This window comes from Bartonella sp. B12(2025) (assembly GCF_053795135.1).
In genome coordinates this window covers 1-57,671 of record NZ_CP200031.1, presented here as the reverse complement: position 1 = coordinate 57,671, position 57,671 = coordinate 1, and the positions used below count along the sequence as shown (strand labels likewise).

The window sequence follows — 57,671 nt, the reverse complement described above, 5'->3', positions numbered from 1 at the left end:
CAGTAAGCGCAGTTGAATTTGCACCAAATGCTGTTGAATAGTTCCCTGAGGCATAAGCCCCACAACCCGTCACAAAAGAGTAAACACCATAAGCTTCAGGCAAAATATTTCCACGACCACCAGTCGTATTTCCCATAAAACCAGTACCCGGCGCCCCACTGACAGCCGGTCTTGTCATTCCGTTACCACTCCAAACCTCTCGCGAAGTGGTCTCACTATAAGGAGAATATTTACCAAACTCTGTATATTCAAGAAATCTCTTGTATTCCTCCTCTACTCTTATCGCACCCTCCCCATTTGTAGTAAGGCCTCCACGACCAATAACTTCATCCGCACCACAGAAATCATCATCACCAGAAAAAACAACACTACCATGACTGCCCCTCGCATACGAAGTACCGGCACCGTTTGTACCCAGAAGACTACCCCCTGTTATTGCAAGATTCGCAGCTGAAACAGGTGAAACATTCGATAACATCACAACCATTTCGGTCAATAAAAAGACATTAACAAAAGAAAAACAAGAAGACTTCAAACTACTGGCTATTCGTGTGGTGTGCAATTTTTTCATAATAAACTCTCCAATAAAAAAACTTTAAAACATACCCAAAACACAAAAAGAACACATTTTAGTGCTAGCCATTCGCTCGAATGAAGTCTGGAGTGAAGATAACTATTTAGAGTGTGGGACATTTGGGGTTTTTTGTTTATGTTTTGTGTGTACCTTCTATAACGAGACCTAAATAAGAAAACCGGTAAGTATGTTAAATGAACATAAAAAGGCTGCCTTTAGGTTTCAATGGAATCAGATGTGTTGTTTTGTTGTGCAAACTTAAATAAAGAGACCTTGTGTAATTCGAATATTGAAAGCGTTTTATGTGACATAGTTTTAGTTACTTAGCGAAAAGGTTTGTTGTAAAATGTCTTTTGTTGAGGGTTGTTATTTTATTAAATGAAGCAAAAGCTACAATATTTAAGATGACTTTGAGTCTCTTAGGAATTTTACTTTTGGCTAGGCTGCGTTTTCGTTAAGTGTAGCACAATAATGTGTATGTGGTTTTATTTCATTTTTTTTGCTTTACACGCATAACTTCTCCATCTCCTAAAATCTTTTCTTTCAATCAGTTTGTTCTACCATCAATTGCATAACGGTCCGACGTATTTCACCAGGTTCTCCCTTAGGAACAGATAAGTGCGGTGGATGAACCGTATAAACACTCTTGTTCTCGTTGGCGAGGCTCTCGCCCTTTCCTAATAAGGAAAGGGCGAACAGAATATTTACTAAAACACTTCGTTTTTCATAATGATACCAGTTCTGTTCATTATCATCTCAGCCTCAGAGTAATCCCAGCACCTGTTCCCCAGTGACCTCCAGCACTCGTTATAGATAGATTAGAACGAACATTTCCATTTTCAGATGTATAACCTGCTCCTATAGCAAAGGCCGATTGACTGCGCCATACACCCGTACCAAATGAAAGACTTAAAGATCCAGGTGTATCATAGTAACGTAAATTAGATACTGCCAAACCAATAGCTGCTGCTTGTCTCGCCTCCTTCCGGACACTCTCAATGCCATAAGTTAACGCCTCAAATTTCATATCAGTATAGGCTTTAGCATCACCAAGAACACCATCCATGAGGACATTTGTTAAACGTTCATCCGTGTATTTCTTTGCATCATCAAGAATAAGATCTATCTGCTGTTTTGTACTTTCCTCGAAATCATGTAACTGACCCCCATTTACTGCTTCCTTAGACCCTTCCTCAATTTTACCATCTTTAACATTGTCTATCAAAACAGGGGCACTTTCATCTCCACCCGCTAAGGTAATACTATTCTTTTTCTTTCCATCCTCATTTCTATCATACGCAACAACAGCATCTGCTACTTCTACGATATCTTGTACTTGTTTATCAATAGTATCTACCTTGTTTTCAACCGCCGTAACCCTCTCATTCGTCTCCCAAAGCTGACCTCCATTTACAGCTTCTTTCGAATTTTGTTTTACTTCACCATCCGCTACATGCGTAACCTTGCTGTCCGCTCCCCCATGACTAACGTCATAAGCTCCCTCAGCCTCATTCCAAGTTACAACATTCGTTTCTAAAGCATGCGAGGCAACATCCTTTTCAACATCACTAATCCGGTCGTTGATACTCGATAGACTTCCACTGACAGCTTCAAAAGCACCTGAAACACTATCATAGTCTTTCATTTCAAACGCTTTACCATCAGAACCAAGCTGCACAACCTTGAAGATTGGTGCAACCCATTCTCCATTCTTATATCCAGCACCTCCACCAAAATACGATGCAAGCTGGTTACTCATAGAATAAAGCTGTGAACCATTAACAGCTTCCACTGACGATTCTGAAAGCACTCCTGCTTTTACGCCGGAAAGAGTCCGCGCCGCACCATCAATATTTGCAAAAGCAACTTCAGTACCGCTCTTATCTCCACCAATCGAGATAACACGTGTATCAGCATCTTGCTTCACAATGTTGCCATCTACTACTTTGTTAATCTCATTGGTAAGCTCTTTATTAAGATACGTGAAGGCAGCATTAACACCATCAAAAGCACTGACAAGATTCGTGTAGCTTTCCTCAGCTTCTGTGCCATCAGCATTGAAAACCTTTACCCTAAAGGTAGGAGCTTTCCAAACTCCATTCTCACCTTCTTCAACTTCACCACCCAAATACGTCGCAAGCTGCTCGTTCAGCGAATAGAGCTGACCACCCGTAATCGCATCCGTAGAGCCAGAAGCAATCTCCCCATCTAAAAGATGGGTAATCTTGCTCTTTTTCTTTGAGCTATCCTCACCATGATCGGCAACAAAGGCACTATCAGCCTTACTCCATAATAAGGTATCACCTTTAACTTCTTGAGTAACCTTCTCTACGCTCTGACTAAATTCATTGAACTTAGTTGTTAGATTCTTATTTACAGTCTCAATACTTGTATCAAGCTGACCTTTATTAACAGCTTCATCATCATTCACTGCTGCTTTCACACCGGAAAGGGTTCGTGGATTACTTTCACTGTTGGCAATATTGATTTCAGTGCCTTTTACCTCTTTACCAATATTAATGAGATTCGTTTCTTTGTCTTTCTTAACAAGACTATCACCTCTTACATTGCCAATCTCATCATTAATCTGCTCAGTAATCTCCTTGCTAAGGCTCTCCTGCATATTTGTGAAAGAACTGCCAACTCCAGTCAAAGCTGCTGCAAGATTATCATAAGTCTTATCTTCGGAGCTACCATCCTCTTTAACTGTATGAACTGTCAAACTAGGGGCTTTCCAAACTCCATTCTCACCTTCTTCAACTTCACCACCAAAATATGTCGCAAGCTGCTCGTTCAGCGAATAGAGCTGACCACCCGTAATCGCATCCGTAGAGCCAGAAGCGATCTTTCCATCTAAAAGATGGGTAATCTTGCTCTTTTTCTTTGAGCTATCCTCACCATGGTCAGCAACAAAGGCATTATCAGTCGCACTCCATAATAAGGCATCACCTTTAACTTCTTGAGTAACCTTCTCTACGCTCTGACTAAATTCATTGAACTTAGTTGTTAGATTCTTATTTACAGTCTCAATACTTGTATCAAGCTGACCTTTATTAACAGCTTCATCATCATTCACTGCTGCTTTCACACCGGAAAGGGTTCGTGGATTACTTTCACTGTTGGCAATATTGATTTCAGTGCCTTTTACCTCTTTACCAATATTAATGAGATTCGTTTCTTTGTCTTTCTTAACAAGACTATCACCTCTTACATTGCCAATCTCATCATTAATCTGCTCAGTAATCTCCTTGCTAAGGCTCTCCTGCATATTTGTGAAAGAACTGCCAACTCCAGTCAAAGCTGCTGCAAGATTATCATAAGTCTTATCTTCGGAGCTACCATCCTCTTTAACTGTATGAACTGTCAAACTAGGGGCTTTCCAAACTCCATTCTCACCTTCTTCAACTTCACCACCAAAATATGTCGCAAGCTGCTCGTTCAGCGAATAGAGCTGACCACCCGTAATCGCATCCGTAGAGCCAGAAGCAATCTCCCCATCTAAAAGATGGGTAATCTTGCTCTTTTTCTTTGAGCTATCCTCACCATGGTCAGCAACAAAGGCATTATCAGTCGCACTCCATAATAAGGCATCACCTTTAACTTCTTGAGTAACCTTCTCTACGCTCTGACTAAATTCATTGAACTTAGTTGTTAGATTCTTATTTACAGTCTCAATACTTGTATCAAGCTGACCTTTATTAACAGCTTCATCATCATTCACTGCTGCTTTCACACCGGAAAGGGTTCGTGGATTACTTTCACTGTTGGCAATATTGATTTCAGTACCTTTTACCTCTTTACCAATATTAATGAGATTCGTTTCTTTGTCTTTCTTAACAAGACTATCACCTCTTACATTGCCAATCTCATCATTAATCTTCTGTGTAATCTCATCGTTAATGCTATTCTGCATATTTGTGAAAGAACTGCCAACTCCAGTCAAAGCTGCTGCAAGATTGTCATAAGTCTTATCTTCGGAGCTACCATCCTCTTTAACTGTATGAACTGTCAAACTAGGGGCTTTCCAAACTCCATTCTCACCTTCTTCAACTTCACCACCAAAATATGTCGCAAGCTGCTCGTTCAGCGAATAGAGCTGACCACCCGTAATCGCATCCGTAGAGCCAGAAGCGATCTTTCCATCTAAAAGATGGGTAATCTTGCTCTTTTTCTTTGAGCTATCCTCACCATGGTCAGCAACAAAGGCATTATCAGTCGCACTCCATAATAAGGCATCACCTTTAACTTCTTGAGTAACCTTCTCTACGCTCTGACTAAATTCATTGAACTTAGTTGTTAGATTCTTATTTACAGTCTCAATACTTGTATCAAGCTGACCTTTATTAACAGCTTCATCATCATTCACTGCTGCTTTCACACCGGAAAGGGTTCGTGGATTACTTTCACTGTTGGCAATATTGATTTCAGTGCCTTTTACCTCTTTACCAATATTAATGAGATTCGTTTCTTTGTCTTTCTTAACAAGACTATCACCTCTTACATTGCCAATCTCATCATTAATCTGCTCAGTAATCTCCTTGCTAAGGCTCTCCTGCATATTTGTGAAAGAACTGCCAACTCCAGTCAAAGCTGCTGCAAGATTGTCATAAGTCTTATCTTCGGAGCTACCATCCTCTTTAACTGTATGAACTGTCAAACTAGGGGCTTTCCAAACTCCATTCTCACCTTCTTCAACTTCACCACCAAAATATGTCGCAAGCTGCTCGTTCAGCGAATAGAGCTGACCACCCGTAATCGCATCCGTAGAGCCAGAAGCGATCTTTCCATCTAAAAGATGGGTAATCTTGCTCTTTTTCTTTGAGCTATCCTCACCATGGTCAGCAACAAAGGCATTATCAGTCGCACTCCATAATAAGGCATCACCTTTAACTTCTTGAGTAACCTTCTCTACGCTCTGACTAAATTCATTGAACTTAGTTGTTAGATTCTTATTTACAGTCTCAATACTTGTATCAAGCTGACCTTTATTAACAGCTTCATCATCATTCACTGCTGCTTTCACACCGGAAAGGGTTCGTGGATTACTTTCACTGTTGGCAATATTGATTTCAGTGCCTTTTACCTCTTTACCAATATTAATGAGATTCGTTTCTTTGTCTTTCTTAACAAGACTATCACCTCTTACATTGCCAATCTCATCATTAATCTTCTGTGTAATCTCATCGTTAATGCTATTCTGCATATTTGTGAAAGAACTGCCAACTCCAGTCAAAGCTGCTGCAAGATTGTCATAAGTCTTATCTTCGGAGCTACCATCCTCTTTAACTGTATGAACTGTCAAACTAGGGGCTTTCCAAACTCCATTCTCACCTTCTTCAACTTCACCACCAAAATATGTCGCAAGCTGCTCGTTCAGCGAATAGAGCTGACCACCCGTAATCGCATCCGTAGAGCCAGAAGCGATCTTTCCATCTAAAAGATGGGTAATCTTGCTCTTTTTCTTTGAGCTATCCTCACCATGGTCAGCAACAAAGGCATTATCAGTCGCACTCCATAATAAGGCATCACCTTTAACTTCTTGAGTAACCTTCTCTACGCTCTGACTAAATTCATTGAACTTAGTTGTTAGATTCTTATTTACAGTCTCAATACTTGTATCAAGCTGACCTTTATTAACAGCTTCATCATCATTCACTGCTGCTTTCACACCGGAAAGGGTTCGTGGATTACTTTCACTGTTGGCAATATTGATTTCAGTGCCTTTTACCTCTTTACCAATATTAATGAGATTCGTTTCTTTGTCTTTCTTAACAAGACTATCACCTCTTACATTGCCAATCTCATCATTAATCTGCTCAGTAATCTCCTTGCTAAGGCTCTCCTGCATATTTGTGAAAGAACTGCCAACTCCAGTCAAAGCTGCTGCAAGATTATCATAAGTCTTATCTTCGGAGCTACCATCCTCTTTAACTGTATGAACTGTCAAACTAGGGGCTTTCCAAACTCCATTCTCACCTTCTTCAACTTCACCACCAAAATATGTCGCAAGCTGCTCGTTCAGCGAATAGAGCTGACCACCCGTAATCGCATCCGTAGAGCCAGAAGCAATCTCCCCATCTAAAAGATGGGTAATCTTGCTCTTTTTCTTTGAGCTATCCTCACCATGGTCAGCAACAAAGGCATTATCAGTCGCACTCCATAATAAGGCATCACCTTTAACTTCTTGAGTAACCTTCTCTACGCTCTGACTAAATTCATTGAACTTAGTTGTTAGATTCTTATTTACAGTCTCAATACTTGTATCAAGCTGACCTTTATTAACAGCTTCATCATCATTCACTGCTGCTTTCACACCGGAAAGGGTTCGTGGATTACTTTCACTGTTGGCAATATTGATTTCAGTACCTTTTACCTCTTTACCAATATTAATGAGATTCGTTTCTTTGTCTTTCTTAACAAGACTATCACCTCTTACATTGCCAATCTCATCATTAATCTGCTCAGTAATCTCCTTGCTAAGGCTCTCCTGCATATTTGTGAAAGAACTGCCAACTCCAGTCAAAGCTGCTGCAAGATTGTCATAAGTCTTATCTTCGGAGCTACCATCCTCTTTAACTGTATGAACTGTCAAACTAGGGGCTTTCCAAACTCCATTCTCACCTTCTTCAACTTCACCACCAAAATATGTCGCAAGCTGCTCGTTCAGCGAATAGAGCTGACCACCCGTAATCGCATCCGTAGAGCCAGAAGCAATCTCCCCATCTAAAAGATGGGTAATCTTGCTCTTTTTCTTTGAGCTATCCTCACCATGGTCAGCAACAAAGGCATTATCAGTCGCACTCCATAATAAGGCATCACCTTTAACTTCTTGAGTAACCTTCTCTACGCTCTGACTAAATTCATTGAACTTAGTTGTTAGATTCTTATTTACAGTCTCAATACTTGTATCAAGCTGACCTTTATTAACAGCTTCATCATCATTCACTGCTGCTTTCACACCGGAAAGGGTTCGTGGATTACTTTCACTGTTGGCAATATTGATTTCAGTGCCTTTTACCTCTTTACCAATATTAATGAGATTCGTTTCTTTGTCTTTCTTAACAAGACTATCACCTCTTACATTGCCAATCTCATCATTAATCTTCTGTGTAATCTCATCGTTAATGCTATTCTGCATATTTGTGAAAGAACTGCCAACTCCAGTCAAAGCTGCTGCAAGATTGTCATAAGTCTTATCTTCGGAGCTACCATCCTCTTTAACTGTATGAACTGTCAAACTAGGGGCTTTCCAAACTCCATTCTCACCTTCTTCAACTTCACCACCAAAATATGTCGCAAGCTGCTCGTTCAGCGAATAGAGCTGACCACCCGTAATCGCATCCGTAGAGCCAGAAGCGATCTTTCCATCTAAAAGATGGGTAATCTTGCTCTTTTTCTTTGAGCTATCCTCACCATGGTCAGCAACAAAGGCATTATCAGTCGCACTCCATAATAAGGCATCACCTTTAACTTCTTGAGTAACCTTCTCTACGCTCTGACTAAATTCATTGAACTTAGTTGTTAGATTCTTATTTACAGTCTCAATACTTGTATCAAGCTGACCTTTATTAACAGCTTCATCATCATTCACTGCTGCTTTCACACCGGAAAGGGTTCGTGGATTACTTTCACTGTTGGCAATATTGATTTCAGTGCCTTTTACCTCTTTACCAATATTAATGAGATTCGTTTCTTTGTCTTTCTTAACAAGACTATCACCTCTTACATTGCCAATCTCATCATTAATCTGCTCAGTAATCTCCTTGCTAAGGCTCTCCTGCATATTTGTGAAAGAACTGCCAACTCCAGTCAAAGCTGCTGCAAGATTATCATAAGTCTTATCTTCGGAACTGCCATCCTCTTTAACAGTTTTAAGCTTAAATGTTGGAGCAGTCCATGTGCCATCCTCATATTTAGCATCTCCTCCAAAGAATTCTGCTATACTCGTGGCTGTTGTTTGTAAATCACCAGATATAGTATTCAGCTCCTGTTTCACAGCAAAAAGCTGTGAGCCAGTTACTGCTTCACTTGAAGTTTCCGAGAGTAAACCATCCTTTATACCAGAAATAGCACGCTTCTCTTTATTCTTGTTAGAAACATCAACTGTATCACCACCTGCTTCCGCACCAATCATGAGATGCTCAGTTTCGGCATCTTGTTTAATGAAGTAAGAATCCTTTAGCTGTTGTTCCGTTTTCTTTAGCTGCGCAAAATTCACTGCATCGCTATCTTCAGTACCTGTTGCCACATTCGTAATTTTTTTCTCTCCGGCATCAATACCAACAGTCGTTATTTTAGGACCACCAGTAATTACTAAGCCTGTCTCATCTAAGGAAACATTTTCCCCTAGATTTATACGATCCAGCGTAACTTCTTTCGCTAAATCAAATGTCAATCTGTTGCTGTCTTTGCTTCCTATAATTTCTAAATCTTTACTTCCAACCGAAAAATCTATTGTACTATCTGCTTCAACGTCTATTAATTCTTCTCCATTAACAGAAACTCTCCACTTTTTTGTTGCAAATTCTCTTACAGCTTTTAACTGCGCAACATTTACTGCATCCGTATCTTGAGCACCAGCAGCCACTCCTGTAATTTGCCGTGTTGTTCCACTTTTAGAAGTACCAAAATCACCAACAGCAAAAGCTCCTGCAGAGCTTTTCCATGCCGCAGTACCATTTTCTGACGAATTATCCCCTATAGGGTCATAACCAGAAACACCAGCTTCAGCCCGAGACACAGATCCAGAACCCACAGCGACACCCCCCGTGACAAGAACTGTCGCATTTGCACCTAAAGCAACTGAAGAATCCTCTTTACTGGAAGAGTGATAACCTATAGCAATCGACTTTTCACCAGCCGCTATTACTGAAGACTCATCTTCACCACCACCTATCGCAATAGAATTAGCCCCTTGAGCTTGAGCCCGCGTGCCTATAGCAACACCATGCTCACCCTTTGCAACCGTAAGTCCACCCAAAGCAATCGCGGAATTTCCAGATGCTTCTGACCCTACACCGACAGCGGTAGCTACCCTCCCACTTGCAAGCGAAGCAACACCAAAAGCTTGAGATCCCCCAGTAAGCGCAGTTGAATTTGCACCAAATGCTGTTGAATAGTTCCCTGAGGCATAAGCCCCACAACCCGTCACAAAAGAGTAAACACCATAAGCTTCAGGCAAAATATTTCCACGACCACCAGTCGTATTTCCCATAAAACCAGTACCCGGCGCCCCACTGACAGCCGGTCTTGTCATTCCGTTACCACTCCAAACCTCTCGCGAAGTGGTCTCACTATAAGGAGAATATTTACCAAACTCTGTATATTCAAGAAATCTCTTGTATTCCTCCTCTACTCTTATCGCACCCTCCCCATTTGTAGTAAGGCCTCCACGACCAATAACTTCATCCGCACCACAGAAATCATCATCACCAGAAAAAACAACACTACCATGACTGCCCCTCGCATACGAAGTACCGGCACCGTTTGTACCCAGAAGACTACCCCCTGTTATTGCAAGATTCGCAGCTGAAACAGGTGAAACATTCGATAACATCACAACCATTTCGGTCAATAAAAAGACATTAACAAAAGAAAAACAAGAAGACTTCAAACTACTGGCTATTCGTGTGGTGTGCAATTTTTTCATAATAAACTCTCCAATAAAAAAACTTTAAAACATACCCAAAACACAAAAAGAACACATTTTAGTGCTAGCCATTCGCTCGAATGAAGTCTGGAGTGAAGATAACTATTTAGAGTGTGGGACATTTGGGGTTTTTTGTTTATGTTTTGTGTGTACCTTCTATAACGAGACCTAAATAAGAAAACCGGTAAGTATGTTAAATGAACATAAAAAGGCTGCCTTTAGGTTTCAATGGAATCAGATGTGTTGTTTTGTTGTGCAAACTTAAATAAAGAGACCTTGTGTAATTCGAATATTGAAAGCGTTTTATGTGACATAGTTTTAGTTACTTAGCGAAAAGGTTTGTTGTAAAATGTCTTTTGTTGAGGGTTGTTATTTTATTAAATGAAGCAAAAGCTACAATATTTAAGATGACTTTGAGTCTCTTAGGAATTTTACTTTTGGCTAGGCTGCGTTTTCGTTAAGTGTAGCACAATAATGTGTATGTGGTTTTATTTTGTTTTTTTGCTTCGCACACATATTCCTCCCCCTTCTAAAACCTTTACCTTTAAAACGAATTCTACTAGGATTCCTCATACTTCTATAGTTTATTAAATGAAATATCAAGAGAAAAATAATTTTTTTTAGCAAACAAAAAGAGATTATTTTTGATTTTTGTATGTTTTTTTTAACAAAATTAACTAAGGCATTTCTATAAAGCCTGAGGAGTTATAGTGTATAGTTCAAAACTATGCTTACACCTATTTAGATCTTGTTTGTATCTGTCAAAGTATTCGCACTTCCTAAAAAATAAACTATAATTTCTTATAAAAAGTTGTTTTCAGGCATTAACTCAGCTTCAATTGTAAGCACGCACCTACTCCCCAATCTCCAATGATCAAGAATGTTTTTCCATTTTCAAACGTGTAATCTACTCCCATAGCAAAGGCTAATTGACTACGCCATATCTCGCACCAAATAAAACACTTAAAAACTAGATATATTATAGTAACGTAGATTAGATACTGCCAAACTAATAACTATAGAAATGCTATTCACACCTAGCGCCTGCAACTGATAACCCAAAAAAACATAGCGTATGCCTATTCAACCCACACACAAAAACCAATAGCAATCGCTACCTTCGTTATCACTATATCAGGATTAACAGCAATCTCTTTTCTAAACTTTTATGTCAACACCAATAACAACAGAAACAATACTTTACTTGTATCGTTTCCTTAAGAGTAAACTGCCGTTCTACTCCTCATACTTTGAAGAATCTGTTCTATTAAATCAAAACTTCCCGCAAAACAGTGAAAACACTCGATTAAACTGTAACGATCGCAGTTTTCAAAGAAAGCCTTTTTAATCAAAAAAACGTCGAGAACAATGCGAGGATCCATATCATTTCCCTTTGATATGACAAATAATTTTTTCACAAAAAGCTCCACAATGAAAAAATCGAACAGATATATTTATAACATAAAAAAGACATGTTTTGATAATGGAGGTAAACAGCTTTTACTCTATAAATTTGTTTCATACTCTTCCAAGCTGCTTTTTATAAAAGAGAGAACAGGCGTATGTATGGTGATTTTATTCTGTTACAAATTATAAACAGGATAGCAAGAAAAGGACTTTCTTACGAAGCATACGTTTTATTATTTACTTACTTTATGTTGTTTTTAAATTGATCTTTTTAGTAGCTAATATATTAATTTTATTTGCTTCTTGTTGAAATAAACTTTCGCCCTTGCCTTAAATAAGACAAGAGCGAGAAGGATTTTTGCTAATGTGTTTTGTTCACTATTAATTCAGTGTCATAGAGAATCCGGCACCTACACCCCAACTACTACCAGAACTGGTGACAGATACATTGGACCGAATATTTCCACTCTCAGATGTGTAACCAGCACCAAAGGCAAATGCAGACTGGCTACGCCATAAGCCACTACCAAATGCAATGCTTAATTTTCCAGGTGTATTATCGTAGCGTAAATTAGACACTGCTAAACCAATGGCTGCTGCTCGTCTTGCTTCCTTTCGCACACTTTGAATGTCATAAGTCAAAGTCTCAAACTTCATATTGGTGTAGCTATTAGCGCGCTCAACGGCATCGTCAATCGCATCAACGACAATATTATTTACCCGTTGATCTGTGTAGTGCTTTGCGTCATCGAGAACAATTTTCATCTGTTCTTGAGTGTAATCGTGGAGCTGCCCACCATTTACAGCTTCTTTTGAACCCGTTTCAAGACGACCATCTGCAACATTATCAATTATAACAGGCTCACCAGCATCGCCGCCCTCCAAAACAACTTTATTGGTTTTTTTGCCGTCTTCATCCCTTTCATAACGAACAGCATCCTCAGAAATATTATTAACTGTATTCCTAATATCGTTAACCGTATCACCAATATCGCCAATCGTATTTGAAATATTATCAACCCTGTTTTCAATATAATTAACCTGCTGTTCAACATCCGCAACACGTTCATTGGTTTGCCAAAGTTGTCCACCATTAACCGCATCTTTCGAATCTTTGGCAATTTTACCATCAGCTACATTGATAATCTTTTTCGGCTGACCGTCGCGACTAGCATCATATGCTCCTTTTCCTTTATTCCACTTTAACGCGTCTGAATCTGCCTTTTCGATGGCGTCATTGATGGCATCATTGATGCGGTTATTAATATTTGATATCCCATCATTAATACCACCAAGCGCATCAGCAACATTATTATACTTCTTCTCAACAGTTGTGCCATCAGCATTGAATTGAGCAATCTTGAAAGTAGGATCTACCCAATTTCCATTCTCATAACTAGCACCGCCACCAAAATAAGCAGCAATCCTGCCACCCATATAATAAAGTTGTGAACCATTTATTGCTTCAGTTGAATCTTGGCTGATTTCCCCATGTGCAACACCGGCAATAATTCTCTTTCCATCACTACCTGCAACATCAATTTTCATACCGCCTTTTTCCTTACCAACAGTAATAAGATTCTGCCCCTCAACCCATTTAACAAGACTATCGCCTGCTATGTTATTAATCTGATTATAAATATCCGTGATAGAATTATTTACACCATCAAAAGCATCAAAAACATTATCATATGTATCGGTTTGAATAACATAATCTGGTCCAACATCATTATATACATCTGTATCACCACCAAAATACTGCGATATAGTATCTGCAATAGTGAAAAGCTGGGAACCATTTATTGCTTCGGTTGAGCCGTTGCTGATTTTCCCATCTGCAACACCGGTAATAATTCTCTCTCCCCAACTACCTGCAACATCAATTTTCGTGCCACCTTTTTCTCTACCAACGGTAATAAGTTTCTGCTCCTCGATCCATTTAACAAGACTATCGCCTGCCACATTATTAATCTGATTATAAATATCCGTGATAGAACTGTTGATACCACCGAAAGCATCAGCAACATTATCATAGTTCTTCTTAGAAGTCGTGCCATTAGCATTGATTTCGGAAACCGTGAAAGTAGGAGCTCTCCATCCTCCATTATTATCATATCCAGCGCCACCACCAAAATAAGAAGCAACGTCATTCATTGTATTTATCAAATTTTGATTAACATTCTTGATATTCGAATCAAGCCCTGTTAAAGCTGAGCCAACGTCATTATATTCACGCTGTGCTACTTTACCATCTACACCAACAGTAGATAAATTATATCTCGGCCCTGTAAAGACACCACCGCTAAATTCTGCATTACCACCAAAAAATTCTGCAATATTCTGAGATATTTTATTAATTTGGCCACCATTGATAGCATCAGTTGAGTTTTCCTTAATATTACCATCTTTGACATTTAAGAGAGCGACTGGTCCTTTACTCTCATCGTTACCCAAAGTGACACTGTTATAATTAACAGTGTTATCTCTGTTTTTATCATAGCGAACTGAAAAATCTTTCGCACTTTTAATACTGGCAGTAAGATCCGTAATATGGCCATCAAGCTGTGCTTTATTAACAGCGTCATTATCATTCACTGCTGCTTTTACACCAGAAATTATCCTATCTTCACCCGATTTGTTTGTAATATTAACTGTCGTACCACCCCTTTCTTTACCAACGGTGATAGGAGCATTCTCTCCATCTTGCTTAACAAGAATATTATGTTTAATACTATCAGAAGTATCTGCTATAATGCTGTCGAGTTGCTTTTTATTAACAGCCTCATTACCATTCACTGCTGCTTTCACACCCGTGATAGTCCGATCTCCCTCACTGCCTGCAATATCAATTTTTGTGCCATCTTTTTCATTACCAATGGTAATAAGCTTCCGATCCTCAACCCATTTAACAAGACCATTACCTGCTATATTATTTTGCACTTCCTTCAACTGCGCAACATTTACTGCATCGTTATCAGCGACTCCTCTTGCCACTCCTGTAATCTTTGCTTCGCCAGCATCAATACCGTCCAAAGTCATTCTTGGTCCTTGACCATCCAGAAACAGAAAACCATCATCACTCATAATGCTCCTGCCTGTAGTGATACTCGTCACTGTAATATTATCAGCTAAATCAAATGTTACAGTGTTTTGATCATCTTTGCTGATCTTGAGATTCTTTTTCTTTTCATTGCCAGCCACTTGCAAATTTACCGTAGAATCTGGATTAACAGCTGTAGCATCTTCACCGTTAACAGAAAGCTGCCAGCTCGTTCTGACCGAATCTTTTAGATCTTTCAGCTGTTTATAATTCACCGCATCATTATCTCTAGTTCCGTCTGCCACTCCTGTAATCTTTTTATTTCTAAGATCAATACCACCCATTGTTATTTTTGGCCCCCTACCCTCAGTAAACCCAAAGCCTGACTCATTCATAAGGGTATTTCCTGCAGTGACACTCTTCACTGTAATATTATCAGCCAAATCAAATGATACAGTGTTTTGATCATCTTTGCTAATCTTGAGATTCTGACTTTTTTTATTATTTTGTTGTGTTTTCTCAATGGCTACAAACTTTACTGTACTACCTGCATTAACATCCGTAGGAGCTTCATCATTAACAGCAAGTTTCCAAGTCCCTGATACCAAATCTTTCATAGCTTTCAACTGCGCCACATTCACAGCATCTGTATCTGCACTTCCCGCTGCCACTCCTGTAATTTGTCGTGTTAGCGTACCACCATTATCAACTTCACCAACACTAAAAGCCCCCGAAGTACTTTTCCATGCTATACTGCTGTTTGTTGAGCTCTCACCTGTTGCAGGATCATAACCAGGAACGTCCTTGTCAACATTAGAAACAGACCCACCACCCACAGCAACACCATCATTAACAAGTACCTGTGCATTTATACCAATAGCAACGGAGTGAAACGTCTTAGCGTAAGTATTACCACCTATAGCAATGGCACCTACATTTTTTGCTTCAGCCCGTGCACCTATAGCAACCGTGTAATCCGCACTTGCCTCTGTTTCAGAACCTAAAGCAACGCTTCTTTGACCAGAGGCAGTTGCAAGTCCACCAAAAGCAACAGCAGCTTCCCCCGACGCCTCTGATCCTACACCCATAGCAACAGTTGCCTTACCGCTTGCAAGCGCAGAAACACCAAAAGCTTGTGCTCCACCAGCCTTTGTGGTCGCCCCTGAGCCAAATGCTGTTGAATAGTTCCCTGATGCATAAGATCCACAACCCGTTGCAAACGAATAAATACCATAAGCCTCAGGTAAAAAATTTGTACCACCCTGGGTAGTAATAACTCCCATATAACCACCATTGTTGGATGTAGTTCCATCACCTGTCCAAACAGCCTGTTGAGTCATAGTACCGTAAGGAGTATAAGCGCCAAATTGCTGATTATTGATAAATCTGTTGTACTGTTCTTTTGCGGTTATTTCTGTACCTGTTTTTGATGAACCACCACGACCCGTAACATTATCCACACCACAGGCATCATCATCACCAGACAAAACAATACTACCATGACTTCCCTTCGAATATGCAACATTTACACCGTTTGTACTTAAATTCAATTGCCCTGTTATTGCCAAATTCGCAGCAAAAACAGGAGTAACACCTGATAGAAGCGTAGCCATTGCGGTTCCTAAAGAGACCGCTTTAACCAAATTTGGTGTTAAATATAATTTTTTCATAGGAACCTCCTCCAACAGAGCTCAACATTATTACAAGGCGCAAAAACCCTCAGAGCAAACCCTTGTTTGCGCACCCCAAAAAACGAATAAATAAAGATAAACCTACCCCCTCTGACACCCGTATTTATTACAGCATCTTACAAAATCCCCGCCATAACATCGAAGCTAGAAAAGTCCCCAATACTTTTAGCCAGAGGAATTCAGGCTAAAAAAAATAAAGAAAAACAAAAAAGTTTGAGAATATTACATAATCTCCATTCGAAATATCACGATCTGTTTCCTAATAAAACAGCTTCATTAAAGCGCAATTCTACTTTTCAAATAAAGCGCATAAGCAGAATGGCAAGAGTATAAAAATATTTTTTCAACAATACTTCTCAATAAGCATAAAGAGAGCTATTTTCCAATAACCGTTTTTATAAACATAAACTTATGAATTTTTTAGAATTAGAGCGCATGAGGTGAGAGATAAACATTATCATGACAACCTCATTCTTTTTTGAAGACTTTCAACCTGTATTTGCTGATACCGTACGAATGGGTGATATCAACTTTTGCAATGGAGTATTTGGAAGTGATCGTTCTCGTGAGAAAGCCGTAAGTTCAATTCTGGCTAAGGATATCAAAGCAATAATCGCACCAGAATTTGGACGGATTTTTTTCGAAACGCATGGAATCTCGGTCTGATTGTGATCGAGCTCCCAAACACATCATTTGAAGAAGAAGAGAGTGTAAGCATCAATCTTATGGAAAGAAAAATTACAGGATTTATACTTGACATACTGGAGAAACGAGAGCTTTTAAATTATGGATGCCAGCAAAGGAGGGTAACACTCTATGATACAAAGTGTTCAACCACAAAATGAAAAGTTTGACGGATTGGCTGATGATTATGATCGCTATCGCCCACGCTATCCCCTCACCTTGTTTCAAATCATGCTGCTCCCCTTAAAGAACAAAAAACACTTATCCATCGTGGATGTGGGAGCTGGGACAGGAATAGCATTAGAAGGAATTGTCAAACTTTTGGGAAACGAACATCAATACCATGCTATCGATGTATCAACAGACATGATTAAGCAAGGGCAAAAAAAGTTTCCTACTGTGCAGTGGTATCAAGGCCGTGCCGAAAGCATATTGCCCCAAATCAGCGAAATAGATCTCGTCGTGGTTGCACAAGCATTTCAGTGGATGGATCGTCCCAAATTGCTTCGCGCTGTTTCAGATCAACTCCGAACTGGTGGTGTAATGGCTGTCATCCAAAATAATCGCGATTTTAAACATAGCGAATTTTTAAGCGCTTATGAGACATTATTGGAGGAAATGAGCCCTCATTATTCTCGTTATTATCGTAATTTCGATTTTTTACAAGAAATGAGCAATGGCTTTGGAATAAGTCCAGAAAAAATTGCTCTCCATACACATAATTGGACAATGACGATCCCATCTGACGATTTTATTGGAATGAGTCGCTCTTCAACTCAAGCACAACGCGCAATTGCTAGCTATCAGCAAGAATATTTGCAGCGATTAGTTGCATTGATAAAGCAATATGAAGTGCAGGGAAATTTGGAGCTTTTGTATCGAAGTGAACTCTACATATACGCAAGATAATCTTACATCTATGGTTATTCCCTCTGCTAGTTTTCGGTGTGCTAAAACAGACGATGTACAGGAAATTTATGAATTATTGAGACGCGGATTTGAGAAACATTTGAACAGCTTTTCTCATTCGTCACAGTATGTCGTTCAAGCGTAAAGGAAAAATGGAACCGAAGCAATCTAAGACGATTTTCACGCATCAGAAGAGCTATGATGCCATTTCAATCGTCGCCATGACGTAAACTCATTGAGTTATTTTGCGGAAAAGAGTGTAAAGGCTGAATCGCAAAATTTTCTGGAGGAGATGCTTGCCATCACCAATGAACCAGTATCTTCCGTTTCCTGTATAACAAACGGGTTATATATTATATGAACGTGGCTCATCATGATCCCGGCAATATTATTGGCATCTGCAATCAGACATCAAATAATGCAATCGCCGAAAACTCATCAAATCAGAGCTGACGCTTTACCAAATTGATCATAAAAAAACTGGCTGCCAAGATTTCCGAGACTATCAGCTTTACTAACAAGCATGAGTAGAACTCAGTCGGCCTTTGGAAGTTTTGCACCTTAAACCCGCAAACTGAGCACATCTTTCTTGTCTATTGTTTCTTGAAGCAGACATCATCCTAGCTTGATAAGATCGTCAATAAATTCTGTATGGCAGAAGCACCTTATTTATTGATTGTATCCACCAGCAATCTAATCAGTAACGCCAGCTCGAATGCAAGCAACAGACATAAATCCAAACTCATTGGAATAGATGATGTCTTCACCATTGATGCAGCTGGCAAAGTATCAACCAAAGTGAATACTCAAATCATCATTGCGAACTGGCTCGAGATAGCTCTGCAGAAATTAGCAAAGCCAGGATCAGAGTATCACTTCTCAACACTAGCCAGTGCAACGTGGGAGTAGTTTGTATTTGAGTTTACTGCAACAGAAGTGCTGCTGATCAAATGCAAACTAGTTGAATAGTTGAAAGACGGATTGGAACTTGAGCATCTAAAGATGAAGAATTAGAATTCTGGCAGACATACACTCCAATGGACAATTGCTGTAACGCCTGGCCACAACAGGTTGCAAGCATCTCTTGGCACGATCCGAAAGCCACTGCCAGGATTAAAAAACAGAAACTAGCCAACAAGCTTCAATAAATATTCGGCCTCTCAAAAGACCACAATTCCAATAGAGTGAAGGTGAGAAAGCATATAAGGCTCAGTTTGTTATAAAAGCCGCTGATAATATGCTGCGTCAAAGCACTTGATTAGCAATGGTATGCACAGACTATTGCAAACCGATAAATTGCTAAGTCATTGATTTAACATGACTAAAAGCTCCGTATTTCGCTTTTCCAAGTACAGTGTTTTTCAGAAAAGGGGTTAGAAGAGAAAAATTAGAGAAAACAGAGTGTTTTTATAGAGAGAAAGTCAATTGCAAACATCAAAAAAGACTGAAAATACTGAGCTTTTTGGGTCATGCCATCTACGACATATGAAAGTTCATTTTAAGTTAATGGCGGAGAGAGAGGAATTTGAATCTGAATTTTTTTCATAACTTATTTATTTTATTGATATTTTATAGTTGTTAGGGATCCAATAATAAGGTTAGAAAATAGAATTTTCGAACGTATTTTTATAAAGCACATCCTTTTTCACCAAGTTTTTCTATTAACGCCCTAAATTTTTCTAGATTATGTTATGAAAAACGATTAAAATTTCTAACGAATATACTGATAACTTCACGATTCAATGAAGAAGCGCCCAATTAAGACGTGGTGCTTTAAGACTAGTGAAAATATCTTCTATTGAAGATACAATTTTTGATGAATAGTTAACTTCAAATGCTAAGCCTTCTTTGTAAAATCCGCTGATGGCTTAGACGCTTTAGCTACTTTTAAATTTTTACAAACGACTGTTTCTATAGATTCTTGCTCTTTAGATTCTTTCTTGCTTATCTCTGCTTCACCGCCTGTTTTTGTATCCTTATCAAGCTGTTGTTCTACATCAGTAGCAATAAATGGCTCTTCCTGGTAAAGTCTTGCAGCATTGGCACGTTTAAGACGAGCGTAGACCGTATTAGAAACCTCAACGAATGGATTATCTAATGTTGAAGGTTCAAAACGAACAGTGCTTTTGTTATCGCAAAAAACGCACATTGATCTAATGATGACCGCTTTCATCGTCACTCCTTTTGAAAAATTATTTAATGACGTATTGGTCAATTATTTACTTTTGTTATTTGACAAAACAAATTAGCCCATTTTTCCAAGAAAATAGGGCTTTTTAGCCATATTAAAGGCTTAATATTTCCTAAAATTTTATGGAAAAAATCTGAAATCCGGACACAATAAGACTAGTACAGCATATGTCGCTAAATACAATTTTTCACACTATATAAACAAAAAAATATAGATCTTGTGTTTTGTTTATTTCCCAATCTAAATTAGACAATTATTCGTTACACCGCAAAACACAGCTCTTAAGGGTGGAGAGGAAATCAGTGAAACAATCTAAAAGAGAAAGAAATGTTTAGTGTGGAAATATTAGATGCAGTGTACATCACATCAAAGATAGTTATAATCATCATAACTATCGCCTTTATTTTACCTTCTGTATTCTAATTTTTATTAACACTTTATAATTTTATACAGTTATAGGTTTTTGCTAAAAGTTCTTTAACTAAGAACCTTCTCCACATTAATCGCTAAATATTAAGCTCATGGCGTGCCGCCGTTGCCAAAAAAGCAGATCTTGTTAACCCTCTTTCTTGTGCACAATCATCAATCGCACGCAAAAGTCCTCGCTCAATCGATATATTAGTACGTACTACTTCAGCATCATTTTCAATAAAGGGAACTTGTATCAAAAAAGCTCCTTTCAACAAAGCTTCTTTAACGGCTTTTTGCTGTATGACTTCCTCAAATTTTAAGGGAGTTGGTAAAGTATCCATTTCTTCACAATAAAGTTGAAGAGCTTCGGTTGCATTTACGATTAAGTCCTCTTCTTGATCGGCAGCAGAAAAAAGCCCTTTAAAATCAGGAAACTGAACACCAAAAGCAGAATCTTTATCTTTATGAACAAGAGCAAAAAATCTTTTCATTCTTCTTCTCCTTTTTTTAACCAGCCTGCTTGTTTGGCAATAGAACACGCCATACCTATCGGAAGTTTTTTTAAGATGGGGAACAATAACCACCTTCCCTTCTTTTTCAATTTATGGTGTGAGCCTTTTACTTTCATAAGTTCAAAGCCATCACGCGTCAATTTTGCAATGATTTTTCGGCTATCTTGTTCCATTATACGCACTCATTATGTGTAAATATTTACACATTTTAATAGTCTTTAATCTGAAGTTAATTTTTTCGATTTCATAATTAAAATATCAATGAAATACGTTAAAAACGATACATAGCGAATTAAGACGTCGCTCGAAATTTACATACTTACACGATTTTGCACAAAATGCTTATAAAGCACATTAAGAACAATCCGCAATCAATGCATAAAATATGGTAATAATTGATCTTTCACAGTCAAACCAAAATGCTTAGCACTCATTTCAATTATCAATTTATTAATAGATTCACGTAGCATTTTTGCGCGTGAAATACGACCATTTGGTTCTCTCATACATCCTTAATCCGTGGTCGTCCACGTTTCGCATGTTTTTTGACCATATTTTCTTAATCAAAATGAAATATCATCATGTGTAGATACGGTGTGACTTTGTGTTGGGGCTATAATGGTAGACTGTAGAATAGGAGCATCAGAGGCATTGTTATCTTGTTTCATATCCAAGCAAATACAGCTTGCTTTTAAGCTGTGGCAAAATCACTTCTGTAGTGTAGCGATCAATACCTTTGTTATCTTGCCATTTGCGTGTCTGTAATCGCCCTTCGATATAAACCTTTGAACCTTTGAACCTTTGCTTAAATACTGAAGAGCAATTTTTGCAAAATGTGGATTAAAAAATACCACGGAATGCCATTTGTTTTTTCTACTTTTTGATTGGTTCCTTTGCCAGTATAGCTATGAGAAGTAGTCATGCTGAAATTTACAACCTCAGCCCCAGAGGGCATTGTTTTACTTTCGGGATCAGCACCAAAACATCCAATTAAAGTTACTTTGTTTAGCATATTTTCATGTTCATTAAATTTATGTTTTATACGAGGACTATTTTATCATAAATTCTTATACTTTTACAATGTTTTCAAAAAGATATTATTAATATATAGAATTATATTTTATTGCTAACTAAAAATAAATTACGGCCTTGGCTATCGGATTTATTTTGTAAAAAGAGGACAAGAAATTATTTTATTATTAAACGCAGGCGACAAATCAATTCAACAAAAGGATATCGAAAAAGCCCTTTAATTAGTAAAAGAGATTAATGATGAAAATAAAAGCCTTTGATGCCAGCGAGTTTTTTCAAACTCCTGAAGATTTGAAAAAACTCTTACGAGATGCTTTAGAAACCAAAGATAGTGGCTACATTTCACATATATTAGGGATTATCGCACGCAAACAAGGAATGACAGCAATTTCCAACGAAACAGGATTAAACCGAGAGTCTCTTTATCACTCTTTAAGCGAAAAAGGTAACCTTCGGCCTTCTACTTTTTTAGTGTTTTAGATGCCTTAGATTTGCAAATCAGCTTAAAACTCCTCCCTAAAAGTTGTAAACAACAAACAGCTTTAGAGAAAATTTAAAGAAGTATTTTTACCACTTTTACCGTAAATTCTCCAAAACTCATCTTGCTCTGTAATGAAATTTTATATTTTATCTTTTCATAATCAAAAATTGAAATAAGATGCATACAAGTTGATTCCAAAGACATAGAGCTTTTTCAGCAGATCCCCCCTCCATTCTTAATAGCCGTATTAACTTAGGTAGTACTTAATCCATTAAATAAGATTGTAAACATTGTAATTGCGTTAACTTTATGAATACTATTAAATTTCTTTCTTATAATATATCTACAGAATCAGAACCCATTAGTATAAATAGCGCTGATGAATTTTTTAAGGAAGGAACGCACTCTCCTACTATAATTGATAATCAGTACGTTACTTTAACAATCGAAAAATTTTATGTAAACTCGAATATTTGCTATTGGATTTATGCTTTAATGAGAAAAAAATCCTTACAATAATGAAGTGATTGATTCTGAAAATAACTACCAAAATCTTCCCAATCCGCGTTCTAGCCAATTAATTGAACAGGATCAGCAATATTTTGGAATTTTTATTCCTCGAGCATCCGTTCTTTTTTCTTCAAATAAAAAGCTAAACACTTCTCTGCAGTTAAAACACAAAGAATCTTTTTCCTCCTCAACAATGAGCATTTCGCCCGCTGTTGTTAGTGAACAAGAAATTAATGAAAAACTGCGCTCAGTTAAAAAAATAGAACTGAAATATAAAAACTCAAAAATACCAGACCTGTTTGGAATATCAACAAAAAAGCCTTGAAGGGAATAGCTCAAAATTCTATTGGAGAATTTTCCACTGACGACCTTACTGAAATTACGTTTAGCTTAGATCTTAAATGAAAAGAGGGTAATAATTTTAAAAAAGATTCTTTGTGGAAATTTCTTCGAAAGAGCGCAAAAGATCCTGTATTGAAGAAAGTGAATATTTTTGGCGAGACACATAATGCTTTCGAACTAATCTTTAATACTGAAAATTTTCAGCATCAAATAAATGTTAAGGTACCGAAAGATAATGATGGTATGTATAATGCAATTCTTGTAAAGAGAGAATTAGAACATCAAATTGAAGAATTTTACGATGGCTTTTTAATGGAAGACTGTAACGTATAAACAGATATCTTTATTAAACTGCGCGTATAAAACATAAGAAAAAGCACACGAGTTAAAAAAAAGTACCAAAGCGCGATATCTAAAGACCAAAATACGGCATCCAAGTACCAAAGTGCGATATCCAATGAAACAGAGAACATGCGCTCCACATACTGAAAAATGACTGGTAAAGAAACAGTTTCCTTATAACTTTTTGGGAAAATTAAGGCGACAAGCGCTAAAGCTATTAGCTCTAAGAGTTTGTACATATACCGTTGTAAATCAAGTGTTAGAAGCTTCCAAATTGTTGTATTGCCACGTCTGTATTTTGGATTGTGTTGCAATTCTGAAGGAAGTTGTGAGTTGCATAAAATCGCAAAAATAGTTGTTACTATTACCAAAGAAATAGACGCGAATGTCAAAACACCCTGAATAAAGTCAGAGTTTTTTTTACTCCTAAAAAGCATAAGAATGCAAAAACTATAATACCGCACAAGACCCTTAGCTGGTTATCTGTAAACATACGCACTTCCTTTGTAAAAATTATTATTTTTAAAATTAGTCTCTTATATAAAGATATAAACTACTTTTTTAGTATCATTAGCATGCGCCCCTGTAACTCCATGCTCTAACTTGCACTTTGATACCGAAGTCTACTCTTCAAGTTATCTTCACATTTTAAACACCCACCACCCTAAACGAAACCACATAAAGAGTGCTCAACAGCTGTCGCAATAATTTCTGGGAACCAGCTGCTTGCCCACGTTTTTTAAAAACAAATGTTTTAAAATTGAGTATTTTTTAGAATCTTTAATTTACATTAATAGATTTACTTGCTTTAAATGGGACACTACACAGCTGTTTTCACTTTCAGCGGTAATTTTACACCAAAAAAACTTTTTAATCACTTTCTAAAATGTATATCCAATCCAAAATAATTAGTAATTTTCACTATTTTGCTATTTTTTCATACCCTTTAAAACATCTTTAAGCTCTTTTCTCATCTCTTCCATACGTTCATCGTTAACGGCGTGCCCTGCTCTTTGCCCTCTTCTTCAGGCATTCCAAGAGAAGTCATGACAATACCACAAGTCAATCTGATCTCTTCTTCAAGCTTTTCACAGTAAAAACGAAAATCAGCACTCGATGGCATAAACGTCGTGCTTAAACTTTCCACCTTCCCTTTCAAAACATCCTTGGTCACTTTTTGGAGTGCTCAACTACTAATCCCATTAAAAGCATAAAAATACGCAAATGCTGTAGACTTTTCATCCGCTCCAAACTGACTCTTCAACCCACCAGAAAGAACCGAAAATGCCGTTTTAATCTCGTTTTCACGGACTGTCTGCCTAAATGCCGATAACGCATCATTGGTGAGAGATGTAACCATTTTCATTTCCGTTGCAGAGGGTTTTTGTCCCTTCTTCCAACGAAGCGGGAAGATATTCGTCCTTCGCAAATAAAAATTCGTACGCACTACCGCCATCTTTGATATTGGACATGTACTGTGCAGCGCGATTTTTTTTAGACAAAAAATGCATTGCAATCACCTATTTTGAAGCTGATCTATGCGTCTATCATAGAGGAAGAATAGCTTCGGCTCTTACACAATTATCAGACTGGAAATATGAAATTAAACACATCTAAAAAATAAAACTGCAAACTATTTAAAATATGGAAGCGCTATTCTAACGCCTTCTAGTCTCCCGCCCTCTTCCATAACAACTTTTCATGAAATGCGTGATTCACGCCACAGATAAACTGCATCTAAAATTAGGAGAAAAGATATGCCACATCGCCCTCCCACCATAACACAGCCAGCCATTGCTCGTGCCCTAAGAGAAGCTAAAAAACAAGGCTGCGAATTAATATAAATCAAGCCTACGGGTGAATTGCTAATCTACCTTAATACGGGAATCGGAGTACCTAAAACTGCTACCCATCCAGACAAATTATTAGATTTGCCAAAGAATGAATATTACGAAGCTTTGCTCTCTAAGATGTGAAGCTGCTATGCCAAAGCCACGCCCTCCTCATCTTGTTAAAGAAATTACACGCCATGGCAAAACTATATGGTATGTGCGTATTGGTCATGGGCAACGAATTAGAATCCACGGGATTTATGGAACGCAAGAATTTGTTGACAACTATAAAAGCGCCCTAGCCCAATCACAAGGGCTCATACTTCCTAAATCCAAACCAGGAAAACTTATTGAAAGTTCCTTTGCATGGCTTCTCAAACAATATTTTAACAGCGTCAATTGGCACAGCCTAGCTAAAGCTACAAAAGACAAAGAGAACTTCATTCTTAGAAGGTGTGCGATGCCATAGGAAATATTCCATACAGAGAAATTAAAAACACGCATATCATAGCTGGTGTTGAACGACGCAAAAAAACACCAGAAACTGCGAGAAACTTTCTAAAAGCACTGAACGGGCTTTTTAAATGGGCAATCTGTTCAGAGATGTTTGTAACGCAGCAGGCATTAAAAAATCTAGCACATGGATTAAGAAAACTAACAGCAACGCGTGCAACCAATGCAGGCGCTACAGTTTCTTAAATGAAAGCGCTTTTTGGTTGGACTGAAGACAACATGGCATCGCTCTATACCAAAACAGCAGATAGAAAACGACTAGCAATAGAAGCAATCAAAAAAATTAGGATAATGGGTAGCTGCTAAAAAACAAACCAAAGCAGCATCAAAATTACTAACGAAATCAAAGTAGCGTTTGAGTAGCATCAGAAACCAGAGGAGAAATAGGTGGTTGTGTCTGTTGCATTGCTTGCCATAAATTATAGTTTGTTTGCATATCCAACCAAAACTTTGCTTTACTAAAACCAGCCAATTCTAATTTAACTGCAAGCTCGGTGCTCATAGAAGCATGCCCGTTAATCACTCTTGATAGAGAAGCTCTTGTCATATGGAGATGGCCAGCTAATTTTTGTATTGTTAGCCCCATTTCTTCCAAGAAAGCTACTTTTAGAACTTCGCCCGGATGTGCGGGATTATGCATCATTTGTTTTCATTCCTTTCATCAATAGTAATCTTGATAATCAACAAGCTCCACATCTGTTCCGATAAAGCAAAAAGCAACACGCCAATTGCCGTTGATCCATATAGAATAGTATCCTGCAAACTCACCTTGCAGAGGATGCATTTTAAAGGCAAGCGCTTTCAACATTTCAGGTATAGTAGCACTTGTTAAAGCCGTTAAGATAACGTGTAATTTTTTTACGTAACCTGATCGAATAGCTTTTGTGGAACCCGTTGTATAAAACAATTTTAAGCCCTTATGTTTGAAACTCATAATTGCTATTGCTACCCCTTGTCGTACACTATTACTACACGGTCAATAAAAATAAGATCAAGCACCATACTGGCAAGTCTGATTTCATATCTGGGTAAATGATTGAGAATAAGCTTAAAAAAGTTCGAGATAAGCAAAAAATAAGTTAATGGAATCAATGAAATAAAAATTCCCGCACTTTTATGTAATCTATTGATTTTATTATATTATGGCGGAGAGAGAGGGATTCGAACCCTCGATATGGTTTCCCATATACACGCGTTCCAGGCGTGCGCCTTCAACCACTCGGCCACCTCTCCAGAGTTTTGCACTATACCCAGAAAGAAATAACACGCAAGTCTAAACTATACACTCAAAATTTAAAAAACAATTTCATTTATCAAAATAAGATGTAATACTTGTTAAATAACAAGCACATCATCTTTTTTAAAAAACAATTTTTTTCCGTGGATAGACATCTAAAACGCGATCACTGGATCATCATAAATCAGAAATTTTTGTACCCATGTGCACATCTTCTCACTAGTGAACAGCACTATCTTCAAATTGATATGCTGTCCATATTTTTAAAATATCAAATAATTAAGTACTACTACCAACCCGTTACCACTAAATTGTATCCCAATAAGCAAGATAAGCGGCTGCATTAACTTTCTTGGTCATCAACATTAAAATGCGCTTCACGAGGATAATAAAATTCATTGCAATAAAAATGATTTATAATGTGATTACTTGACCAAATTACAGAATTGACGAACCCTCCTTAAAACTCTTGCACATCACCTTATATCATTGCTAAGGGTGCGTACAGCTCGTGCAGTTTCGCACTGTAATGCTTTTTGTGCTAAAATTTTCATATCTTCAAAACTATGCGCCTGCAAACACGCTTTTACTGAAGAAATATCACAGGATATCATAGAAAGTTCATTAATCCCCAATCCAGTCAAAATCATCGCAGCAAAAGGATCTCCAGCCATACCGCCACACACACTAACCCAACATTTATGTTTTGCTGCGCCCTGAATAGTCTGATGAATCATGCGCAAAACCGCTGGATCAAGACTATCAGCTTCAAACACAAGGTAAGGATTTTGTCGATCAACAGCCATCGTATACTGGGTTAAGTCGTTTGTTCCAATTGAGAAAAAATCAACATGGGCACTCAAAACATCTGCCATAATAGCCGCTGCTGGAACTTCAATCATAATACCCAGCTTTAACTTTGGTGCATCAATATCGTTGCGAATTTCTTCTGCAATCTTTTTTATAGCAAAAACCTCTGAAACAGACATGACCATTGGAAACAGAATCCATAAATCTCCCCCCTCTTTTGCTGCTCGATACAGAGCACGTAACTGGGGAACTAAAAGATCACGCCGACGTAACAAAAGCCGTGTTCCTCGAACACCTAAAAAAGGATTGTTCTCTTTAGGTAAATGTAAATGCGTAACCTGTTTATCCCCACCAATATCGAGCGCACGAATAATTAATGGCTTATCTCCTACAGCTGTAATCATAGCTCGGTACACATCAAACTGTGCCTTTTCATCCGGAATATGTGGACTATCTAAAAACAAAAATTCTGTACGCATGAGTCCAACACCTTCAGCCCCCAAATCAAGCGCAACAGGAACCTGATGTGCATAGTTGACATTAGCCATGATACGGATCCTTTGGCCATCTGTTGTTTGCGCTGGTAATCTGCACACGCATATTTCACTGTCACGCTTTTGCGCGACAATATTTATCTGTTTTTGAGCATCTGAAACGTCTTCAGGCATAGGGTCAAGATAAATAAATCCATTATCGCCATCAATAATGGCCTGAACATCACACTCAACTGCTAAAACATTAGCACCTGCAGCAACAACCATTGGAATACCAAGGGTACGCGCTAAAATAGCTGTATGAGACAGTGGGCCTCCCCATGCTGTTGCTAATCCCTGTACTTTTGTAGAATCAAGCTGAGCTGCATCAGAGGGAGATAAATCATCTGTGACCAGAATAACACCATGTGGGATATCATTTAAAAAGAATGATCTATACGATGGATTAATCTCACCTAAAACACGACGACCGACATCAACTAAGTTAACAGAACGCGCCGCTAAGAAAGGATTATCTGCTTTAAAAAACATATCTGCAAACTGTCGAACTGCTCTATCCCAAGACCAGGCTACACCATGACCTTCTGCCATAAAACGACAAGCTTGAGCTATCAGATTTTCATCTTCAAGCAAAACCATTTGTGCAGAAAAAATCGCAGCAGAATCTGCTCCTATACGCGCTGTAATATCCGCAATAACTGATGCCATTTTACGTTTTGTTTTTGTAAGGGCATTTTCAAGACACGCAGCACCAATTGCAAAATCAATTGGCTGATCCGGTATAAAAATATCATTCTGCCTTAAAACAAAAATCTTGCCGAAAGCTAACCCTGAACTTGCTCCAACACCAGAAATACCTTTTTTTCTAGAACGCGGATACCAACCGTGAAAAGTCTTAGTTTGAGCTTCTATCTCTCTCACAACACATTTTTCACTTATGCTCACTTTTTTCACAACAGAGATTGCATCCTTAAGAAGTTGTGTACCTTCTGCAGCATCTGTCGAAAAAATCAAAACATCACCGTTTTTTGCTCCTAATTGCAATAAACCAACCAAATTTTTCATTTCAACGGCATGCTGACCACGACGAACTCTGATAGAGCTATGAGCTTTTTTTGCAAAGTCAACCCAAAGAGAAGCCGGTCGCGCGTGAAGACCACTTGGATAATCTAAAGTCCATTCCTGACACACAGAAAGGTCACCAATAAAAGTCTTCCCCATCTTAATGTCCTGACCAAAAAGAGTTGTAACAATCTGTTGTTTGTTGTCAGTTGTTAAAAGTACTTCAAGCCGTTCCTTATCAAATAAAAGATGCGTCAATTTTTTACAAATTTCTCTATAGCGATCTGGACAAGCCGCAATGGCAATAACTAAACGTGCTTTATTTCCGTCCCACCACTCAACTCCAGCAGGAATCTGTATAACAGAAACAGCATCCCTGATAATCAAATCACGACTTTCAACCATTCCATGAGGAATTGCTATACCATTCCCAAGCCAAGTATTTGTTATTGCTTCACGTTGAAGCATACTTGCCAGATAACATTTTCCAACTGCACCAACCTGCACAAGCAATTCAACAGCAGCGTGAATCGCATCATTTTTATGATCAAAAGCAGCTGCAAGTTGTACAGATTTTATAGACAAAATTTCTATCTCGTTAAAACCTGTATCCATTGCTTCCATTTCCTCACATCTCATGACAAATTTAGACTGCCTTACATTTGAGCATGAATATTTTTGATAACTTTCACTTCAAAGCTGCTTTTCCAAAAACACAAAGTTTAAATGACACAGTAACTTTCCTTTGTAGTGCAGAATATAACCAAATGAGGCGTTTAAATACCCCAACATTCCCTATCAAACAATTGGATATCACTGCCCACTGAATTTCTGAAGGCCACAATAGAGAAATCCGACCCTACTTTTTACTTCACAAAGACAACTGCCCTGGTCTTTACATACTCAATCAACTGAAAAGCTATTTTCAAAAAACGCTCTCATCATTCCAAGTTATTCGACATAACTTGTCACTATTCCTCATGTAAGAAAGCAAAATACCTCAATTATCTACAACTTTAGCTAACATTTTAACTTCCCAAAAACTGAGAAACCTGCACTTTCCCTTCTCTGATTTATTACATGATCACAAGTCTCTACACGTAACCCACTCCTTAAAATTCCGTGCAGCTAAATATATCACGACATAAAATTTTCAGATATAACTTGACAACATTGTAGACTTCCCTTCCTCATAAATATCGCAATCGCAGAATGTTCTCTGTCTGCATACCCGCCAAGTATGTGCATTCAAAAAACAATACTCTCAACAGCTAAAATCAAAAAAAGCTCCACAAATGACCTCAATTTTAGGTACTTTTACAAATAAAACCAATAAAGCTATCAAAGTGAAAAGCACTTTTAGCTTAAATTGGACTTTGCTCTTATACTGGTAGAGTTTATCTTCGTAACGCTCAATAATAGATAGATTAAAAAATATTCTTGATGTAATTGATTGCACATCTGTCACTTCGATCATCCCAAACTAAATTTCCTTAAGTGTAATTTCACTCTAGATTTACTGGAAATCCCTCAACACCCATTACTCAAAAAGTAATTTTGATCAAAACTCTTACAAACCTTCTTACGTATTTCTTCTCTTTTAAACGGATAACCTAACCAATACCCATAACCGTTAAAAAAAATTGTGAACACAGCGACACCAAAAAACTGATCCGCCCTCACCACAATGATCGCGCAAACGCTTCCATCAAGTTTCTCTAAAATTCTCCGAAAATAAATTGTCTAACGCTTTTTCATGCATGAAAAGAAAGCAGACTTTCCGCATCATTCCTCATTATACACCGATTATTGTTCGCTCTATCATCACATCAATGTATTCAGTACAAACAAAACATAACACCAATCTTTTAATTATTTAGGAAACAGATTTTCCCAGATTCTATTTTCCAGTTTCCTACAGACCCTCATTTTGCATCATATCATAGAGAACAAAAAAGGAAAGATAGTACCCCACCTTTCCTTTCCAAAACTCATAATCTCACAACCAAAATCCAATGAAATTTCGGCTTATTAGCAGAGAATGCTACAGATCACTCTACTGTCCCTACCATAGGAATGACCGAAACATATGAACGGTTATTCGCTTTTCTTTGAAAAGAAACCGTTCCATTTGACAGCGCAAAAAGAGTATGATCTTTTCCAATGCCAACATTGTCACCAGGGTGCCAACGCGTACCACGCTGACGAACAATAATATTTCCAGCGATAACGGCTTCACCACCAAATTTTTTAACACCAAGACGTTTTGATTCTGAATCGCGGCCATTACGCGAGGAACCACCAGCTTTTTTATGTGCCATGGACGTTCTCCTTTAATCTTCTTTACTATTTGATGCTGCAGCCGCTTTCTTCTGCGGCGCGGTCTTTTTTTCGGCAGTTTTCTTGGCTGTTTTCTTAACAGAAGCGGTAGCTTTTGTTTCCTTTGTCGTCTCTTTTAATACAGCTGCTTTTTTAGGCTTTGAACCACCCGTTAAAATTTCTAAAATACGAAGTGTTGTTAATTCTTGGCGATGACCACGCGTGCGTTTCGAATTTTGACGACGGCGCTTCTTAAATGAGATAACCTTACGTCCACGTACCTGCCCTACAATCTCTGCCGTAACCAAAGCATCTGCAACAAAAGGCGCACCAATAACCGCATCACCCTCTTGCCCAACCATCAATACATTTTTGAATTCAACAATATCACCGGCATTGCCAATAATTTTCTCAATGCTCACCACTTGGCTAGCAACAACACGGTATTGCTTACCACCAGTTTTAATGACTGCGAACATTTTTTATCCTTTCGTTCATTCCAGCTCTTATTTAGCTCTTACCTTATCAATAAGGGAAAATAGGCTGCTTCTTATCAGTCGTAATAGATTTTTAAGAAGGATAAAAACATCCTCCCAAACACAAACACGCGCAGATTCCTACACGCTTGCATTTTATGGTATATGGCGAAATTTCTATTCCCTGTCAATAAAGTCTCACAAAAAAGCAAAAAAGGTTGTGCTAAAAGAAATTGAAGGTTATCTACCCGCCTATACTTAAACAGTGTGAAATTTTGTCGCACTTTAACATATGGAGAGATGGCTGAGTGGTTGAAAGCACCGCACTCGAAATGCGGCATAGGGGCAACTCTATCGGGGGTTCAAATCCCTCTCTCTCCGCCACAGTATCTACAAAATGACCTCATTAAAAATCTTTATTAGGTGCTCATCTGCATGTAATTTGCACCAAGTTTTGTACCAATTGATTTTTCCAAAAAACTTTTAGAAAACTTTTAAAGATTCTGTAAAGTCTTCTCTTCTTTTTGCTATAAAATTCCTATTTTTATAGTTTTTCGCTCTTTTTTGATTTTCTTCTGTCAAACTCCAATTTTGCAAATAGCGCAGCTAAAATAATAATAAAAATAATAGATTATTGTGCATTCCTATCTCATTACACCTCTTCTTACTTAATACAAAATCTACTGTTAAATTATATTTATTCTGCACGTCTCACCTGATGTGCAACAGCTCTATTGCTAAACTATCGCGGTTCTCAGCTTTGTTTTCTCCGCAGAGTATTAGTAACAATTCATTTGCTAATTCTTTATCAAACTCAATATTCCATTGATCAAATGAATTAATATTCATTTGAGTACCTTCAACAAAAATACGATGCTCATAAAGTGCAATGAGACGTTCCAGTGCAAAAGGTGTTAATAAATCCTGAACCAGCATAATACTAGGATGGTTTCTCTCAAAACTTCTATGAAGTGCTAAACTATCTGCTTCACGCCTACCAATTTTATTTTTGCAAGAATACACAGAACATCTTCGATATTACATCCCTTCATCAAAGCCTTTAATTGTGCTAAGTAGTTCGCTATCAACATGGCATACATAGAATGTAAATTTCGCTCATGCCCTTTTATAAATAAAACAAACTCTATAGAAATAACATCTGTTCCTTGATGCAGAAACTGAAAAAAGGCACGTCGACTATTTGTCCTTGAAATACTCCAAACAACCAGCTCACTTGAAAAAGTTAATGGCTTACCATCCAAAGAAACCTGCTTACTATTTGATTCCATATCAAATTGTTGCAAATAAAGCAGGAAAACGCGCTAAACGCTGTGCATAGGGAATAGTAGCACATGATAAATAACCACAAATAACACGATGCCAAAATCCTAAAAGAGAAAATCGAATAGGAATATTTTTATACAAAAGCATCGTTTTAAAATGTTTATCCATCTGCTAGGCGCCACTGAAAAACTAGAAAAACTATCATTTATCGCCAACATAATAATAAGACCAATAGCTGACCAAATCGCATAACGCCCCCTCCAACCAAATTCCAAAATCCAAAAACTCTTGAAAAATCTAGCCAAAATCTGCTACTTTATTAAGCGCACTTAAAACAGCAACATAATGCATGCAAACAGCTTTTCCCCTTAAATGTGAACTAATCCATTGACGTGCAACTTGAGTATTTACCATTGTTTCAGCCATTGTAAAAGTTTTAGAAGCAATGACAAAGAATGTTATTGTTGGATTCACAACAAAAACAGTATTAGAAATACGTGCACCGTAAGCATTAAACACAAAATAACAATGCGAACCATCGTGATAAGGTTTTAAAACATTCGTAACCATTGCAGATCCAAGATCAGAGCCACCAATACCAATATTTACGATATCGTTTCCTTTCGCAACTGCTTCCCTTATAGCTGCCATCACGAACCATTTCAGAGAATCTTTCCATATAAACAAGAACGCGACCATCCAACATGAACACTTCGTCAGCAAGCAAACGTAATGCAAAATGCAATATGAAGAACTGAGCGCTTTTCAGTTGCATTAATGGCCTTACCGGAAAACATTGCCCCATGCAGGCCTAACACATCTGCTGTGATAACCAAATCTTCTAGGAACTGCAACATTTTAAATGTTACGCTACATTTCAAAAAATCGAAAAGGGGATCGTCAAGCCTTAAAGAAAAATGGGAAAAACGCTGTTTATCTTTTAGAAAATGCAGACGAATATCACAAATCCCATCCTTTGCAGCGTACCCTCTTAAAGCTTTAAAAATTTCCTAAAAAGCTTTTTCGTTTCGAAGCGATAAATCATCTCCCATGGACTTATTTCACACAGTTATTGAAAATGTCATTTACGGACAAACAATAATGAAACAGAAAATGCCTCTTTTATAACCAATCCTTACTGCTCACATACAAAATGGAGCAGTACGAAGACATAAAGAATAAGGCTCAAAAACGGCATTTTTTAAAACGAAAATAAAAAAACTTTAACCTTTCCTACCAGATATATCATTCAACTTGACTGAGCTCTCTTGCCAAGCTTGTAGCTTCTTCTGCTTTTGGTCTCACAAAACGTCCAAGAAAGAGATAAACAATCGGTGTGAGATAAAGTGTAAAAATAGTTGCTAAACCTAAACCACCAACGATAACCCAACCTAAGGCTGTACGTGCTTCTGCACCAGCACCTTTGGCTAAAACCAAAGGAATACCCCCTAAAATAGCACAAATCATCGTCATACAAACTGGACGAAGACGGATATTTGCTGCCTCTTCTACAGCTTCACGCACACTTTTACCTTGATCACGCAACTGATCTGCAAATTCAACAATGAGGATACCATTTTTGGCCATAATGCCAACTAACAAAATTAAACCAATTTGACTGTAAATATTAAGGCTAACTCCACTTAAAAGCATAGCAATTACAGCACAACCAACCCCTAATGGTACAGTAGCTATAATAATAAATCCTGAAACAAAACTTTCAAATTGTGCGGCCAAAACTAATAAAATAATCACAAAGGCAATTCCAAAAACAATCATAAAATTGGAAAGTGTTTCATTAAGTGTCGCTGCTTCCCCCAAAGGAACTAGATAATTTCCTTCCGACAACAAAGGAGCAGCAATTTTCTGTACAGTCTGATAAGCATTCCCTAAAGCGACACCTGGAGCAAGATTTGCACTTAAAATAACAGCACTCATGCGTTTCTCCCGTTTTAGTTGGGGAGCGATAGCTTTTTCATGTAAATTCGCAATAACTGACAAAGGAACATACTGATTTTCTTTTGTTTTTAAAAAAATGTTTTCTAAATCACCAGGACTCTTCATAGGATTCTTACGCGATGTCAATTTAACATCATAAGAATGATCATCCACGGAAACGGAACCGATCTTTTTACCATCCAACATTGCTTGTAATGTATTACCCAAATTTGTGATATCAATCCCTAAATCAGATGCTTTTTCTCGATTAATTTCAATAAAAAATTGTGGTTGCGTCGTATCAACAGTAAGACGTGGACGAATAAAATGCGGATCAGCTTGTAAAGCATTAACCAGCTTATCAGCAGTGTGTTGTAATTTCGTATAATCATTCCCCAAAATTGCAAATTGTAATCCTTGACCAGTTCCCCTCACACCTAAAGAATTTCCCTGCGCAGAAAATACAAAAACTGCAGGAAATTGTCTAACCTTTGCATTAACATCTTCTAGGATTTGTTGCTGACTACGTAAACGCTTATCCCAAGATGAAAGCAACAAAACCAAAAAACCGGTATTAGACGAACCACCAAAGCCTGCGATAGAATAAGTGTTAGCAATTTCTCCAGAAGCACGTAACGGTTGTAAACTCGCTTCAATTTGCTCTATCTGCTCATTCAGATATTCCGTTGAAATACCCTGTGGCCCATTAATGACCAAAAAGATAAGAGCCCTGTCTTCTGTTGGTGTCAATTCCTGTTGCAACTTCATATAGCCTCCAACACAAAAACCCGCAAAAATAAGTGAAGCAAAGACAACAGCCCAGGGCTTTCCTAAACATTTATGCAAACTATGAGCATACCCTTTAGAAAAAAAAGAGCCAAATTTATACAAAAAAGCAAAATGACGTGCTTCTTGTTCATTACTTTCGACATTTCCCTTGAGAAAGCGTGAAGCCAACATAGGACAAAGAGTTAAAGCAACAATCGAAGAAAGCAAAATAGAGACTGCCAATACAAAACCAAATTCTCTAAAAAGCCCTCCAATTTGTCCAGGAAGGAAAGAAATAGGCACAAAAACCGCCACTAAAGTCAATGTTGTTGCTAAAACAGCAAAAAATACTTCACGTGTTCCTAGAACCGCTGCCGCCTTAGAACCTAATCCCATATTGCGCCACCGAACAATATTCTCAAGAACAACAATGGCATCATCCACCACAAGCCCTGTTGCCAAAACAAGTCCTAAAAACGTGAGAATATTCAATGAAAATCCCACAAGATAAATAGCCGCAATTGTACCAATCAAAGCTACAGGAAGAGATAAAGTAGGAATAAGCGTTACACGAATATCTTTTAAAAAAAGGAAAATAACCAAAACAACACTAAGAATAGCAATGACCAATGCAACCTCAACCTCATGAAGTGCGCTTTTAATAAAAAGTGCATCGTCATTAACAATACTTATATGTACAGAAGAAGGAATAACACTTTTGAGGTTATCGAGAGTCGCTCTAACACCCTTGGAAATATTAAGGGCATTGGATTGTGCTTTACGCACAATACCCAACCCGACTCCCGTCTTTCCATTGATACGAAGAATAACCGGTTCTAAATCAGGCGACAAAGTAACACGCGCAACATCACCAAGATGCACATGAGGCTTTAAGACAACTTGTTCAAAAGCTTCTGGTGTTGTTAAACGTGCAGTAGCACGTACAATTAAAGCTTGCTTAGAGTTACGTAATGATCCAACTGGCACATCCGTTGTCATATCAGCAAGAACACGTGAAATATCTGCCACGGTTAATCCATAACTGGCAAGTCTCGCTTGATCTACATCAATCTGAAAAATCTTCGTGCGAGCACTATCGAGCTGTACATCACCAACACCATCAACAGCAGAAAGTGCATCAACAATTTGATCGTTTACAACCGTCGTTAAATCATCAATGCTCATCGTTGGTGAAGTTACAACCAAATACATCATCGCAGAAGCATTCGAATCTGCTTTAATGATAAGAGGTGTATCCGCATCCTTGGGTAAAGAATGGTCAACACGAGACAGAGCATCACGAATATCAGATGCTGCAACATTCAAATCCACACCAACATTAAAACTAACCTCCACACGGGAACGCCCAAAAGAAGAAGTTGAAGAAATCGTCTTAACACCTGAAACACGAGAAACAGCATCTTCTATAATTCTTGTAATTTCACGATCAATTGTTTCTGCTGATGCACCAGAAAAAGTGGTCATAATTGTCGTCACTGGAGTATCAACATCCGGTAATTCGCGTACATCAACGTTCAACCATGCAGCAAGTCCTGCAATCATGATCATAGCATTCACAACGAAAGTAAAAACTGGCCTACGAATAAATAAGGCAATTATACTACCTTGCTCCGCCTGTACCATAGACTGTTTCGTACTAAACTCTTGGCTCATTATACATCCTGCCCATAAACTAATGATAATTGCTGTTGATGAGCTTTTGGATCATCAAAAGTAACCCTGCTTCCTGGGTGGAGCATCTGTACTCCCTGTATGACAACTTGATCACCATTTTCTAAGGGTGCGTCCACAAATACCTGATCTGCTTTATGCTGAATAATTGATACTGGAACAGGTTCTACCTTTCCCTCTCTTACACGCCAAACGAATGATCCGCTGCTGTTCCATTGAACTGCAAGAGGGTTAACAACAGGAAAAGAGCCACCATGGAATTGAAACGCAACAGAAAAAGACATACCAGACAGAAGTGTATCTTTTTCATTATTGATTTCAACTTGAATATGAAGTGTGCGGCTTTTTGGATCAACAACATTATCAATCGCATAAATGTGACCAACAAAAGCTTTATTCGGCTGTGCCGTTAATGTTGCAGTCACTTCATCTCCTTTATGTATCTGCGATACATATCGTTCAGGAACCCATATATCGACTAAAATACGTTCCCTATTCTCAATATGGCCTATTACAGTATTAAGGGTTACAGCATTGCCCTCATCAATGGGTAAAATGCCAACAACTCCGCTAATTGGTGCACGAATTGTTCGCCGATCAAGCGCTAAATCAGCATCACGCAAAGCCAAATTTGCGTTATCTAACTCTAAGCGTGCAGTAATCTCCTGAACTTCCGTTGCTGTATTGCTGGAACGTAACTTAAGAACACGCGAAAGCGTTAATTCACTATTATCACGTTGTACTTTTGCTTTTGCAGCCGTTATCTCTTCCTTTTTAGAATCAAGCTTTGCAATCGCATCACCCATTTGTACTTTTGTACCAGCTGACACAAAAAGCTTATCAACAACACCTGATGACCAAGGGGTTAACTCCACTGCAGCAAATGCTCGTCCACTACCAAGTGCATTCAATTGTTCATAAAAATCTTGAACTTTAACAAGATCAACAACAACATTTGTCGGTGGCCTTCCCATCAACGCACTTGATGTCTTATTCATTACAGGAATAAATCGCTCTGAACTCTGTTTCCCCTCCCAGTAAGCAATCATCAAAACGACAATGAAAAACACCGGTGGAAAGATCTTTTTTAACAACCCCATAACATCTATCCTTGCTTTTAACATGCAAATCTGTTCGAAATACTCCTCAACAGTAGCATCCGAATTTCAAACAAAAACCGAATTGTAGGCAGTGTTCTGCTCCTCACTGCAAAAAAATACCCCATTTACATCTGATTATCTTGCATAGCTTAAAGCGTCAAGTTAACTATCGTTCATGTAACAAAAAACACCATGTAAAAACCCAACTGAAATCAGAAATATACTTTTACCTTTACTAAAAATGTATAACGGATAAAATGATAAAATTTCCATTTTTACTAAGTTTCACTTGCAATTTCTAAATGAAACGATTAGGAAGCCCTTGTCTTAATGATGTAAAATTGAAGGATGTATGCACCCGTAGCTCAGCTGGATAGAGCACCAGACTACGAATCTGGGGGTCAGGAGTTCGAATCTCTTCGGGTGCGCCATCGTTCTTTTCTCTTAGGCTCGAAGCCTTCCTTGAATACAATTCTCCAGTACATAAATAAGGCATACTGTATAAGATTTTGAACAATCTCTATATTTTCTTGCACTCTCAAAAAATATCTTTGCGCTTTTCAGTCATCATCTCTCTGTTTTCTCAATTTAAAGACCACCAGCAATTAATTTGTGTTGCCCTAATTTAACATTCTTTCCTAGCACAACATGCAATCAACTTTTATAGTATCCTATCATATTTCCATGTGCTATGGTTCTATTGCCTGATTATAGTGCACGACCTAAATGCTAACAAACATCAAATTTAAAGAATTTTCCTATGTCTAAAACAGATATCGAAATTGCGCGCGCTGCTCATAAGCGTCCCATTACTGAAATTGCACAGAAAATTGGTATTGCACATGAAAATCTCATCCCGTATGGACATGACAAAGCTAAAATTTCTTCTGCATACATAAAATCTCTCAATAAAAATCCAGATGGTAAACTTATCCTTGTCACCGCTATAAATCCAACACCTGCCGGAGAAGGAAAAACAACGACAACGGTTGGACTAAATGATGCACTTAATCTTATTGGAAAAAAAACAATAGCCACCTTAAGAGAACCATCTTTAGGTCCTTGTTTTGGTAGGAAAGGTGGTGCTGCTGGAGGTGGTTATGCCCAAGTTGTACCAATGGATGACCTTAATTTGCATTTTACTGGCGATTTTCATGCCATTACAGCTGCTCATAATCTTCTTGCCGCAATGATAGATAATCATATCTACTGGGGAAACACTCTGAACATTGATCCACGCCGCATTGTCTGGAAGCGAGTCCTTGATATGAATGACCGCGCATTGCGCGATATCGTTATTTCATTGGGGGGAGTCACCAACGGCTTTCCACGTCAAACAGGTTTTGATATTACTGTCGCATCAGAAATTATGGCCATTTTTTGTCTTGCCGAAAATCTAGAAAATCTTACACAAAGACTCAAAAAAATTATCATCGCCTATCGTTATGATAAAACGCCTGTGACAGTCGCTGACCTTAATGCAGAAGGTGCAATGACAGTGCTCCTCAAAGAGGCCATGCAGCCCAACCTCGTACAAACAATTGAAAATAACCCTGTTTTTGTCCACGGGGGACCTTTTGCTAATATTGCACATGGCTGTAATTCAGTTATCGCAACAAAAACTGCCTTAAAACTCGCCGATTATGTTGTCACGGAAGCAGGATTTGGAGCCGATCTTGGAGCAGAGAAATTCTTTAACATTAAATGTCGACAAGCAGATATTGTACCAGATGCTACTGTGATTGTCGCAACAATTCGCGCATTAAAAATGAATGGCGGTGTAGATAAAAATAATTTGATAACAGAGAATATCACTGCTTTAAAAAAGGGAGCAGCCAATCTTTTACGGCATATCACAAACATGGAACACTATGGTATCCCTTGTATTATTGCTATCAATTATTTTGAGACTGATAGCGATGCTGAAATAAGTACGTTACAAAAAATAGTTGCAACAACTGGACACAAAGCCGTTCTCTGCAAGCATTGGAAACACGGTGGGAAAGGCGCTATAGAACTCGCACAAAAACTTGTTACCTTAATTGAAGAAAAAAGTGCCCGTTTTAAAGTTCTGTATCAAGATGACCTTCCACTCGTTCAAAAAATTAATTCTATTATAACAACTCTATATGGTGGACGTGGAGCTATCATCCCGGATTCTCTTCTCAAACAGCTTGAATGCTGGGAAAAAGAAGGTTTTGGCGCATACCCTATTTGTATGGCTAAAACCCCCTATTCCTTTTCTTCTGATCCTACTCAATATGGTGCCCCTGTTGATTTTGAAATTCCTGTACGAGAAATTCGTCTCTTGGCGGGTGCAGGCTTTATTGTCGTTATTTGCGGAGATGTCATGACCATGCCTGGCTTACCGCATTACCCTATCGCTGAAAAGTTTTATCTTGATGAAAATGATCAGATACAAGGACTTTCATAACCTTGTATTTGTGAACCCGGTCATTCATTAGAAAGAGTGCCTTATAGCAAAAAGAATAGAATTTTAAAAAGCGATATAGACAAACACCTTCTTTATATGATATACATCTCTGATATGTGTTCTTTTAGATATCTCTTTAAAAGACGGTGGGTTTTTTCCTATTATTTATGGCAGTGAAACAAGGCAGGATAAGCAGTGCAAGTACTTGTTCGTGATAATAATGTTGATCAGGCGCTACGCGCGCTGAAAAAAAAGATGCAGCGTGAAGGTATCTTCCGTGAAATGAAAATGCGTGGTTATTATGAAAAACCATCGGAGAAGCGTGCTCGTGAAAAGGCTGAAGCTGTTCGTCGCACACGTAAGCTTGCTCGTAAACGTGCGCAAAGAGAAGGTCTTGTTGGTAACGTTCGTACTGCTGCACCGAAGTAGTATACTTCTTTAATGTATTATAAAGTTATATTCGCAAGAATGCAGACATTAACAGTGAGTGTTGGATGTTGTTTGTTGTCTCTTAATATAATTTTTTCTATGCACAAATCCTGTGAGGGTATTCACATCTGATTCAAATTCAATTTCAAATCCTTTGGATAAGCTCAGACCGCGAAATATAAATCACTATCACAATATGCAATTGTGTGCGTAACGATTCTGAATTAATACGTGTTAATATAGCTCCATCTGTCTGTTTAACATACTGCATATTACCAATTAATCATCCCTACAACCAAACCGTAAAGTTTGTAAGAAGTGTTACCCCTGAGAACCAGCATCTTTATATTTGCAAAAGTCATAAGCCAACTATACCTTGGTCTCCTCTCAACGTTGCTCATGTTCTTGCATTTAAACGTTTCATTAACAGACATTTAATCTCATTCTAAAGTTGCTTTTCAAGCCACATGCCAATTCTTTTACTGAGCTATTATTATTTAACAGTTTCTTTAATTCATAATACGCGTATAGCTGTATCCCATTTCAGAAATAAACCACACAGATTAGATGCAATATTCTAGCACCCGTCATACAAAAGCTGATACAGCTTAAAAGATACTCAACGGTTCCAATATCTAATATTTATCTCAAGCAGACAACTACATGAGAATTGGAATCTTATTAAAGATATACCATAATAAGCAAACACAGCATTACAAAGCTTAAATTTTGGTTTTATTTTTATTCTTGTAACAGTTTTCTCATTGTTTAGATCTCTTTAACCAGCGATATGTTATAGCTTTTGTTCATTTTCAATCCTATCTTCCAGATCTTAATTGCCAATATATAGAAGTGAAGAGATAAAAGGTTTAATTGTGCAATATTCTAGTTGGTTTCGATTCTCAATGCCCGCATTATGTACTCTAATAGCAGGAGTCTTTGTATTCAGTTCACTTCGTTTTTTGTATGCACAAACATTTAATCAAAATTTAGGGCCAAGTGGTTTACCTCTTCCTCGGTTTGCTTCGATTAAACCCACGCGTGTTAATGTGCGCGTCGGACCAGGAAGCAATTATTCTATCATCTTTACCTACAAAAAACAGGGATTACCTATTGAAATCATCCAAGAATATGATCAATGGCGCAAAATTCGTGATGCCGAAGGTGATGAGGGATGGGTATATCAATCGCTTTTATCAGGAAAAAGAACCGCTATAACTATTCCATGGCAAAAAGATAAAACAAAAAGGCTGATGCTACGCAAAAGCCCCGCAGACAACGCAGAACTTGTAGCAGAAGTAGAGCCTAATGTCATTGGTAATATTCGTCAATGCGATGGACACTGGTGCGAACTAAACATTAAGAATGTCCGAGGATGGCTCCATCAACCCCAATTATGGGGAATCTATCCTGATGAAAAAATAAAAGGTTGGTAAAACTTCAAATTAATCAAGATTAACTCTTACTCTTTATTGAACTTTCTATGTCCTATAATCAGAGCAGTTTTTTTGGCTTTAACCGAATTATCAAATCAACATGCGAAATTTCCATACCCTCTGGTGGTTTAGGCAAATTCCCAACAATAGGAGCTTCTCCCAAATTGCAAGGAATATCAAGAATACGATTTTCGCCCTCTATATAAAAATGATAGTGATCAGACGTATTGGTATCAAACCAAGTTTTCGAACCTTCTACGGCAATAATCCGTAACAACCCCGCCTCCGTAAATTGATGAAGCGTATTATAAACAGTTGCTAAAGACACTGGCACACCCAATCTAATTGCCTCTTCATAAAGCTCTTCAGCAGCAATATGACGATTACCTTGAGAAAAAATCATATTAGCAAGTTCTAACCGTTGGCGTGTCGGCCGCAAACCATTTTGGCGCAAACATCTTTCTAATGTAGAAATGGCATAATAATTCGCAACCTTCCTAGAATCTTTCGTAGACTGTTGCTCTTCATTCAAATCTAAATTGTCTGCACTCACTGACATATTAAAAAACCACAACACATTTTTGTTCAAATAAGGTTAAAATACAAAAAATAGAAACGGTATGGTACAATTTTTTATCTCATTTTTAAATAACCTACCACGCAGGATACATAAAAAAGGGCTTTTGTCATTAAAAATGATATAAAATCATTTCCCTCTCCTGAAAATTTGCTCTAAAAGTAAGTTGGGGAAAAGCGCAAAAGTAAAGATATACGCAAATAAATGGAGTAACAATGGCCGAACAAAAGTCTCGCTACACTTATGAAGAGCTTCTAAGCTGCGCTCGCGGCGAAATATTTGGTAAGGGTAATGCACAATTACCTGCACCACCAATGTTGATGATTCATCGAATCACCAAAATTAGTGAAACTGGCGGTGAATACAATAAAGGAATGGTCCGTGCCGAATTTGATATTACTTCAGATCTATGGTTCTTTGATTGTCACTTTATAGGTGATCCGGTTATGCCAGGGTGTCTTGGTTTAGATGGTATGTGGCAATTAACAGGTTTTTTTCTCGGTTGGTTAGGTGAGCCAGGAAAAGGAAGAGCTATATCAATAGGTGAAGTAAAATTATCAGGTATGGTAACTCCGAAAACCCAACTTCTTGAATATGGAATAGATTTTAAACGTATCAGGCGTGGGAATTTGGTCTTGGGAATAGCTGATGGATGGGTAAAAGCAGATGGAGAAACCATCTATAAAGCTAGTGATTTACGTGTTGCTTTATTTAAAGAAGACTAAAATTATTTCCATTGAAAGAGACATTTTGTTATTCTGTATGAAACAAGGAGGTATGAATGCGTCGAGTTGTTATAACCGGAATGGGAATTATCTCCGCGATTGGGAATAGCCCTCAAACTGTTTTAACCAGTTTATATGAAGCAAAATCCGGAATTTCTTATGCACCCCAGTATGCCGAATTAGGTTTTCGTAGCAGAGTTTATGGCAAACCTGATGTTAATATAGAAGAGTTTGTTGATCGGCGTGCTTTGCGTTTTCATGGACGCGGAACTGCTTGGAATCATATCGCTATGGATCAAGCAATTGCTGATGCGGGTCTAGAAATTCATGAAGTATCAAATGAACGCACGGGTATTATTATGGGCTCTGGAGGTGCCTCAACTCAATCAATCGTTGAAGCCGCTGACATTACACGCCAAAAAGGTCCAAAGCGCGTTGGTCCTTTTGCTGTGCCTAAAGCAATGAGTTCTACAGCATCCGCAACGCTTGCAACTTTTTTTAAAATTAAAGGAGTGAACTATTCAATCTCTTCAGCCTGTGCTACCTCTAATCATTGTATTGGCAATGCTTATGAATTAATACAATACGGCAAGCAGGATCGTATCTTTGCCGGTGGCTGTGAAGATTTGGACTGGACATTATCTGTTTTATTCGACGCTATGGGCGCTATGTCCAGCAAATATAATGACGTACCAGAAAAAGCTTCACGTGCCTATGATGTCAATCGTGATGGATTTGTAATTGCTGGTGGGGCTGGTGTTTTGGTTCTTGAAGAGTTAGAGCTTGCTAAAGCACGTGGTGCAAAAATCCACGGGGAAATTGTTGGATATGGTGCTACATCCGATGGACATGATATGGTTGCTCCATCTGGCAAGGGAGCAGAACGATGTATGCGCATGGCACTTGCAACCGTAAATAACAAAATTGATTATATCAATCCTCATGCAACAGCAACACCTGTTGGTGATCCGCCCGAAATAGAAGCGATTCGCCGTATTTTTGGAGCAGGTGATCAATGCCCGCCAATTTCCGCCACCAAATCTCTAACTGGTCATTCTTTGGGAGCAGCAGGTGTTCAAGAAGCAATCTATACACTGTTAATGATGAATCATAATTTTATTTGCGAGAGCGCTCATATTGAAGAACTTGATCCAGCTTTTGCCGATATGCCAATCGTTCGTAAACGTCGTGATCATCAAAAACTTAATACTGTATTGTCAAATACATTTGGTTTTGGCGGTACCAATGCAACGCTCATTTTTCAACGCTATACATAAACAGGAATTCTTAGCTGGTTGAAGAAGCAAGGTCTTACGGAGAATAATATGAAAGGTTTGATGGAGGGCAAACGCGGCCTTATTATGGGGGTGGCAAATGACCATTCGATTGCATGGGGTATTGCATGTCAACTAGCAAAAGCAGGAGCTGAATTAGCATTTACCTATCAAGGAGATGCCTTCGGAAAACGGGTTCAACCATTAGCCGAAAAGCTCGGTTGCAAATTGTTGTTTGAATGTGACGTTGAAAAAATTGAAAATGTCGATCGCGTCTTTGAACATCTTGAAAAAGAATGGAAAACAATTGATTTCGTTGTTCACGCCATTGGTTTTTCAGATAAAACTCAACTAAAAGGACGTTACGTTGATGTTACAACACGCGAGAACTTTAAGCGCACAATGGTTATTTCAGCTTACTCCTTTACTGAAATTGCCCAACGTGCTGGTAAGCTTATGCCCAATGGAGGTACGCTTTTAACACTCACCTATGGAGCTTCACAGCAAGTTGTACCTAATTACAATATCATGGGTGTAGCTAAAGCTGCTTTAGAAGCTATGGTGCGCTATTTAGCAGCAGATTTTGGTCCCCAAAATATCCGAGTTAATGCAATTTCAGCAGGCCCTATTAGAACTTTAGCGGGTAATGGTATTGCGGCTGCGCGCGCAATTTTTTCGTATCAACGCCGTAATGCACCATTGCGTCGTACTGTAAATATCAACGAAATCGGAAAATCTGCTCTTTACCTACTTTCTGATTTATCATCCGGCGTTACTGGTGAAATTCATTATGTTGACTCAGGTTATAACATTATGTCCATGCCAACACTTGAAGAATTAAAACAAAGCGAAGAAACTCGAGGAGGAGGATAACCAACCGTAGTACTTTTTAAAATAGCAAAGTGATTGTTTCCATACCATTTTAGAAATACGTTGGGCGTTTTCTCTAGTGTATATAATGCTAATTGAAAAGAGTGGCTTATTTTCAAAGATATAACTTAAGCAACGATAAAGTTTTTCATATTTAAGTTATATTACATAAAAAACTAGCTCATTTAACTCTACAGTTCGCTAAAGTATTGGCACCTTTTTTAACGGTTAGCATAACCTATTTCAAAGTTTCGTTATATTATAACCATATCCATGTGTTGAAATAATTTAAAAGTATACTGTATCATGCATCTCATCCTTGAGTGCTCGACTCAACAATGTATTGGCTGCTTCAACTACGCTTTTGCCACAAAATAGAACTTGATAAATTTGCTCTGTAATTGGCATTTCTACTCCGATACGTTGTGCCAATGTATGCACATCTTTAGTATTTAAATAACCTTCAACAACTTGACCAACCTGTTTTTTTGCTTCTTCTGGATCCATTCCTTTGCCAAACAGCATTCCAAAACGGCGATTGCGCGATTGGTTATCAGTACATGTCAAAACCAAATCACCTAAACCTGTCATACCCATAAATGTGGAAAGCTCAGCGCCCATAGCAACGCCTAAACGACTGATTTCAGCTAATCCTCGTGTGATAAGAGCTATTCGAGCATTTGCTCCAAATCCCATGCCGTCTGATATTCCTGCACCAATAGCAATGACATTTTTGACTGCTCCACCTAATTGAACACCGATCATATCTTGATTTTTATAAACTCTAAAATTTTTGCTACAATGAAAAAGCTGCTGTAGTTCTTCACTAAACTCAGCATCAGAAGCTGCTACCGTAATTGCAGTAGGTAAACCTATAGCAAGTTCTTTAGCAAAAGTTGGCCCAGAAAGGACAGCTAAAGGAATTTTATCACCTAAAATTTCGCGGGCAACTTCTTGTAAAAGGCGTCCCGTACCATACTCTAAGCCTTTCGTTGCCCAAATAATACGTGAATGTTGATCCAAATAAGGCTGAATATTGCACAATACCTGATGAAATACACGGCTTGGAACAGCAATTAATATATTATGACTTGCCGTTATTGCAGTTCCAAGAGAAGCTTCAAGCGATAGACTTTCAGGAAATCGAATATCCGGTAAAAACGTTTGATTGCAACGATATTTCTGTAATTCTCTGATATGCTGAGGATTATGCCCCCAAAGCAAGACACGATGGCCGTTACGGGCAAGAGCAATGGCTAACGCAGTGCCAAAAGAACCGGCACCAATAACTGTCATCAAAACGGCTTTCATTAAGTTTTCTGATTATTTTCCAAATTTTTTGTTTTAACTGTACATCATTTTTGTAAATACCTTCAAGTAAGGTATATCTTTAATATAAATTCTCTGGATTTGAAAGCACTACTTCTTAGCAGCTCTTCTAACGCAACATAAAACTTTCTTAAAGGCCCTCATATTTTTTGTACAAAATTGTATAAATATCATTTTTGTACATTCTACAAAAGGCTGCTTCTCTCAAACAAAAATTAAGGTTTCACTGAATTATCCATGGCTTTTCTCGTTTAAAACAAAAGCACGTTCAAAATCATGATGCTCCCTAATGATTACTTCACCTACACCTTGTGTTAGCATCCACCTTATGTCCCTCAAACATTTTTGTGATCAACGCCTATTAAAAAAGCCAATGCAATTAGCACTGGCTCCATAGATATTTTTGATTCTTGAGAACTACTCTTCTACAGGAGCTTGCATACTTGGCAAATTCTCTGAGGACACATCGTCATCTGATAACTGTTCCACTGACCTTTGTGTATCTAATAATTGCTCCGACGTCGATACAGAGCTATCTACTTCTGATATTTCCGGCTCAATAACACGTCCTGAACCACCCATCATATTATAATTCAAATGAGAAATAGCCCACCAAGTACCCCCAATAATAATAAAAACGCAGATAGCTGCAAACCACAAGGCGCTTAAATTCCATTTGGCATCTGGACCAGAATTCAAGTGCAAAAAGAAAACAATTTGCACTATAATCTGAATAATACCCATCCCAATAAGATATACAACCTTTGTGCTAATTGCCCAGCTTTCCATCATCCCATACATCACAGGAATAAAAGAGCCCAAAGTGAAAAATACAGCCAGAATAAAACCAATTAAATAGGAAGCAGTACTAGGGCTATGTGTTTCGTTATGCATACTCATTACAATGCTCCTAACAGATAAACCATGGTAAAAACACAAACCCATACAATATCAAGCAAATGCCAGAAAATTGAAAGGCATGTCAAACGTGTCTTATTATCCTGATCCAAGCCACCACGACGGAGATGAAAAAACATCACTATCATCCAGAAAAGACCAACACTCACATGAAGACCATGGGTGCCAACCAAAGCAAAAAAAGCTGACCAATAAGCGGATAGAACCTCTCGTCCGAAAAGCTGTAGACCTGTTGCAGGATCAATACCTGCATAAGCACCAGGATCGTAATAGAAAACCTCGCTCAAAAGCTCATGAAATTCATAAACTTCCATTCCAACAAAGCAACATCCAAGTACAAAGGTAATGGTCATCCATAAACGCACACCACCGAGATTACCTTTATGTGTTTGTATCATTGCAAACCCATAAGTAATTGATGATAATAATAAAATAGCGGTTTCAACCAAAACAAACTTTAAATCAATAAACTCATTTCCAGCTTTGCCCGCACCATAAGAAGCAGAAAAAACAGCAAAACTTGAAAAAAGCGTTGAGAACAGGATCAAATCCGACAGAATATAGATCCAAAAACCAAATATCATTATCGAGCTACTGTCGTGGTGGTGCTCATCAATGTGAGCATTATCCATTGCCGTCGCACTCATACTGTTACTCCTTGTTCTTTAAGAACAGCTGTAAAAGCATCCTCTGTTTTTTGCACCTCTTCAGCTGAAATATAGTAACCATGATGGTCACCTGTTAATGAATGCCCTACAATTGTTGCAACAAAGCCAATCAATCCAATCGCAACAAGCCACCAAATATGCCAAACAAGAGCAAAACCAACAACTAACGAAAAGAACCCCGCAATAATTCCCGCCGACGTATTTGACGGCATATGAATTTTTACAAACCCACTTGTCGGACGCTGATAACCATTCTTCTTCATATTCCAATAAGCATCATCAGATTGCACCTCTGGAAGTATTGCAAAATTGTAAGAAGGAGGTGGTGAAGAGGTAAGCCACTCAAGTGTCCGTGCATCACCCCAAGAATCATTTAATGTTACTGGTAAGCATCCCTTATGCTTGATACCGTACCAAATCGCCAAGAGCACCTGCAGCACAAAACAAAGGATACCGAGCAAAATAATAAAAGCCCCCACCGCAGCAATTATAAACATCGGCTGCCAACTAGGTTCCGTGTAATGTTGGAGACGGCGCGTCGCACCCATTAAACCAAGCGCATAAACTGGGAAAAAAGCGAGGTAAAAACCAACAAACCAACACCAGAAAGATGCAATACCTAGTGCTCGATTCGGTTTATAACCAAAAGCCTTTGGAAACCAAAAAGCAAGACCAGCTAGATAAGCAAAAACGACACCTCCAATAATTGTATGGTGAAAATGAGCTATCAAAAAGAGCGAATTATGAAATTGCCAATCAGCAGGTACAATAGACAACAAAACACCCGTCAACCCACCACCAACGAATGTAAAGATCATCCCCATACACCAGAGCATTGGAGGTTCAAAGCGAATCCTACCTTTATACATTGTCAGCAACCAATTAAAGACTTTGACACCCGTTGGAACTGAGATGATCATCGTCGCAATACCAAAGAAGGTATTCACAGCCTCTCCTCCACCCATTGTAAAGAAATGATGTCCCCAAACAAGAAGCGAAAGAATCAAAATAACCAACATTGCCCATACCATTGAAGTATAACCAAAAAGACGTTTTGAAGAAAAAGTAGACACAACCTCAGAAACAATTCCAAAAGCAGGAACAACTAAAACATAAACTTCAGGATGACCAAAAATCCAAACATAGTTAATCCATACCATTGGATTCCCACCAGCAACATTGGTAAAGAAATTCATGTGCAAATAACGATCACACGCCAATAGTGCAAAAGCTACAGCTAAGACAGGGTAAATAACTAAAATAAGGATATTGCTAACAAAAGCACTCCAACAAAAGACTGGCATTCTCATCATTGTCATACCAGGAGCACGCATTTTAATAATGGTTGCAACAAAATTAATTGCACCCATCGTTGTCGCAATACCAGAAAGCTGAAGTGACCATAAATAATAATCTACCCCTGTATCTGGACTATTTTGCAACTCAGAAAAAGGTGGATACATCAACCAACCACCTCGGCCAAAATTACCAACACCTAGTGATATGTTAATCAGTATTGCTCCTGCAGCTGTAATCCAAAACCCCAGATTATTCGCAAATGGAAAAGCAACATCACGGGCGCCAATTTGAAGTGGTATAAGATAATTGAAAAGACCAAACAAAATCGGCGTAGCCATGAAAAAAATCATAATAGTGCCATGAGCCGAAAAAATCTGATCAAAATGCTCAGGCGGCAGATATCCCGCCGTTTCACTTCCAAGCGCCAAAGCCTGATGTGAACGCATCATAATCGCATCAGCAAAACCACGAACAAGCATGATAATGCCAAGAATGATGTACATAATGCCGATGCGTTTATGGTCAACTGTTGTAATCCAATTTTTCCATAGAACTCCCCACCATCCAAGTACTGTCAAAGCAAGAACAGCAATTAAGCCACCCACAACAATCGCAATACATGTGTACAAAACGATCGGTTCATGTGCAAGTGCATGAAAAGCACCAGCCGTAGGATCTGTAAGTCTTCCAAACATTTCTCAACCCATATCAAATGAATTTCAGTTTAAAAGAAACCTTATTTTTAAAAAGGATTCTTTCTCGATTGATACCCTAAATAACATCGGGATCAAAAACAGAACAAAGCGCTCCCCACAGTGTCTGAGCTGCAGCCCGCTTCATTAAGTCTTCATTACATACCGTATTTTCATCAACACACCGATTGACAATCCGATAGTAAAGCCGCTTTTCAACAGGTGCAAAATAACGTACTTCAGCATCTTTTTCTTTCGCAGCAACATCACTCATACGAGGCGCAATGGAAAGTTGACGATAAGATACACGATCAAGTGCTTTACCTTTTGCTCGAGCTTTATCAACCCAATTGTCAAAGTCCTGCGAAGATACAGAATGCCACTGAAACCGCATACCTGCAAAACCATCTCCACTGTAATTTGCCGATGCTCCTTTAAATATTCCTTGTTCATCAGCCATTAAATGCAATTTAGCATTCATCTGTGGCATAGCATAAAGAACAGTACCCAATTTTGGCACCCAAAAGGCATTCACAGAACTCTCTGACGTCAACTGCAGAAAAACCTGACGACCTTTAGGCGCATAAATCTCATTGATCGATGCAATATTGTATTCAGGATAAATAAATAGCCACTTCCAATCAAGAGCCACAACATCTACTTGCAACGGCTTTCCTTCACCAACAACATCCACTGGAAGCGAATTCTCCGGCTCAAGCTTATAAGTATAATAAGCTGTCAACGACCCCAAAACCATTACAATAACAATCGGAATGCCCCACATAAATGCTTCAATTTTATTGGAATGCCCCCAATCAGGTAAATACTCTGCTACTTTATTTGAAGCGCGATATTTGATAGCTAAAAACACCACGCTAACCATTACTGGAATTACAACACACAGCATAACGAGAACGCAAACAACAATTAAAACAAGCTGTTGACGCGCGACATATCCGCTTGGCTGAAGAACATCAATTTTACAACCCGATAAAAATAACAACACTCCTAAAATAACGAGCATTTTCATTTGTGTAAAAAAGTTTCTCATATCACCTGCCCCATCATAATCAGAAGTCATCATAAACAACAGATAACTTCTCATAAACATGCTTACCTATTTAAAAAGAATTATCAAGAAAATTCAAATATCAGCACCAACATTATACGATTGACACCCTCCTATACCAGACTTAAGCCGTCTAGCAAGATATTCAAGCGCAAACCGATACCCATCACTGCCACACCCCACAATAACCGCATCCGAACCTGTAGAAACGTAAGACTGATGACGAAAATCTTCACGCTGATAAATATTGGATAAGTGAACCTCTACTATAGGCCCTGTAAACATTTTTAATGCATCAAGAATTGCAACGGATGTATGGCTATAAGCAGCTGGATTAATAATCAATCCAGAACTCACCCCTATCGCTTCCTGTATCCACTCTACCAACTGCCCCTCACAGTTACTTTGATGAAAATGCAATACCATACCAAACTTTACTGCAGATTCCTTGCAAAATTGTTTAATATCTTCTAAAGTTTCGGTGCCATAAATTTTTGGCTCACGTCTACCAAGAAAATTTAAATTAGGACCATTTAAAACCGTTATAATTGTAGACATAGTAAGCCTCTTTTCTTGACCATCACCTTATAAAAAACTTGTAGCATATTTTTACTGCAATAAAGATCCATCCTTAATCTCAAAAAACTCCGCCCGTCCTTTTAAGGCATCAAATAAGATGCGATCTGTTCCTGTCATAAATGTTTGCCCACCTAAATCATCAAGAATATCAAATAACGCAGCACGCCGATAAGAATCAAGGTGAGCAGCCATTTCATCAAGAAGAAGAATGGGAGCCCTATCCGACATTATTCCTGTTAAACGCGCATGACACAAAACTAAACCTGTTAGCAGAGCCTTTTGTTCACCTGTTGAACAATATGTCGCAGCCATATTTTTATCAGCATAAAAAACCTGCAAATCTGTGCGATGCGGTCCTTCTAATGTCCGCCCAGCAGCACGATCTATTGCACGGTTATGCCGCAATCGATCACAAAATCTCTCTTCAACCTCAACCGCTGATATTTTACTAAGAGCTGTTTCTAAAAAACCATCAATTTGCAAAAAAGCCCGTGGAAACGGTATCTGAGATGGCATTTGTGCAAACATATCATTTAAAAGCCGAACCACATCGATACGCGCCGCAGCAATAGCCGTTGCTAGTTCAGCCATCTGCTTTTCTAAAGCATCAAACCAAGCATAATCTTCATTTCCATCCGAAAATAAACGATTACGTGCGCGCATAACTTTATCATAATCTGCTATGCGGCGACTATGCAAAGGATCAATAGCCAAAACCATACGATCCAAAAAACGACGACGCTCAAGCGCAGGACCTGTAAAAAGCCCGTCCATAGAAGGAACCAGAATACTGATATGACAGTAATCTGTTAGGCAATCACCTGTCTCATGCACACCATTAATATGTACTTTTCGACTGTTATCACCAATTTCTAAAGCTGTACCAATATTCACTTCACCATAAAGAGCACATTGAAGACGCGCAAATACAACAAATCCTTCACCTCTACCATCTGCGAAGCTAACATCAGAATAAGCCGCACGCCGTAAACCACGACCAGGAGAAAGAAAAGACAATGCCTCTAGAAGGTTCGTCTTACCAGCACCATTATGACCAGTAAACACTACATGCTGGCCTGAAAAATGAATATTAAAGGAAGAATAATTGCGATAACGCACAAGCTTTAGCTGCCTCACTGCCACTTTGTGCACACGACCAGCCACGCATTGCAAAACTCTCGTCCCTAAACACGAATAGGCATCAGCACATAAAGCACATCAGCATCATCATTATCACGAATCAGAACTGGTGCCACAGCATCAGCCAACATAAAAACCATCTCATTGCTCGAAAGTTGTCCAGCAATATCCAAAAGATAACGTGAATTAAACCCTATCTCAAGCGGATCAGATGTGTAAGTCACTGCTAATTGATCTTCTGCACTCCCGGAATCAGGATTGTTAACGACAAGCCTCAATTGCTCACGCTCAACCATTAACTTTACTGCACATCCACGATCATTCGAAATCGTTGAAACACGATCAACTGCAGCAGAAAAATCCTGCCTGCTGACAATCAATTTTTTATCATTTCCAACAGGAATAACACGTTTATAGTCTGGAAATGTTCCATCAATTAACTTTGATGTAAAAACAACAGAACCCACAGAAAAACGAATCTTTGTTTCTGAGATCTCTACACATACATCACCATCATTTTCTTCCGAAAGAAGCTTTTGTAACTCCCCTACAGCTTTACGGGGAATAATAACACCTGGCATACCATCAATGCCTGAAGGAGCCTCCATGTCAACTTGTGCTAAACGATGACCATCAGTAGCAACTAAACGCAGCTTAAGAACACCATCATTAATAACGTGAAAATAAATACCATTAAGATAATAACGGGTTTCTTCAGTCGAAATAGCAAATTGCGTACAATCAAGCAAATGCTTCAACCCTAATGCCGAAAGAGAAAAACGATGACCAAACTGCCCCGGAAACGATTCTGGAAAATCTGTCGTCGGAAGACACTGAAGTTGAAAGTTAGCACAACCGGAAACAATAGACATTGTACTTGCTTGCTTCACATCAACTGATAACACAACTTCACTGCCATCAGGAAGTTTTCGAACTATATCATACAGCAAATGCGCTGGAACAGTTATTGCTCCCGCTTGCTCAACATTAACTGCACAAACTTCCGCAACTTCTAAATCAAGATCCGTTGCTTTTAATTGCACACTACCATTATCTGCATCAATCAACACATTTGATAAAATGGGAATAGTATTACGACGCTCCACCACACGGTGAACACGGCCAAGAGATTTGAGAAATTGATTGCGATCAACTATAATACGCATAAAATCTCCGTTACAACTTACTAAAAACTATAGGAACTCTCTAGATTAAAAAAACCTATCCCCTTTAGAGAATCATCTGCTAAAGTTTATTCAACCTCTCTTAAAATGGCAAGTGACTACTGCATAAGCAAAAACACCTATCCTCATTAATTTCTCTGCGACACTTCATCTAAAAAGAGGAAAAATTATAAACACTATGCAGCCTGCTCTCCAATCAAGCGCTTAAGCAACTCAAGCTCTTTAGCCAATGTCTGATCACCACAAACCAAATCTTCAATTTTACGTACCGCATGTAAAACTGTTGTATGATCACGTCCACCAAAACGACGTCCAATTTCTGGCAACGAGCGAGGTGTCAACATTTTTGCTAAATACATCGCAACCTGTCGCGGCTTCACAACTGTACGTGTCCGACGATTAGACAACAAATCTTGTTTAGAAACATTATAATGGCGTGCAACTGTACGCTGAATTTCTTCGATCCGAATGCGCTTAGGTTCGCCGGAACGTATCAAGTGACCTAATAACTCATCAACCCGTTCTAAAGATAAATCAGACTCGAAAGACTGACGGAACAATAACTGATTAAATGCTCCTTCAATATCACGCCCTGACCCTAAAACCGTTCTAGCAATATACTCCAGAATATCATCAGAAATTGAGATCATACTGTCATCTTGTTGCGCCACCTTCAACCGTTGGCGCAGCATTTTCAAACGCATTTCACAATCTGGCGCTTCAATTTCAAGGGCCACCCCTCCCTGAAGACGAGACCGAACCCGAAGATCAAGTGATTCTAACTCTGCTGGTGGACGATCTGCGGCCACAACAACTTGTTTTGCACTATCAAGCAACATATTAAGCAAATGACAAAATTCGTGCTGTATCGACTTTCCTTGCAAAAATTGCATATCATCGATAATGAGAAGATCAATATCACGAAGCTGCTCTTTAAAAGAAAGAGCATCATTATCACGAATAGCTGTTGCAAAACGCCACATAAAATATTCAGCGGTCAAATAAATAACCCGCGCAGAAGTTAAACGCTTTAGCGCAGCCGCCGCAATAGCTTGAAGCAAATGTGTTTTCCCTAAACCAACAGATGCATGAATAAAAAGAGGATTAAATCTTAAGGCACTTTTATGCCCTTCTGCAATCGAACGCGCTGCAGCTAAAGCTACACGATTAGAAGCCCCCTCTACAAAACTTTCAAAAGTATAACGAGAATCAAGCGGCGAACCAAAAACACCTGCTTGAGCACTCTTTACTGAATGCTCTGTGTAATTCTCAACAAAAGACGGAGTCATCTGCTCTTCCAGAACAACAGGAGCCGCACTTGTTTTACAAACGACGCCTCCCGAAACACGTTTCATACCACGAACGATGACTTCAACGCGAAGAATCGCTGAATTCTCTTGTTTCCATAAATTTGTCAAAAGAGAGCCATAGTGATTATTAATCCATGAACGTAAAAACGCTGTAGGAACAGAAAGCTTTACAAGATTACGGCTATATTCAGCAAGCTTCACACGGCCAAACCAACTTGTATAAGCTTCGATACCAACCTGCGCCTTTAATTGCGCCATAACACGCGCGAAAGCCGCTACACCTTCCTCCTCTGAAATAATAGGATGCTCTACAGAAGCATTTCTACCAACTGACGCATCTACATCCGTCATCTTACTATTTATTATTTTCTCTGCCGACAGGATATTCACCGAAACCCTTTTAAAGGAATTAGCTTTAGAGTTCAATTTATCCACCAT

General features: G+C 38.4%; 42 protein-coding genes, 3 tRNA genes and 6 pseudogenes (1 of these 51 running past the window's edge). 16 read left to right on the top strand and 35 right to left on the bottom strand.

What is annotated here, in order from left to right:
• From V3564_RS00255 to V3564_RS00240, 4 genes and pseudogenes are all read right to left on the bottom strand, one after another.
• Positions 1-571, bottom strand: partial view of a Vomp family autotransporter gene (locus V3564_RS00255; RefSeq protein WP_455480871.1) — the 5' portion only. The gene continues 8,342 nt to the left of window position 1, outside the view; 571 of the gene's 8,913 nt are visible here — the first part of the coding sequence; it begins with the start codon at positions 569-571; its stop codon lies beyond the left edge, outside the window.
• Positions 572-1,141: 570 nt separating this feature from the next.
• A pseudogene (locus tag V3564_RS00250) lies at positions 1,142-1,323 on the bottom strand (invasion associated locus B family protein); the annotation flags it as partial.
• A 2-nt stretch (positions 1,324-1,325) separates the two neighbouring features.
• Positions 1,326-10,223, bottom strand: a complete 8,898-nt coding sequence (locus V3564_RS00245) for a Vomp family autotransporter (RefSeq protein WP_455480870.1) — start codon at positions 10,221-10,223, stop codon at positions 1,326-1,328.
• A 1,788-nt stretch (positions 10,224-12,011) separates the two neighbouring features.
• Positions 12,012-16,340 carry a Vomp family autotransporter gene (locus V3564_RS00240; RefSeq protein ID WP_455480869.1) on the bottom strand — a complete coding sequence of 1,443 codons (4,329 nt, stop codon included), beginning with the start codon at positions 16,338-16,340 and terminating at the stop codon, positions 12,012-12,014.
• A 480-nt stretch (positions 16,341-16,820) separates the two neighbouring features.
• Between V3564_RS00240 and V3564_RS00235 the strand changes: the two genes are divergently transcribed.
• The 3 genes from V3564_RS00235 to V3564_RS00225 all read left to right on the top strand — a co-directional run bounded on the left by V3564_RS00235 (position 16,821) and on the right by V3564_RS00225 (position 18,863).
• A complete protein-coding gene (locus V3564_RS00235) occupies positions 16,821-17,027 on the top strand; it encodes a hypothetical protein (RefSeq protein WP_455480868.1) in 207 nt (68 codons plus the stop codon).
• Positions 17,028-17,177: 150 nt separating this feature from the next.
• Positions 17,178-17,954 (top strand): class I SAM-dependent methyltransferase, encoded by a 777-nt coding sequence (locus tag V3564_RS00230; protein WP_455480867.1) that lies wholly within the window; start codon positions 17,178-17,180, stop codon positions 17,952-17,954.
• Between the two features lie 651 nt (positions 17,955-18,605).
• Positions 18,606-18,863 (top strand): hypothetical protein, encoded by a 258-nt coding sequence (locus V3564_RS00225; RefSeq protein WP_455480866.1) that lies wholly within the window; start codon positions 18,606-18,608, stop codon positions 18,861-18,863.
• 928 nt (positions 18,864-19,791) lie between these two features.
• Here V3564_RS00225 and V3564_RS00220 read toward each other — a convergent pair.
• The 5 genes and pseudogenes from V3564_RS00220 to ssb all read right to left on the bottom strand — a co-directional run bounded on the left by V3564_RS00220 (position 19,792) and on the right by ssb (position 22,080).
• Entirely contained in the window at positions 19,792-20,127 is a 336-nt protein-coding gene (locus tag V3564_RS00220; protein WP_455480865.1) for a hypothetical protein, read from the bottom strand.
• Between the two features lie 524 nt (positions 20,128-20,651).
• Positions 20,652-21,047: a type II toxin-antitoxin system HicB family antitoxin gene (locus V3564_RS00215; protein WP_455480864.1), complete on the bottom strand. Its 396-nt coding sequence runs from the start codon at positions 21,045-21,047 to the stop codon at positions 20,652-20,654.
• On the bottom strand, positions 21,044-21,241 hold the full coding sequence (locus tag V3564_RS00210) for a type II toxin-antitoxin system HicA family toxin (RefSeq protein ID WP_455480863.1): 198 nt from the start codon (positions 21,239-21,241) through the stop codon (positions 21,044-21,046). The genes V3564_RS00215 and V3564_RS00210 overlap by 4 nt, the downstream gene beginning before the upstream one ends.
• Positions 21,242-21,439: 198 nt before the next feature.
• Positions 21,440-21,574: a hypothetical protein gene (locus tag V3564_RS00205; RefSeq protein ID WP_455481489.1), complete on the bottom strand. Its 135-nt coding sequence runs from the start codon at positions 21,572-21,574 to the stop codon at positions 21,440-21,442.
• A gap of 57 nt (positions 21,575-21,631) precedes the next feature.
• Positions 21,632-22,080, bottom strand: a pseudogene (ssb, locus tag V3564_RS00200) (single-stranded DNA-binding protein).
• A 118-nt stretch (positions 22,081-22,198) separates the two neighbouring features.
• On the opposite strand from ssb, the pseudogene V3564_RS00195 reads away from it, so the two are divergent.
• The 3 genes and pseudogenes from V3564_RS00195 to V3564_RS00185 form a co-directional block, all read left to right on the top strand.
• Positions 22,199-22,321 (top strand): annotated as a pseudogene (locus tag V3564_RS00195) (type II toxin-antitoxin system RelE/ParE family toxin); the annotation flags it as partial.
• A gap of 16 nt (positions 22,322-22,337) precedes the next feature.
• On the top strand, positions 22,338-22,580 hold the full coding sequence (locus V3564_RS00190) for an addiction module antidote protein (protein ID WP_455480862.1): 243 nt from the start codon (positions 22,338-22,340) through the stop codon (positions 22,578-22,580).
• 524 nt (positions 22,581-23,104) lie between these two features.
• Entirely contained in the window at positions 23,105-23,416 is a 312-nt protein-coding gene (locus tag V3564_RS00185) for a hypothetical protein (RefSeq protein WP_455480861.1), read from the top strand.
• A gap of 313 nt (positions 23,417-23,729) precedes the next feature.
• Here the strand turns inward: V3564_RS00185 and V3564_RS00180 are convergent.
• From V3564_RS00180 to V3564_RS00170, 3 genes and pseudogenes are all read right to left on the bottom strand, one after another.
• Positions 23,730-24,268, bottom strand: a pseudogene (locus V3564_RS00180) (hypothetical protein).
• Positions 24,269-24,745: 477 nt separating this feature from the next.
• Positions 24,746-24,949 (bottom strand): hypothetical protein, encoded by a 204-nt coding sequence (locus V3564_RS00175; RefSeq protein WP_455480860.1) that lies wholly within the window; start codon positions 24,947-24,949, stop codon positions 24,746-24,748.
• 12 nt (positions 24,950-24,961) lie between these two features.
• Positions 24,962-25,222: a hypothetical protein gene (locus V3564_RS00170; RefSeq protein WP_455480859.1), complete on the bottom strand. Its 261-nt coding sequence runs from the start codon at positions 25,220-25,222 to the stop codon at positions 24,962-24,964.
• Between the two features lie 536 nt (positions 25,223-25,758).
• Between V3564_RS00170 and V3564_RS00165 the strand changes: the two are divergent.
• Positions 25,759-26,426 (top strand): annotated as a pseudogene (locus V3564_RS00165) (hypothetical protein).
• 37 nt (positions 26,427-26,463) lie between these two features.
• Here the strand turns inward: V3564_RS00165 and V3564_RS00160 are convergent.
• From V3564_RS00160 to rplU, 7 genes are all read right to left on the bottom strand, one after another.
• Complete coding sequence (locus V3564_RS00160; protein WP_455480858.1) at positions 26,464-26,763, bottom strand: HigA family addiction module antitoxin; 300 nt, start codon at positions 26,761-26,763, stop codon at positions 26,464-26,466.
• A gap of 18 nt (positions 26,764-26,781) precedes the next feature.
• Positions 26,782-27,063, bottom strand: a complete 282-nt coding sequence (locus tag V3564_RS00155) for a type II toxin-antitoxin system RelE/ParE family toxin (RefSeq protein WP_455481483.1) — start codon at positions 27,061-27,063, stop codon at positions 26,782-26,784.
• A 200-nt stretch (positions 27,064-27,263) separates the two neighbouring features.
• A tRNA-Ser gene (locus V3564_RS00150) sits at positions 27,264-27,353 on the bottom strand.
• A gap of 480 nt (positions 27,354-27,833) precedes the next feature.
• A complete protein-coding gene (gene ptsP, locus V3564_RS00145; protein ID WP_455481482.1) occupies positions 27,834-30,338 on the bottom strand; it encodes a phosphoenolpyruvate--protein phosphotransferase in 2,505 nt (834 codons plus the stop codon).
• Between the two features lie 649 nt (positions 30,339-30,987).
• Positions 30,988-31,200, bottom strand: a complete 213-nt coding sequence (locus V3564_RS00140; protein ID WP_455480857.1) for a hypothetical protein — start codon at positions 31,198-31,200, stop codon at positions 30,988-30,990.
• A gap of 574 nt (positions 31,201-31,774) precedes the next feature.
• Entirely contained in the window at positions 31,775-32,044 is a 270-nt protein-coding gene (gene rpmA, locus V3564_RS00135; protein ID WP_455480856.1) for a 50S ribosomal protein L27, read from the bottom strand.
• 12 nt (positions 32,045-32,056) lie between these two features.
• A complete protein-coding gene (gene rplU, locus V3564_RS00130; RefSeq protein WP_455480855.1) occupies positions 32,057-32,521 on the bottom strand; it encodes a 50S ribosomal protein L21 in 465 nt (154 codons plus the stop codon).
• A 291-nt stretch (positions 32,522-32,812) separates the two neighbouring features.
• On the opposite strand from rplU, the gene V3564_RS00125 reads away from it, so the two are divergent.
• Positions 32,813-32,902 (top strand) — tRNA-Ser (locus V3564_RS00125).
• A 327-nt stretch (positions 32,903-33,229) separates the two neighbouring features.
• Here V3564_RS00125 and V3564_RS00120 read toward each other — a convergent pair.
• From V3564_RS00120 to V3564_RS00105, 4 genes and pseudogenes are all read right to left on the bottom strand, one after another.
• Positions 33,230-33,454, bottom strand: a complete 225-nt coding sequence (locus tag V3564_RS00120) for a hypothetical protein (RefSeq protein ID WP_455480854.1) — start codon at positions 33,452-33,454, stop codon at positions 33,230-33,232.
• A gap of 38 nt (positions 33,455-33,492) precedes the next feature.
• A complete protein-coding gene (locus tag V3564_RS00115) occupies positions 33,493-33,807 on the bottom strand; it encodes a hypothetical protein (RefSeq protein ID WP_455480853.1) in 315 nt (104 codons plus the stop codon).
• Between the two features lies 1 nt (position 33,808).
• A pseudogene (locus V3564_RS00110) lies at positions 33,809-34,372 on the bottom strand (hypothetical protein).
• A 146-nt stretch (positions 34,373-34,518) separates the two neighbouring features.
• Entirely contained in the window at positions 34,519-34,659 is a 141-nt protein-coding gene (locus V3564_RS00105; protein ID WP_455480852.1) for a hypothetical protein, read from the bottom strand.
• Between the two features lie 5 nt (positions 34,660-34,664).
• On the opposite strand from V3564_RS00105, the gene V3564_RS00100 reads away from it, so the two are divergent.
• Positions 34,665-34,805, top strand: coding sequence for a hypothetical protein (locus V3564_RS00100; RefSeq protein WP_455480851.1), 141 nt, complete (start codon positions 34,665-34,667; stop codon positions 34,803-34,805).
• Positions 34,806-35,047: 242 nt separating this feature from the next.
• On the opposite strand, the gene V3564_RS00095 is transcribed toward V3564_RS00100, so the two are convergent.
• On the bottom strand, positions 35,048-38,182 hold the full coding sequence (locus V3564_RS00095) for an efflux RND transporter permease subunit (protein ID WP_455480850.1): 3,135 nt from the start codon (positions 38,180-38,182) through the stop codon (positions 35,048-35,050).
• Positions 38,182-39,300: an efflux RND transporter periplasmic adaptor subunit gene (locus V3564_RS00090; protein WP_455481481.1), complete on the bottom strand. Its 1,119-nt coding sequence runs from the start codon at positions 39,298-39,300 to the stop codon at positions 38,182-38,184. Before V3564_RS00090 ends, V3564_RS00095 begins: the two co-directional genes overlap by 1 nt.
• 354 nt (positions 39,301-39,654) lie before the next feature.
• Here V3564_RS00090 and V3564_RS00085 point away from each other — a divergent pair.
• From V3564_RS00085 to V3564_RS00070, 4 genes are all read left to right on the top strand, one after another.
• Positions 39,655-39,731 (top strand) — tRNA-Arg (locus V3564_RS00085).
• 329 nt (positions 39,732-40,060) lie between these two features.
• Positions 40,061-41,734, top strand: coding sequence for a formate--tetrahydrofolate ligase (locus tag V3564_RS00080; protein ID WP_455480849.1), 1,674 nt, complete (start codon positions 40,061-40,063; stop codon positions 41,732-41,734).
• A 195-nt stretch (positions 41,735-41,929) separates the two neighbouring features.
• Positions 41,930-42,163, top strand: coding sequence for a 30S ribosomal protein S21 (rpsU, locus tag V3564_RS00075; RefSeq protein ID WP_455480848.1), 234 nt, complete (start codon positions 41,930-41,932; stop codon positions 42,161-42,163).
• Positions 42,164-43,038: 875 nt separating this feature from the next.
• Complete coding sequence (locus V3564_RS00070) at positions 43,039-43,599, top strand: SH3 domain-containing protein (protein WP_455480847.1); 561 nt, start codon at positions 43,039-43,041, stop codon at positions 43,597-43,599.
• A 58-nt stretch (positions 43,600-43,657) separates the two neighbouring features.
• On the opposite strand, the gene irrA is transcribed toward V3564_RS00070, so the two are convergent.
• Positions 43,658-44,158 carry an iron response transcriptional regulator IrrA gene (gene irrA / locus V3564_RS00065; protein ID WP_455480846.1) on the bottom strand — a complete coding sequence of 167 codons (501 nt, stop codon included), beginning with the start codon at positions 44,156-44,158 and terminating at the stop codon, positions 43,658-43,660.
• Between the two features lie 233 nt (positions 44,159-44,391).
• Here irrA and fabA point away from each other — a divergent pair, with 233 nt between their 5' ends.
• The 3 genes from fabA to fabI are packed head-to-tail and all read left to right on the top strand — an operon-like array spanning position 44,392 to position 47,048.
• A complete protein-coding gene (fabA, locus tag V3564_RS00060) occupies positions 44,392-44,901 on the top strand; it encodes a 3-hydroxyacyl-[acyl-carrier-protein] dehydratase FabA (RefSeq protein ID WP_455480845.1) in 510 nt (169 codons plus the stop codon).
• Positions 44,902-44,957: 56 nt separating this feature from the next.
• On the top strand, positions 44,958-46,178 hold the full coding sequence (fabB, locus tag V3564_RS00055; protein ID WP_455480844.1) for a beta-ketoacyl-ACP synthase I: 1,221 nt from the start codon (positions 44,958-44,960) through the stop codon (positions 46,176-46,178).
• 48 nt (positions 46,179-46,226) lie between these two features.
• Positions 46,227-47,048, top strand: coding sequence for an enoyl-ACP reductase FabI (gene fabI, locus V3564_RS00050; RefSeq protein WP_455480843.1), 822 nt, complete (start codon positions 46,227-46,229; stop codon positions 47,046-47,048).
• A 285-nt stretch (positions 47,049-47,333) separates the two neighbouring features.
• Here fabI and gpsA read toward each other — a convergent pair whose 3' ends face one another.
• The 9 genes from gpsA to dnaA all read right to left on the bottom strand — a co-directional run bounded on the left by gpsA (position 47,334) and on the right by dnaA (position 57,671).
• On the bottom strand, positions 47,334-48,356 hold the full coding sequence (gene gpsA, locus V3564_RS00045) for an NAD(P)H-dependent glycerol-3-phosphate dehydrogenase (protein ID WP_455480842.1): 1,023 nt from the start codon (positions 48,354-48,356) through the stop codon (positions 47,334-47,336).
• A gap of 435 nt (positions 48,357-48,791) precedes the next feature.
• Positions 48,792-49,274: a cytochrome o ubiquinol oxidase subunit IV gene (cyoD, locus tag V3564_RS00040; protein WP_455480841.1), complete on the bottom strand. Its 483-nt coding sequence runs from the start codon at positions 49,272-49,274 to the stop codon at positions 48,792-48,794.
• Positions 49,274-49,939 (bottom strand): cytochrome (ubi)quinol oxidase subunit III, encoded by a 666-nt coding sequence (locus V3564_RS00035; RefSeq protein ID WP_455480840.1) that lies wholly within the window; start codon positions 49,937-49,939, stop codon positions 49,274-49,276. Before V3564_RS00035 ends, cyoD begins: the two co-directional genes overlap by 1 nt.
• Positions 49,936-51,954, bottom strand: a complete 2,019-nt coding sequence (cyoB, locus tag V3564_RS00030; protein ID WP_455480839.1) for a cytochrome o ubiquinol oxidase subunit I — start codon at positions 51,952-51,954, stop codon at positions 49,936-49,938. The genes V3564_RS00035 and cyoB overlap by 4 nt, the downstream gene beginning before the upstream one ends.
• 76 nt (positions 51,955-52,030) lie before the next feature.
• On the bottom strand, positions 52,031-53,002 hold the full coding sequence (gene cyoA / locus V3564_RS00025; RefSeq protein ID WP_455481480.1) for a ubiquinol oxidase subunit II: 972 nt from the start codon (positions 53,000-53,002) through the stop codon (positions 52,031-52,033).
• 93 nt (positions 53,003-53,095) lie between these two features.
• Positions 53,096-53,578 (bottom strand): type II 3-dehydroquinate dehydratase, encoded by a 483-nt coding sequence (gene aroQ / locus V3564_RS00020; RefSeq protein ID WP_455480838.1) that lies wholly within the window; start codon positions 53,576-53,578, stop codon positions 53,096-53,098.
• A 51-nt stretch (positions 53,579-53,629) separates the two neighbouring features.
• On the bottom strand, positions 53,630-54,763 hold the full coding sequence (recF, locus tag V3564_RS00015) for a DNA replication/repair protein RecF (RefSeq protein WP_455480837.1): 1,134 nt from the start codon (positions 54,761-54,763) through the stop codon (positions 53,630-53,632).
• 20 nt (positions 54,764-54,783) lie between these two features.
• A complete protein-coding gene (gene dnaN / locus V3564_RS00010) occupies positions 54,784-55,905 on the bottom strand; it encodes a DNA polymerase III subunit beta (RefSeq protein ID WP_455480836.1) in 1,122 nt (373 codons plus the stop codon).
• A 194-nt stretch (positions 55,906-56,099) separates the two neighbouring features.
• A complete protein-coding gene (gene dnaA / locus V3564_RS00005; RefSeq protein WP_455480835.1) occupies positions 56,100-57,671 on the bottom strand; it encodes a chromosomal replication initiator protein DnaA in 1,572 nt (523 codons plus the stop codon).

Bases quoted from the DNA above. Each gene is read 5' to 3' on its own strand.
- V3564_RS00245 (WP_455480870.1), bottom strand. From the start codon at position 10,223: ATGAAAAAATTGCACACCACACGAATAGCCAGTAGTTTGAAGTCTTCT.
- V3564_RS00240 (WP_455480869.1), bottom strand. From the start codon at position 16,340: ATGAAAAAATTATATTTAACACCAAATTTGGTTAAAGCGGTCTCTTTA.
- V3564_RS00235 (WP_455480868.1), top strand. From the start codon at position 16,821: ATGACAACCTCATTCTTTTTTGAAGACTTTCAACCTGTATTTGCTGAT.
- V3564_RS00230 (WP_455480867.1), top strand. From the start codon at position 17,178: ATGATACAAAGTGTTCAACCACAAAATGAAAAGTTTGACGGATTGGCT.
- V3564_RS00225 (WP_455480866.1), top strand. From the start codon at position 18,606: ATGGCAGAAGCACCTTATTTATTGATTGTATCCACCAGCAATCTAATC.
- V3564_RS00220 (WP_455480865.1), bottom strand. From the start codon at position 20,127: ATGAAAGCGGTCATCATTAGATCAATGTGCGTTTTTTGCGATAACAAA.
- V3564_RS00215 (WP_455480864.1), bottom strand. From the start codon at position 21,047: ATGAAAAGATTTTTTGCTCTTGTTCATAAAGATAAAGATTCTGCTTTT.
- V3564_RS00210 (WP_455480863.1), bottom strand. From the start codon at position 21,241: ATGGAACAAGATAGCCGAAAAATCATTGCAAAATTGACGCGTGATGGC.
- V3564_RS00205 (WP_455481489.1), bottom strand. From the start codon at position 21,574: ATGAGAGAACCAAATGGTCGTATTTCACGCGCAAAAATGCTACGTGAA.
- V3564_RS00190 (WP_455480862.1), top strand. From the start codon at position 22,338: ATGATGAAAATAAAAGCCTTTGATGCCAGCGAGTTTTTTCAAACTCCT.
- V3564_RS00160 (WP_455480858.1), bottom strand. From the start codon at position 26,763: ATGATGCATAATCCCGCACATCCGGGCGAAGTTCTAAAAGTAGCTTTC.
- ptsP (WP_455481482.1), bottom strand. From the start codon at position 30,338: ATGGATACAGGTTTTAACGAGATAGAAATTTTGTCTATAAAATCTGTA.
- V3564_RS00140 (WP_455480857.1), bottom strand. From the start codon at position 31,200: ATGATCGAAGTGACAGATGTGCAATCAATTACATCAAGAATATTTTTT.
- rpmA (WP_455480856.1), bottom strand. From the start codon at position 32,044: ATGGCACATAAAAAAGCTGGTGGTTCCTCGCGTAATGGCCGCGATTCA.
- rplU (WP_455480855.1), bottom strand. From the start codon at position 32,521: ATGTTCGCAGTCATTAAAACTGGTGGTAAGCAATACCGTGTTGTTGCT.
- V3564_RS00120 (WP_455480854.1), bottom strand. From the start codon at position 33,454: ATGCTGGTTCAGGATTTATTAACACCTTTTGCACTGGAACGTCTCATT.
- V3564_RS00115 (WP_455480853.1), bottom strand. From the start codon at position 33,807: ATGGAATCAAATAGTAAGCAGGTTTCTTTGGATGGTAAGCCATTAACT.
- V3564_RS00105 (WP_455480852.1), bottom strand. From the start codon at position 34,659: ATGTTGCAGTTCCTAGAAGATTTGGTTATCACAGCAGATGTGTTAGGC.
- V3564_RS00100 (WP_455480851.1), top strand. From the start codon at position 34,665: ATGTTACGCTACATTTCAAAAAATCGAAAAGGGGATCGTCAAGCCTTA.
- V3564_RS00095 (WP_455480850.1), bottom strand. From the start codon at position 38,182: ATGAGCCAAGAGTTTAGTACGAAACAGTCTATGGTACAGGCGGAGCAA.
- V3564_RS00090 (WP_455481481.1), bottom strand. From the start codon at position 39,300: ATGGGGTTGTTAAAAAAGATCTTTCCACCGGTGTTTTTCATTGTCGTT.
- V3564_RS00080 (WP_455480849.1), top strand. From the start codon at position 40,061: ATGTCTAAAACAGATATCGAAATTGCGCGCGCTGCTCATAAGCGTCCC.
- irrA (WP_455480846.1), bottom strand. From the start codon at position 44,158: ATGTCAGTGAGTGCAGACAATTTAGATTTGAATGAAGAGCAACAGTCT.
- fabA (WP_455480845.1), top strand. From the start codon at position 44,392: ATGGCCGAACAAAAGTCTCGCTACACTTATGAAGAGCTTCTAAGCTGC.
- fabB (WP_455480844.1), top strand. From the start codon at position 44,958: ATGCGTCGAGTTGTTATAACCGGAATGGGAATTATCTCCGCGATTGGG.
- fabI (WP_455480843.1), top strand. From the start codon at position 46,227: ATGAAAGGTTTGATGGAGGGCAAACGCGGCCTTATTATGGGGGTGGCA.
- gpsA (WP_455480842.1), bottom strand. From the start codon at position 48,356: ATGAAAGCCGTTTTGATGACAGTTATTGGTGCCGGTTCTTTTGGCACT.
- cyoD (WP_455480841.1), bottom strand. From the start codon at position 49,274: ATGAGTATGCATAACGAAACACATAGCCCTAGTACTGCTTCCTATTTA.
- V3564_RS00035 (WP_455480840.1), bottom strand. From the start codon at position 49,939: ATGAGTGCGACGGCAATGGATAATGCTCACATTGATGAGCACCACCAC.
- cyoB (WP_455480839.1), bottom strand. From the start codon at position 51,954: ATGTTTGGAAGACTTACAGATCCTACGGCTGGTGCTTTTCATGCACTT.
- cyoA (WP_455481480.1), bottom strand. From the start codon at position 53,002: ATGAGAAACTTTTTTACACAAATGAAAATGCTCGTTATTTTAGGAGTG.
- aroQ (WP_455480838.1), bottom strand. From the start codon at position 53,578: ATGTCTACAATTATAACGGTTTTAAATGGTCCTAATTTAAATTTTCTT.
- dnaN (WP_455480836.1), bottom strand. From the start codon at position 55,905: ATGCGTATTATAGTTGATCGCAATCAATTTCTCAAATCTCTTGGCCGT.
- dnaA (WP_455480835.1), bottom strand. From the start codon at position 57,671: ATGGTGGATAAATTGAACTCTAAAGCTAATTCCTTTAAAAGGGTTTCG.